The sequence below is a fragment of the Pseudomonas sp. GW821-FHT05H12 genome (assembly GCF_059419385.1).
The window spans coordinates 1-56,402 of the sequence record NZ_JBWKRS010000033.1; the positions used below are offsets into that span (position 1 = coordinate 1).

54 protein-coding genes (1 of these 54 running past the window's edge) are annotated in these 56,402 nt (G+C 61.4%); 36 read left to right on the forward strand and 18 right to left on the reverse strand.

The window, feature by feature from the left end; translation table 11 throughout:
* Window positions 1–316: 316 nt before the first annotated feature.
* From rhtA to AC07SU_RS24095, 4 genes are all read left to right on the forward strand, one after another.
* Window positions 317–1,204 (forward strand): threonine/homoserine exporter RhtA, encoded by an 888-nt coding sequence (rhtA, locus tag AC07SU_RS24080; protein WP_176996384.1) that lies wholly within the window; start codon window positions 317–319, stop codon window positions 1,202–1,204.
* A gap of 167 nt (window positions 1,205–1,371) precedes the next feature.
* Entirely contained in the window at window positions 1,372–1,653 is a 282-nt protein-coding gene (locus AC07SU_RS24085; RefSeq protein WP_176996385.1) for a hypothetical protein, read from the forward strand.
* A 110-nt stretch (window positions 1,654–1,763) separates the two neighbouring features.
* Window positions 1,764–2,495, forward strand: coding sequence for an SDR family oxidoreductase (locus AC07SU_RS24090; RefSeq protein WP_176996386.1), 732 nt, complete (start codon window positions 1,764–1,766; stop codon window positions 2,493–2,495).
* Between the two features lie 33 nt (window positions 2,496–2,528).
* Complete coding sequence (locus AC07SU_RS24095) at window positions 2,529–3,119, forward strand: 2-hydroxychromene-2-carboxylate isomerase (RefSeq protein ID WP_494998434.1); 591 nt, start codon at window positions 2,529–2,531, stop codon at window positions 3,117–3,119.
* On the opposite strand, the gene AC07SU_RS24100 is transcribed toward AC07SU_RS24095, so the two are convergent.
* Window positions 3,116–4,111 carry a zinc-dependent alcohol dehydrogenase family protein gene (locus tag AC07SU_RS24100; RefSeq protein WP_494998435.1) on the reverse strand — a complete coding sequence of 332 codons (996 nt, stop codon included), beginning with the start codon at window positions 4,109–4,111 and terminating at the stop codon, window positions 3,116–3,118. The genes AC07SU_RS24095 and AC07SU_RS24100 overlap by 4 nt on opposite strands.
* 115 nt (window positions 4,112–4,226) lie before the next feature.
* Between AC07SU_RS24100 and AC07SU_RS24105 the strand changes: the two genes are divergently transcribed.
* Window positions 4,227–5,135, forward strand: coding sequence for a LysR family transcriptional regulator (locus AC07SU_RS24105; protein WP_494998436.1), 909 nt, complete (start codon window positions 4,227–4,229; stop codon window positions 5,133–5,135).
* Here AC07SU_RS24105 and AC07SU_RS24110 read toward each other — a convergent pair.
* The 5 genes from AC07SU_RS24110 to AC07SU_RS24130 all read right to left on the reverse strand — a co-directional run bounded on the left by AC07SU_RS24110 (window position 5,128) and on the right by AC07SU_RS24130 (window position 14,503).
* Window positions 5,128–6,936 (reverse strand): M24 family metallopeptidase, encoded by a 1,809-nt coding sequence (locus tag AC07SU_RS24110; RefSeq protein WP_494998437.1) that lies wholly within the window; start codon window positions 6,934–6,936, stop codon window positions 5,128–5,130. The two genes, AC07SU_RS24105 and AC07SU_RS24110, sit on opposite strands and share 8 nt — an antisense overlap.
* Before the next feature lie 49 nt (window positions 6,937–6,985).
* Window positions 6,986–8,146, reverse strand: a complete 1,161-nt coding sequence (locus AC07SU_RS24115) for a cysteine desulfurase family protein (RefSeq protein ID WP_494998438.1) — start codon at window positions 8,144–8,146, stop codon at window positions 6,986–6,988.
* Between the two features lie 253 nt (window positions 8,147–8,399).
* Entirely contained in the window at window positions 8,400–9,770 is a 1,371-nt protein-coding gene (locus AC07SU_RS24120; RefSeq protein WP_494998439.1) for a DUF1552 domain-containing protein, read from the reverse strand.
* A 2-nt stretch (window positions 9,771–9,772) separates the two neighbouring features.
* Window positions 9,773–13,918 carry a DUF1592 domain-containing protein gene (locus AC07SU_RS24125; RefSeq protein WP_494998440.1) on the reverse strand — a complete coding sequence of 1,382 codons (4,146 nt, stop codon included), beginning with the start codon at window positions 13,916–13,918 and terminating at the stop codon, window positions 9,773–9,775.
* A gap of 315 nt (window positions 13,919–14,233) precedes the next feature.
* Window positions 14,234–14,503, reverse strand: a complete 270-nt coding sequence (locus AC07SU_RS24130) for a hypothetical protein (RefSeq protein ID WP_494998441.1) — start codon at window positions 14,501–14,503, stop codon at window positions 14,234–14,236.
* 399 nt (window positions 14,504–14,902) lie between these two features.
* Here AC07SU_RS24130 and msuE point away from each other — a divergent pair, with 399 nt between their 5' ends.
* From msuE to AC07SU_RS24150, 4 genes are all read left to right on the forward strand, one after another.
* Window positions 14,903–15,466, forward strand: coding sequence for an FMN reductase (gene msuE, locus AC07SU_RS24135; protein WP_176996395.1), 564 nt, complete (start codon window positions 14,903–14,905; stop codon window positions 15,464–15,466).
* Between the two features lie 9 nt (window positions 15,467–15,475).
* Window positions 15,476–16,621, forward strand: coding sequence for an FMNH2-dependent alkanesulfonate monooxygenase (gene ssuD, locus AC07SU_RS24140; RefSeq protein ID WP_494998442.1), 1,146 nt, complete (start codon window positions 15,476–15,478; stop codon window positions 16,619–16,621).
* A gap of 186 nt (window positions 16,622–16,807) precedes the next feature.
* Window positions 16,808–17,995, forward strand: a complete 1,188-nt coding sequence (locus AC07SU_RS24145; RefSeq protein ID WP_494998443.1) for an acyl-CoA dehydrogenase family protein — start codon at window positions 16,808–16,810, stop codon at window positions 17,993–17,995.
* Window positions 17,996–18,006: 11 nt separating this feature from the next.
* Complete coding sequence (locus tag AC07SU_RS24150; protein WP_494998444.1) at window positions 18,007–19,110, forward strand: sigma-54 interaction domain-containing protein; 1,104 nt, start codon at window positions 18,007–18,009, stop codon at window positions 19,108–19,110.
* Here AC07SU_RS24150 and AC07SU_RS24155 read toward each other — a convergent pair.
* Window positions 19,099–19,464: an antibiotic biosynthesis monooxygenase gene (locus AC07SU_RS24155; protein WP_494998445.1), complete on the reverse strand. Its 366-nt coding sequence runs from the start codon at window positions 19,462–19,464 to the stop codon at window positions 19,099–19,101. The genes AC07SU_RS24150 and AC07SU_RS24155 overlap by 12 nt on opposite strands.
* Before the next feature lie 100 nt (window positions 19,465–19,564).
* On the opposite strand from AC07SU_RS24155, the gene soxR reads away from it, so the two are divergent.
* Window positions 19,565–20,014, forward strand: a complete 450-nt coding sequence (gene soxR, locus AC07SU_RS24160) for a redox-sensitive transcriptional activator SoxR (protein WP_494998446.1) — start codon at window positions 19,565–19,567, stop codon at window positions 20,012–20,014.
* Window positions 20,015–20,114: 100 nt separating this feature from the next.
* On the opposite strand, the gene AC07SU_RS24165 is transcribed toward soxR, so the two are convergent.
* From AC07SU_RS24165 to AC07SU_RS24175, 3 genes are read right to left on the reverse strand one after another with little or no spacing between them, the layout of a single operon-like run.
* Entirely contained in the window at window positions 20,115–20,885 is a 771-nt protein-coding gene (locus AC07SU_RS24165; protein WP_176996401.1) for a MetQ/NlpA family ABC transporter substrate-binding protein, read from the reverse strand.
* A 31-nt stretch (window positions 20,886–20,916) separates the two neighbouring features.
* Window positions 20,917–21,582, reverse strand: coding sequence for a methionine ABC transporter permease (locus AC07SU_RS24170; protein ID WP_176996402.1), 666 nt, complete (start codon window positions 21,580–21,582; stop codon window positions 20,917–20,919).
* Between the two features lie 3 nt (window positions 21,583–21,585).
* Window positions 21,586–22,809, reverse strand: coding sequence for an SfnB family sulfur acquisition oxidoreductase (locus AC07SU_RS24175; RefSeq protein ID WP_494998447.1), 1,224 nt, complete (start codon window positions 22,807–22,809; stop codon window positions 21,586–21,588).
* A 225-nt stretch (window positions 22,810–23,034) separates the two neighbouring features.
* On the opposite strand from AC07SU_RS24175, the gene AC07SU_RS24180 reads away from it, so the two are divergent.
* From AC07SU_RS24180 to AC07SU_RS24195, 4 genes are all read left to right on the forward strand, one after another.
* Window positions 23,035–23,496 carry a VOC family protein gene (locus AC07SU_RS24180; protein ID WP_176996404.1) on the forward strand — a complete coding sequence of 154 codons (462 nt, stop codon included), beginning with the start codon at window positions 23,035–23,037 and terminating at the stop codon, window positions 23,494–23,496.
* Window positions 23,497–23,724: 228 nt separating this feature from the next.
* The gene (locus AC07SU_RS24185; protein WP_494998448.1) at window positions 23,725–24,600 is read left to right on the forward strand and encodes an alpha/beta fold hydrolase; all 876 of its coding nucleotides are present in this window, start codon (window positions 23,725–23,727) and stop codon (window positions 24,598–24,600) included.
* Window positions 24,601–24,695: 95 nt separating this feature from the next.
* The gene (locus tag AC07SU_RS24190; protein ID WP_494998449.1) at window positions 24,696–26,000 is read left to right on the forward strand and encodes a dicarboxylate/amino acid:cation symporter; all 1,305 of its coding nucleotides are present in this window, start codon (window positions 24,696–24,698) and stop codon (window positions 25,998–26,000) included.
* Window positions 26,001–26,078: 78 nt separating this feature from the next.
* On the forward strand, window positions 26,079–26,993 hold the full coding sequence (locus tag AC07SU_RS24195) for a LysR substrate-binding domain-containing protein (protein WP_494998450.1): 915 nt from the start codon (window positions 26,079–26,081) through the stop codon (window positions 26,991–26,993).
* 124 nt (window positions 26,994–27,117) lie between these two features.
* Here AC07SU_RS24195 and leuD read toward each other — a convergent pair whose 3' ends face one another.
* Entirely contained in the window at window positions 27,118–27,732 is a 615-nt protein-coding gene (leuD, locus tag AC07SU_RS24200) for a 3-isopropylmalate dehydratase small subunit (RefSeq protein WP_494998451.1), read from the reverse strand.
* The gene (leuC, locus tag AC07SU_RS24205) at window positions 27,729–29,147 is read right to left on the reverse strand and encodes a 3-isopropylmalate dehydratase large subunit (protein ID WP_494998452.1); all 1,419 of its coding nucleotides are present in this window, start codon (window positions 29,145–29,147) and stop codon (window positions 27,729–27,731) included. The genes leuD and leuC overlap by 4 nt, the downstream gene beginning before the upstream one ends.
* Window positions 29,148–29,436: 289 nt before the next feature.
* Here leuC and AC07SU_RS24210 point away from each other — a divergent pair, with 289 nt between their 5' ends.
* The 8 genes from AC07SU_RS24210 to AC07SU_RS24245 are packed head-to-tail and all read left to right on the forward strand — an operon-like array spanning window position 29,437 to window position 35,545.
* Window positions 29,437–30,639 (forward strand): PepSY-associated TM helix domain-containing protein, encoded by a 1,203-nt coding sequence (locus AC07SU_RS24210; protein WP_494998453.1) that lies wholly within the window; start codon window positions 29,437–29,439, stop codon window positions 30,637–30,639.
* The gene (locus AC07SU_RS24215) at window positions 30,636–31,175 is read left to right on the forward strand and encodes a PA2404 family protein (protein ID WP_494998454.1); all 540 of its coding nucleotides are present in this window, start codon (window positions 30,636–30,638) and stop codon (window positions 31,173–31,175) included. The genes AC07SU_RS24210 and AC07SU_RS24215 overlap by 4 nt, the downstream gene beginning before the upstream one ends.
* Window positions 31,172–31,495: a hypothetical protein gene (locus AC07SU_RS24220; RefSeq protein WP_494998455.1), complete on the forward strand. Its 324-nt coding sequence runs from the start codon at window positions 31,172–31,174 to the stop codon at window positions 31,493–31,495. The genes AC07SU_RS24215 and AC07SU_RS24220 overlap by 4 nt, the downstream gene beginning before the upstream one ends.
* Complete coding sequence (locus AC07SU_RS24225; RefSeq protein WP_494998456.1) at window positions 31,492–32,052, forward strand: DUF6162 family protein; 561 nt, start codon at window positions 31,492–31,494, stop codon at window positions 32,050–32,052. Before AC07SU_RS24220 ends, AC07SU_RS24225 begins: the two co-directional genes overlap by 4 nt.
* 19 nt (window positions 32,053–32,071) lie before the next feature.
* Window positions 32,072–32,992, forward strand: coding sequence for a metal ABC transporter substrate-binding protein (locus AC07SU_RS24230; protein WP_494998457.1), 921 nt, complete (start codon window positions 32,072–32,074; stop codon window positions 32,990–32,992).
* Window positions 32,989–33,735 (forward strand): metal ABC transporter ATP-binding protein, encoded by a 747-nt coding sequence (locus AC07SU_RS24235; RefSeq protein ID WP_176996415.1) that lies wholly within the window; start codon window positions 32,989–32,991, stop codon window positions 33,733–33,735. Before AC07SU_RS24230 ends, AC07SU_RS24235 begins: the two co-directional genes overlap by 4 nt.
* The gene (locus AC07SU_RS24240; RefSeq protein WP_494998458.1) at window positions 33,732–34,631 is read left to right on the forward strand and encodes a metal ABC transporter permease; all 900 of its coding nucleotides are present in this window, start codon (window positions 33,732–33,734) and stop codon (window positions 34,629–34,631) included. Before AC07SU_RS24235 ends, AC07SU_RS24240 begins: the two co-directional genes overlap by 4 nt.
* The gene (locus AC07SU_RS24245; RefSeq protein WP_494998459.1) at window positions 34,631–35,545 is read left to right on the forward strand and encodes a metal ABC transporter substrate-binding protein; all 915 of its coding nucleotides are present in this window, start codon (window positions 34,631–34,633) and stop codon (window positions 35,543–35,545) included. The genes AC07SU_RS24240 and AC07SU_RS24245 overlap by 1 nt, the downstream gene beginning before the upstream one ends.
* A gap of 102 nt (window positions 35,546–35,647) precedes the next feature.
* Here the strand turns inward: AC07SU_RS24245 and AC07SU_RS24250 are convergent, their stop codons facing one another.
* The gene (locus tag AC07SU_RS24250) at window positions 35,648–36,361 is read right to left on the reverse strand and encodes a UTRA domain-containing protein (protein ID WP_176996418.1); all 714 of its coding nucleotides are present in this window, start codon (window positions 36,359–36,361) and stop codon (window positions 35,648–35,650) included.
* A 351-nt stretch (window positions 36,362–36,712) separates the two neighbouring features.
* On the opposite strand from AC07SU_RS24250, the gene AC07SU_RS24255 reads away from it, so the two are divergent.
* The 6 genes from AC07SU_RS24255 to AC07SU_RS24280 all read left to right on the forward strand — a co-directional run bounded on the left by AC07SU_RS24255 (window position 36,713) and on the right by AC07SU_RS24280 (window position 42,064).
* On the forward strand, window positions 36,713–37,789 hold the full coding sequence (locus AC07SU_RS24255) for an ABC transporter substrate-binding protein (protein ID WP_071496158.1): 1,077 nt from the start codon (window positions 36,713–36,715) through the stop codon (window positions 37,787–37,789).
* A 179-nt stretch (window positions 37,790–37,968) separates the two neighbouring features.
* Entirely contained in the window at window positions 37,969–38,775 is an 807-nt protein-coding gene (locus tag AC07SU_RS24260; protein WP_494998460.1) for an alkaline phosphatase family protein, read from the forward strand.
* Window positions 38,772–39,608, forward strand: a complete 837-nt coding sequence (locus tag AC07SU_RS24265; RefSeq protein ID WP_371319350.1) for an ABC transporter permease — start codon at window positions 38,772–38,774, stop codon at window positions 39,606–39,608. Before AC07SU_RS24260 ends, AC07SU_RS24265 begins: the two co-directional genes overlap by 4 nt.
* Window positions 39,595–40,395 carry an ABC transporter permease gene (locus tag AC07SU_RS24270; RefSeq protein WP_176996421.1) on the forward strand — a complete coding sequence of 267 codons (801 nt, stop codon included), beginning with the start codon at window positions 39,595–39,597 and terminating at the stop codon, window positions 40,393–40,395. Before AC07SU_RS24265 ends, AC07SU_RS24270 begins: the two co-directional genes overlap by 14 nt.
* The gene (locus AC07SU_RS24275; RefSeq protein WP_176996422.1) at window positions 40,392–41,381 is read left to right on the forward strand and encodes an ABC transporter ATP-binding protein; all 990 of its coding nucleotides are present in this window, start codon (window positions 40,392–40,394) and stop codon (window positions 41,379–41,381) included. Before AC07SU_RS24270 ends, AC07SU_RS24275 begins: the two co-directional genes overlap by 4 nt.
* A gap of 29 nt (window positions 41,382–41,410) precedes the next feature.
* The gene (locus tag AC07SU_RS24280; protein ID WP_176996423.1) at window positions 41,411–42,064 is read left to right on the forward strand and encodes an HAD family hydrolase; all 654 of its coding nucleotides are present in this window, start codon (window positions 41,411–41,413) and stop codon (window positions 42,062–42,064) included.
* 114 nt (window positions 42,065–42,178) lie between these two features.
* Here the strand turns inward: AC07SU_RS24280 and AC07SU_RS24285 are convergent, their stop codons facing one another.
* Complete coding sequence (locus AC07SU_RS24285) at window positions 42,179–43,141, reverse strand: zinc-binding dehydrogenase (RefSeq protein ID WP_494998461.1); 963 nt, start codon at window positions 43,139–43,141, stop codon at window positions 42,179–42,181.
* A 138-nt stretch (window positions 43,142–43,279) separates the two neighbouring features.
* Here AC07SU_RS24285 and AC07SU_RS24290 point away from each other — a divergent pair, with 138 nt between their 5' ends.
* Window positions 43,280–45,361 carry a carboxy terminal-processing peptidase gene (locus AC07SU_RS24290; RefSeq protein ID WP_176996425.1) on the forward strand — a complete coding sequence of 694 codons (2,082 nt, stop codon included), beginning with the start codon at window positions 43,280–43,282 and terminating at the stop codon, window positions 45,359–45,361.
* A 118-nt stretch (window positions 45,362–45,479) separates the two neighbouring features.
* The gene (locus AC07SU_RS24295; RefSeq protein ID WP_494998462.1) at window positions 45,480–47,249 is read left to right on the forward strand and encodes a bifunctional diguanylate cyclase/phosphodiesterase; all 1,770 of its coding nucleotides are present in this window, start codon (window positions 45,480–45,482) and stop codon (window positions 47,247–47,249) included.
* Here the strand turns inward: AC07SU_RS24295 and AC07SU_RS24300 are convergent.
* The 4 genes from AC07SU_RS24300 to bamJ form a co-directional block, all read right to left on the reverse strand.
* Window positions 47,246–47,617, reverse strand: coding sequence for a hypothetical protein (locus AC07SU_RS24300; RefSeq protein ID WP_005786715.1), 372 nt, complete (start codon window positions 47,615–47,617; stop codon window positions 47,246–47,248). The genes AC07SU_RS24295 and AC07SU_RS24300 overlap by 4 nt on opposite strands.
* On the reverse strand, window positions 47,614–47,952 hold the full coding sequence (locus AC07SU_RS24305; protein ID WP_494998463.1) for a helix-turn-helix domain-containing protein: 339 nt from the start codon (window positions 47,950–47,952) through the stop codon (window positions 47,614–47,616). Before AC07SU_RS24305 ends, AC07SU_RS24300 begins: the two co-directional genes overlap by 4 nt.
* Window positions 47,953–48,048: 96 nt before the next feature.
* Window positions 48,049–48,504, reverse strand: a complete 456-nt coding sequence (locus AC07SU_RS24310) for a YkvA family protein (protein WP_494998464.1) — start codon at window positions 48,502–48,504, stop codon at window positions 48,049–48,051.
* Window positions 48,505–48,935: 431 nt separating this feature from the next.
* Window positions 48,936–49,676, reverse strand: a complete 741-nt coding sequence (gene bamJ / locus AC07SU_RS24315) for a BamJ family beta-barrel-assembly machinery protein (protein WP_176996429.1) — start codon at window positions 49,674–49,676, stop codon at window positions 48,936–48,938.
* A gap of 247 nt (window positions 49,677–49,923) precedes the next feature.
* Here bamJ and AC07SU_RS24320 point away from each other — a divergent pair, with 247 nt between their 5' ends.
* The 6 genes from AC07SU_RS24320 to kdpB all read left to right on the forward strand — a co-directional run.
* Window positions 49,924–51,735 (forward strand): di-heme-cytochrome C peroxidase, encoded by a 1,812-nt coding sequence (locus AC07SU_RS24320; protein WP_494998465.1) that lies wholly within the window; start codon window positions 49,924–49,926, stop codon window positions 51,733–51,735.
* A complete protein-coding gene (locus AC07SU_RS24325; protein WP_494998466.1) occupies window positions 51,732–52,895 on the forward strand; it encodes a catalase family protein in 1,164 nt (387 codons plus the stop codon). Before AC07SU_RS24320 ends, AC07SU_RS24325 begins: the two co-directional genes overlap by 4 nt.
* A 541-nt stretch (window positions 52,896–53,436) precedes the next feature.
* Window positions 53,437–53,535, forward strand: a complete 99-nt coding sequence (gene kdpF / locus AC07SU_RS24330) for a K(+)-transporting ATPase subunit F (RefSeq protein ID WP_176996432.1) — start codon at window positions 53,437–53,439, stop codon at window positions 53,533–53,535.
* Between the two features lie 107 nt (window positions 53,536–53,642).
* Window positions 53,643–55,349, forward strand: coding sequence for a potassium-transporting ATPase subunit KdpA (kdpA, locus tag AC07SU_RS24335; RefSeq protein WP_494998467.1), 1,707 nt, complete (start codon window positions 53,643–53,645; stop codon window positions 55,347–55,349).
* Between the two features lie 10 nt (window positions 55,350–55,359).
* A complete protein-coding gene (gene kdpC, locus AC07SU_RS24340) occupies window positions 55,360–56,007 on the forward strand; it encodes a potassium-transporting ATPase subunit KdpC (protein WP_494998468.1) in 648 nt (215 codons plus the stop codon).
* A 12-nt stretch (window positions 56,008–56,019) separates the two neighbouring features.
* On the forward strand, window positions 56,020–56,402 hold the beginning of the coding sequence (kdpB, locus tag AC07SU_RS24345; RefSeq protein WP_176996435.1) for a potassium-transporting ATPase subunit KdpB. 1,687 nt of this gene lie beyond the right edge of the window; the window shows 383 of its 2,070 coding nt (coding positions 1–383); it begins with the start codon at window positions 56,020–56,022; its stop codon lies beyond the right edge, outside the window.

Below are 56,402 nucleotides of genomic sequence, written 5' to 3' on the forward strand. Positions count from 1 at the left end.
CTGCTGTCAACACCTCTTTTTCAACTTCCTTTTGGCTTCGATGAACTGAAGCAACTTACCGTCAAAACCTACATAACTCATTGTTTACCAAGGAGTTTTCCGTTTCGACTGCGCCGGAAGTGGGGCGAATTATAGACTTCTGAAATCGCCCGTCAACCCTTAATTCAACTTTTCTATCAACCCACACCAAATGTCCGAAAAGCGCCTATATAAAGAGGACACTCAGTATTGCTGAGCAATATATTGCTCAACGCCAAGCAGTTAAGCATCATAGCGGCTTCTGCTCCTCTACCAAGACTTCGGACGAACATCCCCAATGACCACCTCCCCCCGCAGCCTGGCTTCTGCGCTGTTTCCAGTCGGCCTGCTCCTGATCGCCATGGCTTCCATCCAGTCAGGCGCCTCGCTGGCCAAGAGCATGTTCCCTATCGTCGGCGCACAAGGCACCACCACCCTGCGCCTGATATTCGCCAGCGTAATCATGCTGCTTCTATTACGCCCATGGCGCGCCAAGCTGACGGCCAAGTCCCTGCGCACCGTCATCGTTTATGGGATGGCACTGGGCGGGATGAACTTCCTCTTCTATATGTCCTTGCGCACGGTCCCTCTGGGCATCGCCGTAGCGCTGGAATTCACCGGCCCGCTCGCAGTGGCCATCTATGCTTCCCGCCGAGCAGTCGACTTCCTGTGGATTGCCCTCGCAGTCGCAGGCTTGCTTCTATTGATCCCCACAGGCGAAGCCAGCAGCGGTATCGACCTGACAGGTGCTGCCTACGCCCTCGGCGCCGGTGTCTGCTGGGCGCTCTACATCCTGTTTGGCCAAAAGGCTGGCAATGATAATGGCGTCCAGACAGCCGCCCTCGGCGTCATGATCGCCGCACTGTTTGTCGCGCCGATTGGGATCGTGCACGCAGGCACGGCGCTTCTGACACCCGCCTTGATCCCCATCGCCATCGGCGTGGCCATTCTGTCCACCGCCCTCCCCTACACATTGGAGATGGTTGCCCTCACCCGTCTTCCCGCCCGTACCTTCGGCACCCTGATGAGCATCGAACCCGCATTCGGAGCGCTCTCTGGTCTGTTTTTCCTGCAAGAGCACCTGTCTTTCGCACAATGGATGGCCATCACCTGCATCATTCTGGCGTCCGTAGGTGCCACCCTGACCATGCGCAACGAATCCAAACCACTGGTGCCGGCAGATTAATCATCTTTAAAAGTAGCTCTAGTATTTGCCGTTCATTTAGGCCATGTTTATGTCGTAAACGAATGTCATTCATGGAGAATTTCGACAAGGACAGCACGAACGCTACACTCGAGAGCGAGTAGAGCCTGCTTCGAGCCTTTTTGGCGAAGCGGCTATTAAGGATAGGAATGAAGCGAATTTTGATACTGTTAATGGTCGTGGCCATGGCTGGCTGTGCCGCGACCACCAAGACAGAAGTGAAACGGGGCAAAAAAGGGCTGCATATCAACTGTTCCGGTCTGTCCTCATCCTGGGATCAGTGCTACACCAGTGCAACCAATTCATGCGGCGCCAAGGGTTATCGCGTTATCGCTAAGTCCGGTGACAACTCGGAAGAGCCAGGGGACTACCCTTTCGGCCTCAACCCGGCCGGCTACACAAGCCGCAGCATGATTGTCATCTGCAAATAACCGCCTGAGCAGTCCTCTTCTGACTGCTCACATTAATTTCTTCAGACAACCCCGGCATTCGCAACGCGACGTCTAGACTCCTGCTCGATAATCGAGCCTATGGAGTCCCCATGACACACAACAAGAAAATCGTATTGGTAGTGGGTGCCGGTGATGCCACCGGCGGCGCCATTGCCAAACGCTTCGCGCGCGAAGGTTATGTGGCCTGCGTCACCCGTCGCAGCGCTGACAAATTGCAGCCTCTGGTCGACAGCATCCAGTCAGCGGGTGGCGAAGCCCACGGCTTTGCCTGTGATGCGCGCAAGGAAGACGATGTCATCGCGCTCATCGAACAGATCGAGACTCAGCTGGGCCCCATCGAAGCCTTCGTCTTCAACATCGGCGCCAACGTACCGTGCAGCATCCTCGAAGAAACCGCCCGCAAATATTTCAAGATTTGGGAAATGGCCTGCTTCTCGGGCTTCCTGAATGCGCGGGAAGTGGCCAAGCGCATGGTCACCCGCAACCGCGGCACCATCCTGTTCACCGGCGCCACCGCAGGTTTACGTGGCGGCGCGGGCTTTGCCGCGTTTGCCGGCGCCAAACATGGTATCCGCGCCTTGGCGCAAAGCATGGCGCGGGAGCTTGGGCCCATGAACATCCACGTGGCCCACGTGGTGGTCGACGGCGCCATCGACACCGACTTCATTCGCGACAATTTCCCGCAGAAATACGCCCTTAAAGATCAGGACGGCATCCTCAACCCCGACCACATCGCCGACAACTATTGGTACCTGCACAGTCAGCCACGCGACGCCTGGACCTTTGAATTGGACCTGCGCCCCTGGAACGAGCCCTGGTAAACACCCCATAACAATAAGCAGCGAGCACCGACCATGAGTAAAACCCTGGAATTCTTCTTCGACCTCGGCAGCCCCGCCACCTACCTGGCCTACACCCAATTGCCTGCGCTGTGTGCTGAAACCGGCGCGCAACTGGTCTACCAACCCATGTTATTGGGCGGCGTGTTCAAAGCCACCGGCAATGCCTCCCCCATCACCGTTCCCGCCAAGGGCCGCTACATGTTCGATGACCTTGCGCGCTACGCCCAACGCTACAACGTGCCCCTCACGTTCAACCCGCACTTCCCCATCAACACCTTGGGGCTGATGCGGACCGTCACCGGCATTCAGATGCACCAACCACAACGCTTCCTCAGTTTTATTGATTGCCTGTTTAAAGCCCTGTGGGTAGAAGGCCGCCATCTGGGCGACCCCGCTGTGGTAGCGCAGGTCCTGACCGAGCACGGCTTTGATCCGGAGGAAGTCCTGGCCCTGGCCAACGATGACGCCGTAAAGACCGCACTCAAGGACAAGACCGAACAGGCGGTGCAGCGCGGCGTGTTCGGCGCACCCAGCCTGTTTGTAGGCAACCGGCTGTTCTTCGGTCAGGACCGTCTGGATTTTGTGCGCGAAGCCCTGCGCTAGATCTCGATCGCCAAGCGTCCTTGAGCACCGCTTGCGAGCAAATCGTAAGCGGCATTGGCAGTCAGCAGATCGAAATGATGAGAGTCCATGATCGGCTTCAGCTTGCCGGCGTCGATCAAGCGGGCCGCCTCGGCGAGTATCTGCCCATGGTGCTCGCGGCCCTTGCCCGTCAACAACGGCAACAACGTAAAGACGCCCGAATAGGTCGCCCCACGGAACGACAACGGTGCCAGGCTGTGCTGCCCCCAACCAAGGCAACTCACCACATGGCCGTGATAGGTCTTGGCCGCTCGAAACGAGGCATCCAGCGTCGCGCCCCCAACGGTGTCATACACAATGTCGAACCCCTCACCCTCAGTGTGCATCGCCACATACGTCTCGACCGTGTGTTGCTGATAGTCGATAAAGGTGGCGCCCAGGCCTTCAATGGTTGCTCGGTGTTTCGCAGACCCCGTCGCATAAACGTCTGCGCCATAAGCCAGGGCCAATTGCACCGCGATATGCCCCACCCCCCCAGCGCCACCTTGAATCAAGACTTTGTGCCCCGGGCCTACATGAGCACGGTCAACCAAGCCTTCCCAGGCCGTGATCAGCACCAGCGGCAATACGGCGGTTTCACGCATGCTCAAGGACGCCGGTTTTCGCGCCAACAAACGCGCATCGACCACCGCATATTCAGCCAACGCGCCTTGCGCACCGCCAATCCCTGCCCCTAACGCGTAAACCTCATCGCCCACCTGCCATTCACCTGCCAACGCACCCACCGCTTCGACAGTCCCCGCCAGGTCCATGCCCAGGATCGCAGGCAACGGTTGTTCAGCATGTGCCGCCTGGCCTGCGCGAACTTTCGCATCCAAAGGGTTGAGGCCGACGGCGTGTATACGCACCAGCACCTGCCCAGCGCCCGCCACCGGCTTGGCGATGGCCATCAGGCGAAAAGGTGCGTCGACAGAATCCACCACCAGCGCCTGCATTTCAGTCGTATCGGTCATTTCGGTAATCTCGGTTCATTGAAAGTGAGGCCAATGATCCACCCGCAGACTCATGCCGATAAGACGCTAAAACGCTATAGTGCCCATGCGCATACGGCATGAATGAGGCACTTCCATGGACAAGCTCCACGCAATGGCGATTTTTGTGCGAGTAATCGAGCGCGGCAGCTTTTCCGCCGTCGCCCGGGAACTGCAGACCACCCAGCCCACCATCAGCAAAGTGTTGCGCGCCCTGGAACAAGGACTGGGCGGCAAGCTGATCTCCCGCAGCACCCGCCACCTGTCCCTGACCGACGAAGGTCAGCGGTACTACACCCATTGCCGAGAAATCCTCGCCGCCGTGGATGCTGCGGAACACAGCTTCCAGACCGGCAAGGAAAGCATCGCCGGCCCGCTACGCATCGGCTCATCAGTAAGTTTTGGCCACCTGCATATCGCCTCACGGCTGAGTGGCTTCCTGCAGCAATACCCCGACGTGCAGGTGGACCTGCAACTCAGCGATCAACTACAAGATTTGGTCAGCGAAGGCCTGGACGTCACCTTGCGCATTGGCGAGTTGCGCGACAGCGGCCTGATCGCCCGGCAAATCGGCACCACCCATCGCGTCACCCTGGCCAGCCCGACCTACCTGGCCCGACACCCCGCCCCGCAAACTCCGCAGGACCTCGCCCAGCACAACTGCCTGCTCTTCAACCTGCTGAGCAGCCAAAACCAGTGGACCTACGAAAAAGAGGGTACGCGACACACCGTGCGCATTACCGGCAACGCCCAGAGCAATAACTCCGAAGCGGTGCGGGAGATGGTGTTGACGGGGCTCGGCGTTGCGCTGTCGCCCCTGTGGCTGTTCTACGACGACTTGAAAGCCGGCCGCGTGGTGGCACTGTTGCAGGATTACACCCCGCAGTCACTGCCAATCCATGCCGTATCGGCCCCCAATCGCCGCCAGTCAGCCCGGGTCAAGGCGTTCGTCGACTACCTCGCCGACGCACTGGCCCAGGCCCCCGAGCTGCAACCGATCAGATAGCGGCAGTGCGCACCTGCAACCACTCAAGCCCCGCGCCACTGAGCAACGGGCTCAGGCGCTCACGCACTTCTGCGTGATAGGCGTTGAACCACTCGCGTTCTTCCAGCGTCAGCAACGAAGGTTCCAGGCAACGGGTATCAATCGGGCACAAGGTCAGGGTTTCAAACTTGAGGAACTCACCAAACTCGGTCTTGCCCGCTTCACGGTTCAGCACCAGGTTCTCGATCCGCACCCCCCAACGGCCCGGGCGATACGTCCCCGGTTCAATCGACGTGATCATCCCCGCCTGCATCGCCGTTTGTGGCGCAGTCGCCGCCTGATAGGCAATCACTTGCGGGCCTTCATGCACATTGAGGAAATAGCCTACCCCGTGCCCGGTGCCGTGGCCGTAGTCCACGCCCTCGGCCCAGATCGGCGCGCGCGCAATCGAATCGAGCAAGGGCGACAGAATGCCTTTGGGGAAATGCGCACGGGACAAAGCAATCACGCCTTTCAGCACGCGTGTGCAGTCACGCTTCTGCTCCTCGCTCGGCGTACCGATAGGCACCATCCGCGTGATGTCGGTGGTGCCACCCAAGTACTGGCCACCCGAGTCGATCAACAGCAAGCCGTCACCCTCGATCACCGCGTGCTCTTCCTCGGTCGCGTGATAGTGAGGCATCGCACCGTTGGCGTTGTAGGCCGCAATCGTATTGAAACTCAGCGACACATAACCCGGCCGACGGGTACGTGCGGCGGTCAGATGCTCATCAATGGTCAGCTCGGTGATGCGTTCACGGCCCAACGCACCGTCCAGCCAGGCGAAGAACTCGCACAGGGCTGCGCCGTCCTGCTCCATGGCCTGCCGGATGTGTTCCGCGTCGGCCAGGCTCTTGCGGGATTTAGCCAACGTGGTCGGGTTCAACCCTTCGATCAGCTTCACGCCTGCGTCGAGGTTTTCCAACAAGCCGGCGGTGACGCGAGCCGGGTCAACCTGCAGGCTCACGCCCGACGGCACGGCGCGCAACGCATCGGCCACTTCGCTGTAATCACGCAGGGTGACACCGTCTTGCTCCAGCACGGCGCGCAACTCGGTATCGACCTTGCTCAGCGCCACAAACAAAGTGGCCTGCTGTTGGTTGATCAGCGCAAAGGACACAAACACCGGGTTGAACGACACATCACCACCGCGCAGGTTGAAAAGCCAGGCGATGTCATCCAGGGTGGCGATGAAGTGCCAATCGGCGCCCTTCTCTTTCAAACTCGTCCGCAAGGCGGCGAGCTTTTCACCACGGCTGACGGTGGCCTGCGGCGGCAAGTGCTGATAGATCGGTTGGTTCGGCAATGCCGGGCGATCCTTCCACACCTCATCGAGCAGGTCGATATCGGTACGCAAGCGTGCGCCACGCTCCGCCAGCTTTGTGCCCAAGGTGCGCGCCGACGCCACCGCCATCACCGCGCCGTCCACTGCTACCACGCCGCCTTCCGGGGTCTGCTCGGCCAGCCATTCCAGCGGGCCGGGTTGGCCCGGCTGCAACTTCACCAGCTCGATGCCACTGCCCTTGAGTTCCTTGGTCGCCTGCTCCCAATACCGGCTATCGGCCCAGACACCGGCGAAATCGGCGGTGACAATCAATGTCCCCACCGAGCCATGAAACCCCGACAACCATTGGCGCCCCTGCCAGTAACCCGGCAAGTATTCCGACAAGTGCGGGTCCGCCGACGGCACCAGGAGGGCGTGGACGCCCTCGCGGCTCATCAGTTCGCGGGTATGCGCCAGGCGCTGGGGAACCGTTCCATGGGTCAAAGGCTGCGTACTCATTGTGTCTCCTGCTAACCACGAATAATTGTTATGTGTTGCGATTGGAAATTCAGACCGCCCAGAACGCCGGTGCACTGGCCAGGGCCGCCTTGATCAGTTGTACCGCCTGGTCGACGTCCTGCTCGGTGGTAAACCGGCCCAGGCTCAGGCGAATGGTGCGCCCGGCGCTGCGGGCATCGTGGCCCAGGGCCAGAAGCACGTGGGACGGTGCGTTGCTCGCCGAGTTGCAGGCCGACGTGGCCGAAAAGGCAATCCCTGCGCTCAACGCAGCGGAGTTGAACTCACCCTCGTCGAACGTAAGGCTCAGGGTGTGGGGAATGCGCTGGGTGAGACTGCCATTCAGGCGCACACCGGCGACCGACGTCAATTGATCCAACAGACGCTGACGCAGAGCGACAATTGCCGCCTTCTCTTCAGCGAACGACTGCGCCGCCAAGGCAAACGCGGTGCCCATGCCGGCAATCTGGTGAGTCGCCAGGGTGCCGGAGCGCAAGCCGCCCTCGTGGCCACCGCCGTGAATCTGCGCCAACACTTTCTGCTGCGCCCGTGGCCCGACGTACAGCGCGCCAATGCCCTTGGGGCCGTACACCTTGTGTGCAGAAAACGACATCAGGTCCACCGGCCACTGGGCCAGGTCGATCGCCACCTTGCCCGCCCCTTGCGCCGCGTCCACATGCAGCAGCGCGCCATGCTCACGCACGCGCGCGCCAATCGCAGGGATATCGTTGAGGGTGCCCAGTTCGTTGTTGACCAGCATCAGCGACACAAGAAAGGTGTCTTCACGCAACGCTTCGCTCACCGCATCGGCGCTGATCAGACCCTGGGCATCCGGCACCAGGTAGGTCACGGCCACGCCGGCCTCCTGCAACTGCCGCGCGGTGTCCAGGGTCGCCTTGTGCTCGATCTGGCTGGTGATGATATGCCCACCCGCTATGCCGCGCGCCTGGGCCACGCCCTTGATGGCAAGGTTATTCGATTCGGTGGCACCGGAGGTCCAGACGATCTGCTCAGCCTGTGCCCCCACCAACTCGGCCACCTGGCGACGCGCGTGCTCGACCGTTTGCCGGGCCGCCTGGCCAAACGCATGGGAGCTGGACGCAGGGTTGCCGAAATTGGCATTGAAACCCAGGCACTCGACCATCACCTGGATGACCCGCTCATCCACCGGGGTGGTGGCGGCGTAGTCGAAATACAGCGGACGTTTATTCATGACATTAAAGACTCGCAGAGCATGTCCCGAGAGTGACGCTCCCAGGGGCATCGACCAGAACAAGGGCCGTCAGGTTTACCCGACTGGATGCCATAAAAGAAAGACCACGTTATTGCAGATAGGCGTAGGAACGCTCCTGATTTTCAGCTTAACAGCCTGAACGGTGGGGCCGTTAGAACGATTGGGCCTAAATAAAAAAAGCCGAAAAGTCGATCCCACAGACTTTTCGGCATTTTGTCGTATTGGCGGCGGTTTAAACGTTGGTGAAAATCCCCGTCACCGGTTCCACATTCCCGCCGTATGGCACGGTTGTTCCCGCGGCCCTGGCGATAGTGGCCCAGATGCGCTGCATATCGACCATGGTATTGCCGATCACCGGGTTGCCTTCCTGATGCCGGTCGCCCTGTGCCGTGATATTGAAATAACGCCCTGCGCCGTCCCCACTCTTGAGCAAATTGCTCGCGCCACCCATCAACACCAGCGGCATGTCCTTGGTATGTTCCGGCGCACCATCAGCCATCTCGCTGGTGAACACCACCAGCGTGTGCTTGAGCAAACTGTCACCGGGAACATCAGGATCTGCCTGACGTGCCAGCTCATCCATAAATAGCTTGGCCCGTTGGGTGTACCACTGCCGGGATTTTTTCCACACTTCCAGTCCAGCATAACGGTGCGCACAATCATGGGGGTTGGTCACGTCGCTGACATCCAGGATATTGAGCGACTCCGCCGAACGCCCCACCTGAATCGTGGCAACACGGGTGATGCCGCACGCCAATGCCGTCGCAACCACTTGATGATGACTGCTTTGTACCTGATTACGAAACTGCGCAGACTTGAACGGCACCTCGTCCAACGCCAGCGGTGAACACTCACCAATCGGCGGCAGCGTTTCCTCCATGTCCTTCATGGTTTGCTCTACAGAATCAAGCTGCGTGTCGAGCTTCTGTTTTTGCGCACCGGCGAGCTTGCTTCGAAGTTCGTTGATGTCAGCCAGTACCGGGTCGAACACATGCTTGTTGCGCGTCAGTTGATCGCGCAGGTCACGACTGACGGAGCCAAAGATCTTCTCGTACATCAACACCGGATCCTGCTCAGGCCTGCGCATCGCGCCCCCACTTTCCGGTCCTTCCCACGAGACCTGCCAGGCAGTGCCATCAATCCCCGAGTGCGGCCCGGAAAAAAGACTGCGCTGGGACGGGTCCGTACCCGGCATGTGCCGTCCCAGCAACACATCAATGGAGGCCATTTTCTTCTCACGGTCGCGCAAGGCCCATGTCCAGCCGTTGTGGCCTTCATTGCCCGGCCCAAGAATGATGCCACGCGGATAAAGGGACTGGCTTTTATACGCAGCGAGTTCCTGGCTGACTTCATTGAGCTGAAAGTCGGAGGTATCCAGAGCACTGGCACTGGGATGCCAAAGGCCTCGTCCATCGCTGGAATAAGCCGACGCAGAGTCCACCGCCAAGCCATCCGGCACCACAAAAAACACGACCTTGAGCTTGGCTTGCTGGGTTTGCCCCGCCAAGGCCATGCGTGCCAGGCCACACTGCGTGAGCGGTGCAAACACGCCCATGGCGGCCAGCCCGGCCAGGAAACGACGACGGCTCTTCAAGATATCCATGATCAATCCCTCTGCGTCTTGAATTGGAACGCGTTGGAAGTGCCCAGCGTTCGCAACATCGCGGGCAACGAGCCGGTGCCCTTCAACCCGTCGGTAATCGCCTTGACCGTTGCGGACGTGGACTCGTCGGATTTGTTACCCGAGGCAAAACGGAAGTAGCTGTCTGCCATGCAAAACATCGATGCCGAGTTGTGTGCGATCAACTTGGAGATGTCTCGCACATCCTCGATAGGCACCGTCCCGTCGACGCCAATGAACGGGCCAGACGACTTGATCGGCAACTGCACAGGAAACTGCGCGTAGTTGTAGGCTTGCTCCTGCAGGCGATAGCGCCCAGTGGCGTCGTAGTGCTCCATCGACGAACCGGTGTCGTTCATATACTGATGGCACTGCCAGCAGCGCCCCCCCGAAGCCTGCTCACCGTTCACCAGGTCCCAGCGTTCACGGGTCGTGATGGCGCGCGGCGGATAAGTGGGCTCCGTCGGCTCGGCTTCGACGGGCGCACCAAACTCCCGGCAGAACAGGTTTTCGCGAATCGCGATGCCACGTTTGACCAGCGAGGTGACCTTGTAGTCAGAAGTCGCCGCCTGGAACAGTCCCAAATGCAGCAAGCCACCGCGCTTCTCATCCACGGCCACCTTCTGCATCGCATCGCCCGTGACCCCACTGATACCGTAGTGCTCGGCCAGTGCCCGGTTAAGGAACGTCACACCAGGGTTGAACAACTCATCCAGCGTGCCCCTGCCGTCACGCATGACATGGCGGGTCAACAATGCTTGCTCCTGAGTCATCAGTTGGATCATCGACGCATCCAATCCCGGTTTTTCCTGCACGCCGCGCTGGGTCTTGATGTAGTAACTGATGAACCGATTGAAATGTTCCAGGCCACGTTCGGTGTGCAGCATCCGGTCGATCTCGGCCGCTATTTGCTCCTGGGTCTGCAATTCATTGCGCTCAGCCTTGGCCAACAGTTGCGCATCCGGAGTAGTGCCCTGGTAGGTGTAGGACAACGCCGTCGCCACCTCGTAAGGGGTCAGCTTGTAGACGCCGCCTTGCCCTGCCACTGCCTGACCCAGCTCAGAGCGATACAGGAAGTGGGGGGACAGCAACAATGCCGTGACCAGCGCCGGCTCCCCGTGCTCATCGAGTACAGCCTGATAACGCGCCAGCTCTGCCTCGGTCAGATGGCGACGAAACAGCCTGTAACCCAGCGCCCCCACCGACTGGCTATTGGTGGCGGATTCAAGCCGTTTGACCTGCTCGGGCGACACCCGCTCGGCGATGGAGACGGCCATGTCATACAGTTGCCTGATGTCTTCAGCCTGCAGGAATCCCATGCTGGCTTCACCCGGGTACTTGAAGTCTTTTTCCGATTTATCTGCAGGCAACTTTTCGGTGTTAACCGCCACCGCCAAAACATCCCAGACGCTGTTGGCGTATTCATCACGGGTCAACAGCCGCACCTGCCGCAAGCCATACGCATCGTTCGGGCTCAGGTAGGGCGCCCACACCACGTCAAACAAGTGCTTGCTGATCTCGGTGGCACAGGTGGTATCACAATGCCCGGCGACCGGCATGCTCTGAATCTGCCTTACCAGCGCATCCTGGCCCGCAGCGCTCCACGCAACGGCCATGCGCAGGTTCTTGAAGAACTCCACCGCATGGCATTTGGTGCACGCCTCGGCCAGCACCGTTTCGCCCAGCTTCGGCTCGTGGCGATAGGCAATCGGCGTGAGTTGTTCGTCCTGGCTTTCTTCGTTGATACGCAGGGGCACGCGCTCAGGCTGCGGTTTCTCTTGCGGATAATAGGGGTAGAGGATGTCGTACTCCCCATAGTCGAAAAGCCGGGTGACGTTCTCCCCCCAAGGCACCTCCACCACCTCCGGTGCTGCACCTGCGGGGTCTTTTTTCTGTACGGTGAAGTGCCACTTGGCAGCCGTCACCGAGGCCGGCTTGGGAGGTGCCAACAGCGTAATCTTGATGTCCAGCTTGACCGGCCGTTCACGGTATTGCAGGTTCAGCGTCGGCTTGCTGTTCTCGGCTGACAAGATGACCTGCGTGGTCCGCACTTGGGGAATCCAGTTTTTCACGTCGTTGAGTCGTACCTGATAGGTGCCGTAGGGCAAGCCTTTAAGAATCAAGGCAGCCTCGCTGTCCGCAGGATTGAACGATGCATGGAACTGCCGGGTATTGCCGCCCGGCGAGACCAGCGTGCCACTGAGCATTTCATCTTCCAGTTCAGCCGCAGGCGCCAGCATCGGACGCAAGGTCAGTTGCGTGTCCGGCAGGCCAGCAGGGTCGTAGCTGACGCGGTAGATCACCCCGGCGACATCGTCAGACACCAGCAGGCTTTTGTCCGCCAACTCGAGGAAGTCCGCCGGCCGGCCGACGCAGGAGTCGTCCAGGCAATACACATCAAAACGTTGAGGATCCTGGATAAACCCGTTGATCAGCGGGATCTGATTGACCACCCGCGTGCCGTCCTGGATCGACACGAACCGCACGTCCATGCCCGGCCGCTCTGCCGTACCCGCGCCGTGCACCGCCACCAACATATTCTGGGTGCCCGCGCGCGCCGGGAAGCCATCCCAGAACTTAAGCCCCAGGGGCGCCGTGTTGGTGCCCAGCTCAAAAGCGGCCGGCACATAGTCTTTCGGGTCGATCTGCTGCAAGGATTTATCGGAAACAATCGCCCCCTGCACCAACGGCGGCTGAATGACGCCAGGGTTGCGAAACTCTTCCTCGGTAAACCCCGGCGTCCCTTTGCCAAACAGATAAGGCACGCCAAAGTGCTGGTTGGCGCCGCTGAGGCGATTGATCTCATCGGGGTTGGGGTACCCCTGGCGGTTGTTATCGGTAAACCAGATCTCACCGGTCTTGGGGTTCCAGTCGAACCCCACGGAATTGCGCACGCCCTTAGCCAGGATCTCGGCCTTGCCGGTCACCGTGTCATAGCGCAACAAGGTGCCATAGCGCGGGTCGGCGGGAATCATGCACAGGTTGCACGGTATGCCTATGGCGCTGTACAGCCACTTATCGGTAGGGTCCAGCGGATTGAAATGCAGAGGGTGCTTCATGTGCCAGAAGCGTGTGGTCGAACCCGAACTGACAGGAGGCAACGGGAACACCGAGTCATCGGCTGGGAACTTGAACACCAACTCGGGTGAAGGGTCCTTGTAGTGCGCATCGGCGTCGCGCAGGCGGTAAAGACCACCGGTGGTCGAGTAGTACAAGTCACCGTCGCGATACACCACGCCATGGGGCTCTTCCAGGCCACTGGCAACCACATGGATGCCCGTCGGTTTGCCCGCGCTGTCGAGCGGCAAGGCGTAAATCATGTCGGCGATTTTTCCGTCATAGACGTAAGAAGGAATCGCACTGGAGCCGACGTACAGCACGTTCTTGCCCATCGCCATTTGCCGGGGCTGAATCAGGCCCTGGGCAAACAATTCGATTTTGATGCCCGGCAGGCCACTGAGTTTGTCCGCCCTTACCGGTGGCCGATACTTGAGGGTGACGGCTTGTTCCTCACCCTCCTCGCGCAGAAACGAAACAATGCGTGGCGTGTTCAACGGCACGAACCCATCCACCACGTTCATCACCAATTGGTAATCGCAGGCCTTCAAGTTGTCGAGGTGGAGGGTCTCGCCAGATTTGGCGCTGATGGGGATCTCTTCGGCCTTGCAACGCAATACGCCGGTAACGATTTGATCGGCACGCGCCACGCCAGGTACAGGGTTGCCGATGGGCCCGCGGCCGCTCAACGTGGCGAAACTCAAGGTCAGCCGGTTGCCCTGGAAACCTCCGCATTCGCCCAGGTCTTTCCAGGCGTCCGGCCAGATGACCGCCCCATTACCGGCGGGCAGGCCTGGGTTGTAGCCAGGCTGCTTGCACCATTGCCAGCTGCCGACACCCAGCGGTGCCTCTTCATCCTTCCAGCATTCAAACTGTCGGCCGACATTCTGCACCTGGTCGCCCTGCGCATAAACCTTGCCCGCTTCATAAGCCGGCGCCGTACACGCCTGGGCAGGCACGTCAGGCAATGCCACCCCTGCGGGTTTGTAAAAGAAATAAAGCAGAACGGCCAGTACCGCCAAGCCGATGACGCCGATCGACAAGACGCGGGAAAAGCGCGGAAATAGCTTCATGACTTGCGATCCATTGGCAAGCCAAGTGGTTCTTCCATCCAGGAAGGACTACACATTCACCGTCCTGCTGCGAAACACCCGGCAGGAAACCCATCCAAAACGCTTGTGGGCTTCAGAGCTCCAATTCTGAATGTCTTGCAAAGCTATTCCACTGCGTGACCACGACATGGCGTAAAGCCATAGAGGCAGGAACCAACAGACACTCAACCCAATCATCCACCCAACAGTTCAGGTGCGATGACTTGCTACAGCTAAGTTCTAGTTGGGGGGCAACTCGCCGTCAAACCCTGTCCGTTACCTACCGTCGGATAGGCGTCAGCTCGCACGACCGCCGTGGTGAGCCGATTGCTGTGCATTCATCTCGGCCTGCTGGTCAAAACCAAACGCTTTCTGCGGCTGGCCGGTCAGCGCAGCGCGCTGCTGTTGATATTCGTCAAACGACAGGCCGCGCCGGCTCAACGCCTCCAACGCCAATTGCTTGCTTTCTTCAGCGGTGTAAGGGCGCAACTCAGGGGAAGGATGGGTCGCACACCCGGCGAAGACAGTGCTGACAACTAACAAGCAAATGGCGAGAAAACGGTTCATGGCGAAGGCCCTGCGAAAGAGGTTTTAAGTCAATGAACACAGGCTACTCCCGGCCCTTGGCAACGAAAAATCAACCGCCGTGATAGTCGCTATCAACCGTTCCGTCACCGTCGATAGCGCACCTTTTATATCTCTTTACGATCTATAAATATGGAAATACGTTCATTTACGGCATAACCGTAACCCTCTATAACTGCCTCACACCCGATCAACACTGTTCGCCACGCAACTGTTGCCCTGGCAACAGTCATTCAACAAAACACCAGGCAGACAACAGCTTCATTTCTCAGCAGTGAGCCTGCAGCCCACGCCAATCAAGGCTTTGCACCTTTGGTACAGCTCTTGCTCAACACGTTTGACCTCACCTGCTATGAACCACTGTTGAAAAAGGAACTGTTCATGACCCGTCCCCTGAATGTCGTTGCCCTCTCCGGCGGAACCTGGCGTCCGTCCCGTACCCTCGTCCTGACCCACGCCGTGCTGGCTGAACTGGCCACCCTGCTGCCGATCCAGGCCACCGTGATCGAACTGGGCGATATCGCCCGGCCGCTGGGCGGCGCGTTGTCACGCGATGAACTGCCCGCCGAAGTCGAAGCGCAACTGTTGGCCATCGAACAGGCCGACTTGTTGATCGTTGCCGCACCGGTCTATCGCGGCTCCTACCCGGGCCTGCTCAAGCACTTGTTCGACCTGATTGGCCTCAACGCGCTGATCAACACCCCCGTGCTGCTCGCCGCCACCGGTGGCAGCGAGCGTCACGCGCTGGTGCTCGATCACCAGTTGCGCCCGCTGTTCAGCTTCTTCCAGGCCTTGACCTTGCCGATTGGCGTATACGCCACCGAGGCTGACTTCACCGACTACCAAATCACCAGCGAGTTGTTAAAGGCCCGTATCCAACTGGCGGCCGAACGCGCGGCGCCGTTGTTTGCAGCGCACGCCCCTTCTTTGCTGAAAATCGCCTAAGGACTTGTCATGGATGTTTTCTGGTTTCTGCCGACTCACGGCGACGGGCATTACCTGGGCACCACCCAAGGCGCACGGCCGGTCACCCTCAATTACCTCAAGCAAGTCGCCCAGGCGGCTGACAGCCTGGGTTACCACGGCGTGTTGATTCCTACCGGGCGCTCGTGCGAAGACTCCTGGGTCATCGCCTCGGCGCTGGTGCCGCTGACCGAACGCCTGCGCTACCTGGTGGCGATCCGTCCGGGCATCATCTCGCCCACGGTGTCCGCACGCATGGCAGCCACCCTGGACCGTCTGTCCAATGGCCGCCTGCTGATTAACGTGGTGACCGGTGGCGACCCTGACGAAAACCGCGGTGACGGCAGCTTCCTCGACCACAGCGAACGCTATGAGGTCACCGACGAATTCCTGCGCATCTGGCGCCGCGTATTGCAGGGCGAATCAGTCGATTTCGAAGGCAAACACCTGCGCGTACAGAATGCCAAGGCGCTTTACCCTCCGGTGCAGAAGCCGTATCCGCCGCTGTACTTCGGCGGTTCTTCCGACGCCGCCCACGACCTCGCCGCCGAGCAGGTGGACGTGTACCTCACCTGGGGCGAGCCACCTGCTGCCGTCGCACAAAAATTCGCGGATGTGCGTGAGCGCGCCGCACGCCACGGGCGCACCGTGAAGTTCGGCATTCGCCTGCACGTGATCGTGCGCGAGACCGAAGAAGAGGCGTGGAAAGCCGCCGACAAACTGATCGAACACATCAGCGACGACACCATCGCCGCCGCGCAAAAATCGTTCTCGCGCTTTGACTCCGAAGGCCAGCGCCGCATGGCCGCGCTGCACGACGGGCGCCGCGACAACCTGCAAATCGCGCCCAACCTGTGGGCCGGCGTCGGCCTGGTGCGTGGCGGTGCCGGCACGGCGCTGGTGGGCAACCCGCAGCAAGTGGCCGAGCGCATCAAGGAATACGCGGACCTGGGGATCGAAAGCTTCATTTTCTCCGGCTACCCGCACCTGGAAGAAGCCTACCGCTTTGCCGAACTGGTGTTCCCGCTGCTGCCCGAGCCGTACGCCAGCCTGGCCGGGCGCGGCATCACCAACCTCACGGGCCCGTTTGGCGAAATGATTGCCAACGATGTGTTGCCCACAAAAGACAAGGCCTGAGAGCGCTGAGATCTGCTTGATGGGGACACTGCTTTTCTGTGGGAGCCGGGCTTGCCCGCGATGCAGGCGACTCGGTGTTTCAGTGATACCGAGGTGATGCCATCGCAGGCAAGCCAGCTCCCACATTAATCGTCATCACCCATCAGATAGTGCCCGAATTTCGATCGTCTTATTGAGGAACACCGCGTGACAGCCAAACCCCACAGCGTCCTGCCATCGCCTGCGCAGACCGCCAAATTGCTCGCCGCCGAATTCGCCCTCACCGCCGTCGAGCGTGATGAGCGCGGTGGCACCCCCAAAGCCGAGCGCGATGCCCTGCGTCAAAGCGGCCTGCTGGCCCTGAGCATCCCCACCCAATACGGCGGCCTCGGCGCGCGCTGGAGTGAAACCCTGGGCATCGTGCGTGAGTTCGCCAAGGTCGACAGTTCCATCGCCCATGTCTTCGGTTTTCATCACTTGATGCTCGCCACCGTGCGCCTGTTTGCACGCCCTGACCAATGGCAACCCTGGTTCGAACAGACCGCTCGCAAGAACTGGTTCTGGGGCAACGCTCTCAACCCGCTGGACACGCGCACGGTGGTCAAGAACTTCGGCGGCTGGCGCGAGTTTTCCGGCAAGAAGAGCTTCTGCTCCGGCGCCAGTGACTCGGAAATGCTGATCGCCTCCGCCGTCGATGAAAGCGCCGGCGGCAAACTGTTGATCGCCGCCATCCCCAGCGGGCGCAGCGGCATCACCTTGCACAATGACTGGAACAACATCGGCCAGCGCCAGACCGACAGCGGCAGCGCCAGCTTCGAGCGGGTGCGCGTCGAGGAGTCGGAACTGCTGCTCGACCCGGGCCCGCTGAGCACGCCCTTTGCCTGCCTGCGCCCGTTGATTGCACAGCTGACGTTCACCCATATGTTCCTCGGCATTGCCGAGGGTGCCTTTGAAGAAGCACGGCACTACACCCTCACCGAAACCCGCTCGTGGCACAAATCCTCGGCCGATGACGTGCGCCACGACCCCTATGTGTTGCATCACTACGGTGAGTTCTGGGTCGCCCTCGAAGGGATACGCCTGCTGGTCGAACGCGCCGCCGAGTTGCTCGATCAAGCCTGGGCCAAAGGCCCGAACCTCAGCGAAACCGAGCGCGGTCAACTGGCCATCGCCATCGCCACCGCCAAGGTCGCCGCCACTCGCCAGGGCCTGGACCTGTGCAGCCGGCTGTTTGAAGTCACCGGCGCACGCTCCACCCACGCCTCACTGCGCCTGGACCGCCACTGGCGCAACCTGCGCACCCAGACCTTGCACGACCCGGTGGACTACAAACTCCACGAGCTGGGGGACTGGGCCTTGAACCAATCCCTGCCAATTCCCACGTTCTACTCCTGAGAGAGGTGCCCATGCAGCTTCTGACCCTACCGCCCTCGCCCGCCCTCGCGACTTCGATCCGCGCCACGGCCCAGGTCTTCGAAGACCCCAAATCCCAGGCGCTGCTCGACCACATCCAGCAGGTGGCGCCCAGCGAAGCCAGCGTGCTGATCATCGGCGAAACCGGCACCGGCAAAGAGCTGGTGGCGCGGCATATCCACAACCTCGGCGCACGCCGTAACCGGCCGTTCGTGGCGGTGAACTGCGGGGCGTTCTCTGAATCCCTGGTGGAAGCCGAACTGTTTGGCCATGAAAAAGGTGCCTTTACCGGCGCCCTCAGCGCCAAGGCCGGCTGGTTCGAAGAGGCTGACGGCGGCACCTTGTTCCTCGATGAGATCGGCGACTTGCCCATGGCGATCCAGGTCAAGTTGCTGCGTGTCCTACAGGAACGTGAAGTCGTACGCCTGGGATCACGCAAGAGCATTCCCATTGATGTGCGCGTATTGGCCGCGACCAACGTGCAACTGGAAAAGGCCATCAACGCCGGGCACTTTCGCGAAGACCTCTACTACCGCCTCGATGTGGTCAGCCTGGAACTCAGCCCGCTGCGCGAGCGCCCCGGCGATATCCTGCCGCTGACCCGGCATTTCATCGAGGCCTACAGCCAGCGCCTGGGCTACGGCCCGATCACCATCAGCCGCGAGGCCGAGCACAAGCTCAAGAGCTACAGCTGGCCGGGCAACATCCGCGAGCTGGAAAACGTGATTCACCACACCCTGTTGATCTGCCGTAACGGCGTGATCGAGCGGGATGACCTGCGCCTGTCAAACATGCGCATCGAGCGTCAGGACGACAGCCAGCACAGCGCCGACAACAGCGCCGAAGCCCTGCTGGAGCGCGCCTTTCAAAAACTCTTCGAGGAACAGGCCGGCGCCCTGCACGAAAAAGTCGAGGACGCGCTGCTACGGGCGGCCTACCGCTTCAGCCATTACAACCAGGTGCACACCGCCAACTTGCTGGGCCTAAGCCGTAACGTGACGCGCACCCGCCTGATCAAGATCGGCGAGCTGGCGGTGAACAAACGTCGCCCCGGCGAAAACGTGCAAGGCGAGCGCATGTTGCACTTATCCATTTAGGCGGCAGTGCAACGCGTTATCATCGCTGCGCTCAAAACTGCGCAGCACCTGAAACGAACCGAAGGTCACGGCCGTGGCCTGGTGGGCGCGGATCAGGGTCCAGAAATCTTCCTCGCCCTGTTCAAAGCGCTGGAATGCCGCTTCGCCGTCCTCGCGGGACTGCCACTGCAGGTAGTTGAGCACCCGCCGCCCGTCATCACTGACCTGCACGCTTGCACTCAAAAAACCGCCATGGCCCTCGGCCAGGCGCTCACTCTGGGTGGACAACGCCGCCACCAGGGCGCCTTGTTGCTGAGGCTCGATCTGGAACTCGATCAGTTGAGTGAAACTGCGATTCTTCTCTGATACCTGCATGAACACTCCCCTCTCTCTGTAGGCAGAATCTTGCGATTCGATGCCACGCAGGGTAAAACCTCTAGTTAAGTCAAGGTCAAGCGTTGTTTCGGAGATTGTCATGCTCAACAAAGAACTCACCGTCGGCCAGTTGGCCGCCCGCAGTGGCGTGGCGGTGACGGCGCTGCACTTCTACGAAACCAAGGGGTTGATCAAGAGCAACCGCAATGCGGGCAACCAGCGGCGTTATCCACGGGATGTGCTGCGGCGGGTGGTGGTAATCAAGATCGCCCAGCGCCTGGGGATTCCGTTGGCGACGATTGGCGAAGCGTTGCAGACGCTGCCGGATGGCCGCACGCCCACCGCCCAGGATTGGGAACGGTTGTCGGCGCTGTGGCGGGAAGACCTGGATGAACGCATCAACAAGCTAATGTTGCTGCGGGACAAGCTCAATGGCTGTATTGGTTGCGGGTGTTTATCGATGGAGGCATGCCCGTTGCGTAACCAGGACGACCAGTTGGGTGAGCGTGGGCCGGGTGCTCAGCTATTGGAACCCACACCCGAAATCTGACCTGAAACCCAATCCCTGTAGGAGCCTGGCTTGCCGGCGATGGCGATTTTGCGGACGCCATCGCAGGCAAGCCAGCTCCCACATTTGATCTGCGCTCCGGTCAGAAACCCGGCGCAATCTGGCCCTTGTAGCGGGTCAGGATGAACTGGCGCACTTCATCGGAGTTCAAGGCCTTGGCCAGTTTCTGGATGCGCGGGTCGTTGATGTTATCCGGCCGGGCCACCAGGTACTCCACGTACAACGACTTGCCCTTCTCCACGATCAACGCGCTGTTGGTGTCGATCCCCGCTTCCAGCGCGTAGTTGGCAAACACGAACGCCAGGTCCACCTGGCTCACCGAACGGGCCAGCAAGGCGCCTTCCAGTTCACGGATCTTCAGGTGCTTGGGATTCTCCGCGATATCGCGTTGCGTGCTCAGGGTGTTGCTCGGATCCTTGAGCTTGATCAGGCCGGCTTCATCCAGCAGCACCAAGGCACGGCCGGTGTTGACCGGGTCGTTGGGGATCGACACGGTGGCGCCGTCCTTGAGCTCCGAGATGTTTTTGATGCGCGTCGAATACGCACCAAAGGGCTCGATGTGCACGCCCACCACTGGCACCAGGTCGGTGTGGCGGGTCTTGTTGTAGTCATCAAGGAACGGGCGGTACTGGTAGTAGTTGGCGTCGAGGTTCTTCAGGGCCAACTGCTGGTTGGGCTGGATGAAGTCAGTGAAGACTTTGATCTGCAGGTCCACGCCTTCCTTGGCCAGCACCGGTTTCACAAACTCGAGGATTTCCGCATGGGGCACCGGGGTGGCGCCCACCACCAGCTTCTCGTTGGCAAACGCATTGAACGACAGGACAGCGGCCAAAATGGCCAGGGACTTTTTCATGAAGGCTCCGAAGGCAGTAGTTTTATAAGTTTCAACGGCGGCTGTAACGCGCCACCAAACGGTCACCGGTCATCTGCAGGGCCTGCACCAGCACCAGCAAAAGCACCACGGTGACCACCATCACGTCGGTCTGGAACCGTTGGTAGCCGTAGCGAATCGCCAGGTCACCCAGGCCTCCGCCCCCGATCACCCCGGCCATGGCGGTGTAGTCCACCAGCACAATCGAAGTCACGGTCACCGCCGCCAGCAGCCCGCCCCGGGCCTCCGGCAGCAGCGTGTGGCGGATCACCTGCCACGTACTGGCGCCCATGGACTGGGTAGCCTCCACCACACCGCGATCGACTTCACGCAGCGCGGTTTCCACCAGCCGTGCAAAGAACGGTGTGCACCCCACCACCAGCGGCGGGATGGTGCCCGGCACGCCCAGGGAAGTGCCCACCAGCAAGGTGGTGAGCGGGATCAACACAATCAGCAAGATAATGAACGGCAGCGAACGCAACACGTTGACCACCACCGACAGCACGCGGTACACCCCCAGCGCTTCATGCAACTGGCGTTTACCGGTGAGGAACAACACCACGCCCAACGGCAGCCCCAGCAGCACGGTAAAACCCAGGGCGGCAGCGAGCATGCTCAGGGTTTCCAGGCACGCCTGGCCGATGTCGGCCCAGTAGATGTGTTTAAACAATTCGGCCATGGCTTATGACCAATCGTGACGCGGCGGCTTGGCGCCGTTGAGCAGCCAGTTGCCCACCACGTGGTACTTCCAGCGCACCGGGTCATGCAGGGTGTGCACCCGGGCGTTGCGCCAATGGCGATCGAAGTTGTGCTTCTTCAAGGTCGAGCGAGTGCCGCCGAGTTCGAACAGCTTGTTGCTGGCCTCGATGGCGATTTCGGTGGTGAGCACCTTGGCCCGGGCCACCGCCAGGGAGGCGTGGGCGACGTTGTTTTCGTCCGGCGCGGGGCGTGCCGCATCCAGGGCTGCACCTGCACGCTCCAGCAAGGCTTCAGCGGCCTCCAGGCGAATGTCGAGGGCGCCGACCTGGATGATGGTCAACGGGTCTTCGCTGGCTTTTTCCACACCGGCATCGATCCACGGCCGGGCGAACTGCTGCACGAACTGCACCGTGTCACGCAGCGCGGCGCGGGCAATACCGGCGTCGATGGCGGCGGTGGTCAGCTGGGCGAAAGGGCCGGCCAATGTCGGCGAGTCGTAGGATTTGTGCGTCGGGAACAGGTTGAACGCCGGCACCCGCAAGTGCTCGGCCAGCACCGTGCCGCTGGAGGTGGTGCGCTGGCCCATGCTGTCCCAGTCATCCACCACCACCAGGCCCTCGGTGCCGCGTTTTACAAAGGCCAGTTGCGCGTTTTGCTGTTCATCCAGCGCCAGCACCGCCAGCCAATGGGCGTACAAAGAGCCGGTGCAATAGCCCTTGCGCCCGTTGATCACGTAGCCATCGCCTTCGCGGCGAATCGTCGCCTGGATGTCCTGCACATGTTTGCCGCCGGTTTCCGACAGCGCATTGGCAAACCGATGGCCTTGCAGCGCCAGGCCGAAGAAATGCGCCTGCTGTTCGGGCGTGCCTTGCAGGCGGATGTCTTCCAGCAGGCAGTAATGGTTCTGCGGGATCTGCCCCAGCGAGGGGTCAGCCGCCGAGATAATCGCAATCACCTGGGCCAGTACCGCGTAGGACACCTGCGCCCCACCAAACTCACGCGGCACACTGATGCCCCACAGGCCGCTGTTGGAATACAGGTCGACCACTTCGGCGGGCACGTGGCGCGTGCGGTCGCGCTCGGCGTCCTGCTCCAGCAATACCGCGGCAACGCGGTGGGCAACGACAAGGGCGTGGGCGTCGTCGCGAATGATTTCGGCATCGGGGGTGTGGATCGGGTAATCGGCAGATACAGGCAGTACAGACATACAACGCTCTCGGGCGAATGGTTTGCCTGAGCTATTGCAGCTTCTGTGCCGAGCCCGGAAACAGGCACTTTGGCCCTGAAAACGCGGGCAACACCCGCTGATGGCGCAGCAATCTGCCCGTTCACTGTTGCCTGGCGAACACCTCGTCGGCTGGCCGCAGCCCGCGCGACACGTGGCCTATAGTTAAACGGCCGTGACTCCCCCACCTCAAACAAGGAGAACGCCATGAGCGTCAAACCCATCCCCGAAGGTTTTCACAGCCTCACGCCTTACCTGGGCGTCGACAAGGCTGCCGAAGCCATCGAGTTCTACAAGAAAGCCTTCAATGCCACCCAGGTCATGCGCCTGGACATGCCCGACGGCAAGGTCGGCCACGCTGAACTGCGTATTGGCGACTCGCCGATCATGCTCGGCTCGCCCTGCGACGAAAGCCCCTTCGGCAGCCCGCGGGACGGCCATACCAGTGTGGGCCTGCATTTGTATGTGGCGGATGTCGACGCCCAGTACAGACAAGCCATCGCTGCCGGTGGCACGCCGATCTCCGAGCCCAAGGACCAGTTCTACGGCGACCGCTCCGGCACGCTGAAGGATCCTTTCGGCCACGTGTGGTTCCTGGCCACCCACAAGGAGGACCTGACCGAAGCGCAGATCCGCCAGCGTGCCATGGAGATGTTCCAGCAAAGCTGACAAGCCATGTCCCCTGTAGGAGCTGGCTTGCCAGCGATGCAGTCAACTCGGTGCATCAGACACACCGCGTTGATGCCATCGCAGGCAAGCCAGCTCCCACAGGGGTGGGTGTTTGTGAGATGGATTACCGCAGCTACACACTTCATGAACAACCCCTCCACGCTTTCCCCCTTGCCCCAAAGGCTGCGTGATTTCAGGATGCAGGCAATCATCACAAGGAGTCATTCCATGTTTGCCGGATTCCAAAAAGACAGCTGCCACGTCAACGGCGTGGACATCAGCTACCGCAAAGGCGGTACAGGTCCCGGTCTGCTCCTGCTGCACGGGCACCCGCAAACCCACGTCATCTGGCACAAAGTCGCCGAACAACTGGCCGAGCACTTCACCGTGGTGGCCGCCGACCTGCGTGGGTATGGCGACAGCAGCAAGCCGCCAGCCAACGAGCGTCACACTAACTATTCAAAACGCGAAATGGCCCGCGACGGCGTCGAGCTGATGAGCGCCCTGGGGTTTGACACGTTCTCGGTGCTGGCCCATGACCGCGGCGCCCGCGTCGCCCATCGCCTGGCCCTGGACCATCCGGCCAGCGTGCAGCGCATGGTGTTGCTGGACATCGCCCCCACCCTGTCGATGTACGCCCAGACCGACGAAGCCTTCGCCCGCGCCTACTGGCACTGGTTCTTCCTGATCCGCCCGGCGCCGTTGCCGGAAGCCTTGATCGAGAGCAACCCTGAGCTGTACCTGCGCAGCGTGATGGGCAGCCGCAGCGCCGGGCTCAAGCCGTTCACCGACGAAGCCTTCGCCGAATACCTGCGCTGCCTGAAACTGCCGGGCAGCGCCACCGGCATCTGCGAAGACTACCGAGCTGCCGCCGGTATTGACCTTGAACACGACCAGGCGGACATCGACGCCGGCCATCACCTGAACCTGCCCTTGCTGGTGATGTGGGGCGCCGAGGGCACGGTCGGGCGCTGTTTCGAACCCCTCAAGGAGTGGCAGAAAGTCGCCACCGACGTGCGTGGCAAGGCCCTGCCGGCCGGCCACTACATTGCCGAAGAAGCCCCCGAGCTGTTGCTGGGCGAAGTCCTGGCCTTCCTCCGATGATGCTGTAACCCCGTGACCTGATGAACCCGCCTCGCAGGCTGCTGTTGGCCTGCGACGGGTTCGCTTTGCCCCAAAAAACGATTGAGATAATAACAATGACACTCAAAAAACTGCTGGGAACCCTGTATGTGCAGGTGCTCATCGCTATCGCGCTGGGTGTGTTGATCGGCCATGTGTGGCCGCAAATCGGCGTCGACCTCAAACCCTTGGGCGACGGTTTTATCAAGCTGATCAAGATGATTATCGGCCCGATCATCTTCTGCACGGTGGTGTCCGGCATCACCAGCATGCATGACGTGAAGCAGGTAGGCCGGGTCGGTGGCAAGGCGCTGCTGTACTTCGAGGTGGTGTCGACCATCGCCCTGTTGATCGGCATCCTCGCCGCGCACCTGCTGCACCCGGGCGTGGGCTTCAATATCGATGTGAAGACCCTCGACAGCTCGGCCATTGCCGGTTTTGTCGGCCAGGCCGAACATGGCGAAGGCATCACCGGGTTCCTGCTGCATGTGATCCCCACGACGTTTTTCGATGCGTTCTCCAAGGGTGAAATCCTGCCGGTGCTGTTCGTCTCCGTGCTGTTCGGCGTCGGCCTGGTGATGGTCGGCGAAAAGGGCCGGCCGCTGGTGGGCGTGATCAACCAGGCCAGCGAAGTGTTCTTCCGCATCGTCGGCATCATCAGCCGCGTTGCGCCCATCGGTGCCTTTGGGGCGATTGCCTTCACCATCGGCAAGTACGGCGTGGGTTCGTTGCTGCCGCTGTTGAAACTGGTGGGCACGTTCTACATCACAGCGTTCTTTTTTATTGCGGTGGTGCTGGGCAGCATCGCCCGCTACGCCGGCTTCAGCATTTTCAAGTTGATGGGCTATATCAAGTCGGAGCTGTTGATCGTATTAGGCACCAGTTCTTCCGAATCGGCGCTGCCGCAGCTGATCCAGAAACTCGAAAGCCTGGGCGCGTCCAAGGGTGTGGTGGGTATCGTGGTGCCGACCGGTTATACCTTTAACCTGGACGGCACCAACATCTATATGACCCTGGCGGTACTGTTCCTGGCCCAGGCGACCAATATCCACTTGCCGCTTGAGCAGCAATTGACGCTGCTGGCGGTGGCCATGCTGACGTCCAAGGGCGCCGGGGCGGTGGTGGGTGCAGGGTTCGTGGCCTTGGCGGCAAGCCTGGCCGTGGTGCCGACGGTGCCGGTGGCGGCGATGGTGCTCATTCTCGGTGTCGACCGCTTCATGGCCGAATGCCGCTCGCTGACCAACATCATCGGCAACGCCGTGGCCGCGCTGGTGGTGGCTGCGTGGGAAGGTGAACTGGACCGCGAGAAGATGGCACCGATCGCCCTCAAGCGCGGCCGCCATGCTCGGGCGGCTGCCCAGGCCAAAATCGCGGCCGAATAACCGAAGACCGCCTGGTGTGCCGGAAGGCACACAGATCCGGTGCTATTCTGGCGGCTCATGCCGCCAGCCTCGTTTCTGATGACTCATAAGAAAGATACCGTGCCCCTACCCGAAGACCTGCGGGTGTTCCTGACCGTGATCCGCAAGGCCGGCTTCGCTGCCGCCGCCGATGAGCTGGGGCTGTCGCCGGCGTATGTCAGCAAGCGCATCCAGATCCTCGAAACCACCCTGGCCACCCGCCTGCTGCACCGCACCAGCCGGCGTATCGCCCTGACCGAAGACGGCGAACGGGTGCAGCGCTGGGCGGTGCGTATCCTGGAAGACTTCCAGCAACTGTCCGATGAACTCTCCGACGCCCACGACAGCCCGCGCGGGCACTTGCACCTGTGCAGCAGCTTCGGTTTTGGCCGCAACCATGTGGCCCCTGCCCTGTCATTGCTGGCCGAGCAGTACCCGGACCTGGAAATCCGCCTGGACCTGTTCGACCGCGTGGTGGACATCGTCAGCGAAGGGTTCGACCTGGAGATCCGCGTGGGCGACGACATCCCCGGTCAGCACATTGGCCGGCGGCTGGTGAGCAACCGCCGCGTGCTGTGCGCCGCGCCGGCTTATCTGCAGCGCAAGGGCACGCCGCAACAGTTGGGCGACCTGGAGCAGCACGACTGCCTGGTGCTCAAGGAGCGGGATAACGCATTTGGCATCTGGAACCTGGAACACAACGGCGCCCCCGAAAGCGTGCGCGTGCGCGGGCCACTGTCATCGAACAATGGCGAGATCGTGTTGCAGTGGGCATTGGACGGGCGCGGTGTATTGCTGCGCTCGATGTGGGATGTGAAGCCGCTGTTGGAGCAAGGCAAGCTGGTGCAGGTGCTGCACAACTACACCCAAAGCGCCAACGTCTGGGCGGTGTACCCGACACGGTTGGCGTATTCAGGGAAGCTGCGGGCGTGTGTGGAGTTTTTGCAGGAGCACTTCAAGGGGCTATCAATATAGAGATGTAAACCCGATCAACTGTGGGAGCTGGCTTGCCTGCGATGGCGGTGTATCAGTGAAAGATGAGTAAGCTGACCCACCGCTTTCGCAGGCAAGCCAGCTCCCACATTTGGACCGAGGTTTGTCAGTTGAGCCAGGGGTTGGCTTGCAGGTGTTGGCGTTCGAACGCTTTGATCTGCTCGCTGCGCTGTAGGGTGCTCCCGATTGCATCCAGTCCCAGCAGCAAGGCGGTTTTGCGCAAGGTGTCGATCTGGAAGGGAATCACCTGGCCATCGGCCAAATGAATGGCCTGGGCCTCCAGGTCCACACTGATCTGCGCCTGCTCGGGCTGGCTCACAACCTGCCCCAGTTTCTGCAACACCGCCTCCTCCAGCGTGATCAACAACACCCCATTACGCTGGCAGTTATCGTAGAAAATCCCGGCAAAACTGCTGCCGATCAGCGCGCGAATCCCGGTCTGTTTCAACCCCCACACCGCGTGTTCACGGCTGGAGCCGCAACCAAAGTTCGGCCCCACCACCAGGAAACTCGCCCCTTGCCAGGCCGGTTGGTTCAGCACGAACGCGGGGTTGGGCTCGCCGGAGGGCAAGAAACGCAGGTCAAAAAACAAACCACGATCCAGCCCACTGCGGTCGATGCCCTTGAGAAACTGCTTGGGCATGATCACGTCGGTGTCGATATTCGCCGCCAGCATGGGCGCGGCCTTGCCGGTGATGCGGGTAAACGGTTGCAGGCTCATGGGCGGTCTCCAAAGTGGCGGATATCGGTGAGGCGGCCGGTGATCGCTGCGGCAGCGACCATCGCCGGGCTCATCAGGTGGGTACGCGCCCCCGCGCCCTGGCGGCCTTCGAAGTTGCGGTTGGTGCTGGAGGCGCAGCGGTCGCCCGGGGCCAGTACGTCATCGTTCATTGCCAGGCACATCGAGCAGCCTGACTGGCGCCATTCAAAACCAGCCTCAATAAAGATCGCCGCCAGCCCTTCGGCCTCGGCCTGGTCGCGCACTTCGGTGGAGCCCGGCACGATCATCGCCCGCACATGGTCAGCCACGTGCTTGCCACGCACCACGCTGGCGGCGTCGCGCAGGTCTTCGATACGGGCGTTGGTGCAGGAGCCGATAAACGCATGGCTGATGACGATGTCGCTCAGCGGCATGCCGGCCTCCAGGCCCATGTAGTTGAGGGCGCGGCGCATGTCCTGGCGCAGGATCAGGTCGCTGACGTCCTGCGGGTCCGGGACGCGGGCGCCAATCGGCGCAGCCTGGTCGGGGCTGGTGCCCCAGGTGACCATGGGTTCCAGGGTGCTGGCGTCCAGATGCACTTCCTGGTCGAACACTGCGTCGGCGTCCGAATGCAGTTGGCGCCAGCCCACCAGCGCCTGTTCCCACAGCTCGCCCTTTGGCGCGCGCGGCTTGCCCTTGAGGTAGGCGAAGACTTTTTCGTCCGGCGCCATGAACGCACCGCGCGCCCCGGCTTCCACCGCCATGTTGCAGATGGTCATGCGCGCCTCGACGCTCAACGCGTCGATGGTGGCGCCGCGAAACTCGATGGCATAGCCGGTGGCACCGGAGGCACCGATCTTGCCGATCAGCGCCATGATCACGTCCTTGGAGGTCAAGCCCTTGGCCAACGCCCCGTCGACCGTCACGCGCATGGTTTTAAGGCGCTTGTAGACCAGCGTCTGCGAGGCCAGCAGGTGCTCGATTTCCGAGGTGCCGATGCCAAACCCGAAAGCCCCGAGGGCGCCGTAGGTGGTGGTGTGGCTGTCACCGGCGGCAATCACCATGCCCGGCAGGATAAAGCCCTGTTCCGGGGCAATCACGTGCTCGATGCCTTGGCGTTTGTCGAGGATGTCCAGCAGTTCGATGCCGAAATCCCGGCAGTTCTCCGCCAGGTACGACACCTGCCGCGCGCCGCCCGCATCGGGCATGGCCGCAATGCGCTGTGGCGTGGTGGGGTTCACATGGTCAACCACCGCCAGCGCCGTGCCGGGGCGCCATACGTCACGGCCAGCCTCGCGCAGGCCGCTGAACGCCTGGGGGCTGGTGTATTCGTTGATCACCTGGCGATCGATGTACAGCAGGACATGGCCCTGATCATCCAGGGGGCACACCGTGTGGGAATCGATGTGTTTGTCGTAGAGGGTTCTGGCAGGCATTTTTTCTAGGCTCATTTTTGTAGGCGCTCACACAACGGTATGAGCCCATCCTACCCAGCCGCCCCGCCCCATCAATGGCGCCTGGGTGATGGCTTGGAACATGTTTCGTGTTCGATCGCGGCGGCAAACCACGCTGAATGTGAGCCTGAAACAATTTCTTTCATATCCGGCTTAGGGATTTGCCCTTCTCATCCGTCTTAACTTAGATACAGCCCGTCGCGTCAGCAAAAGCTACGACCGGCCTTTTCCGGGCCTTCTTTGCCCCCCTCCGATCAAGACCCTCATTCACATGTCGAAGAAGTCACGCTCAAAACTCTGGTTTCTCGTACACAGTTGGCTGGCATTGCCCATCTGGTTCTTTGTACTGATCGTCTGCATCACCGGCACCCTGGCGGTGGTCAGCCAGGAAATCGTCTGGCTGGCCAACCCGGACATCCGCGCCAGCAAGCCGTCGGATGACGCCGAGCCACTCAGCTATGACCAGGTGATCAGCGCGATCAAGCGCGCCGAACCCCAGGTCATCGTGCAGTCGATCATTCGCCCGGATGAGTCGCACTTTGCCCTGAGCACCGAACTCAGCTATCCCGACGGGCGCTCCGTAACCGTCTACGTCAACCCGTACACCGGGGCCATCCAGGGCATCAGCCCGTCGTTCGACTTCAAGCAATTTACCCGCGCCTTGCACGGCTGGTGGTTGGTGCCATTCACCAATGGCTACAGCTGGGGCTGGTACCTGGTGTCATTGCTCGGCCTGCCGTTGCTGGCCTCGCTGGTCACCGGGCTGGTGGTGTACAAACGCTTCTGGAAAGGCTTCCTGCGCCCTACCCTGCGCATCCGCCACGGCGCGCGGATCTTCTGGGGCGACTTCCACCGCCTGAGCGGGATCTGGTCGATCTGGTTCATCGCGGTCATTTCCATCACCGGCACCTGGTTCCTGATCCAGGCAATCCTGGGCGACAACCAGATCTCCATCTCCAGCGAGCCCATCGTGCCAGTGATCGCCCGGGAGAAAGTACCGATGTCCGCCCCCGGCGTGCCTTCACCGATGATTCCCCTGGACGAAGCCATCGAAATTGCCAGCCAGCGCATCCCGGGGCTGGAAACCAGCTTTGTGGTCTTGCCACTCAATGCCTACAGCCACCTGCAGATCGGCGGCCGGGGCTGGTACCCGTTGATGTACCAGACCGCACAGATCAACCCCTATAACGGCGAAGTGGCGGTGTCGCACCTGCTGTCCAACCGCTCGACGCTGGAGTTTGTCACCGAGTCCATGCGCCCGCTGCACACCGGCGACTTCGGCGGTTTGTGGGTCAAGCTGATCTGGGCTTTCTTCGGCCTGCTGTTAAGCATGATGGTGCTGAGCGGCTTGCTGATCTGGACCAAACGCACGGCCCTGGCCACCCTCAACGCCCTCAAGCGCAGTGCCAAAGCCCCGCGCCAGGCAGCTCCTATACCGGCCATGAGCATTGAAACCACGGAGGGCAACCGATGAGCAAGGTCGCCGCTGCTGTACCCCCTTCGCCACTGCGGGCCTTTTGGCTGAAATGGCGCTTCCATATCAATGTGCTGCTGTTGTTGGTACCGCTGGGCTTCATGCCCAAATACTTTGCCGACGCTGCGTTGTTCCGAGGCGACACCGGCATCGGCGAACGGGTGGCAGGTGAAGTGCAGGTCGGGCCCTGGAGCCTGACCCTCGCCGAATTTCGCAATGAAGGCCCGCGCCCCGACCCGGCCGGCCCGATGAAGTTTTTCAACGCCGCCCTGTGCGCCTCCTGCGCCGAACAGGTCAAGGCCACTTACCTGCGTATCGGCAAGCCCCGCAGCCTGCGGGCAGCCGGGGTGATCTTCTTTGGCACGCCGTACCGCATGGGCGCGATGTTGCCAGTGCCGGAGCGCACCCCGGCCGACGCCGAACTGTGGGTCACCATGGAAGGCTGGGACGGCACGATGCACCAGGGTTCCATCCCGCTGAGCCAGGCCTCGCCTGCCACTATTGCCTGGCTGAACAAGCAAGGAGTCAAACCATGACGTTGAAGCGCCTATCCCGCGTATTGCTAGTGCTGTGCGCCGGGTTCAGTACCGTGGCCCTGGCCCACAACCCGATGTGCGAGTGCAAGGAAATTGCCGGTGAGCAGATCCAGTGCACCGGCGGCTTCTCCGACGGCAGCGGCGCGCCCGGCGTGACCCTGGACGTGATCGGCTACGACGAAACCGTCCTGTTGCCGGGCAAGCTCGGTCAGGACTCGACCCTGACCTTCAAGAAGCCCTCGGCCGAGTTCTATGTGCTGTTCGACGCTGGCCCCGGCCACGTCGTTGAGATCGACCAAGCGGATATCCAGCCGCAATGAGTACCACACAGGTTGTACGCCCCGCCGGGGCCGGCCACGAAACCCTCTATGTGCTGCTGTTGTGCCTGATCATCCTCGCCGTGGCCGGTTCGGTGATTGCCCTGCATGGCGAAAGCCAGGAAGTCGCCGCCGTGCCCAGCCACCAGTTGGACGCGCGCCGCGACCTGAGCGCAGCCGAACAAGGGATCTACGCCGACCTGCGGGTGACCCTGGACGAGATTCAACTGCTGCAACAGGAGCAAAGCGCCCTGCCGACGCCGCAGCAATTGGCCGAAGAAGGCTTTGCACCGTTTGCCAAGGACGCCAGTTCGGTCAGCCGTGGCGATCATCGCTGGCAACTGCTTGCGCCGTCGGCCTACCTGGGCGTGAGCCAGGCGCCCGCCACCAGTGGCTCGCTGCTGATGCGCGTGCACGATGGCGAGCCGGATGTGTGGCTCAACCGCCAGGCCAACCTCGCGCCCCCTTCCGACCTGACCGACCCGGCACTGATCGCGGCCGGCTGGAAGCAGGTGGTCACGCAATTCGATGCCGGCGTCACCCGCCAGCACCGTCACTGAACGAGAAGACCGAGTGCCCATGTCCATTTCATCCCCGTTGTTGCGTCTGTTGCTGGTCGGCCTTATCAGCCTGATGCTCACCCCCCTGGCGAACGCCGAGGCGGCCAAGCGCCTGCGAATCGGCATCACCCTGCACCCTTATTACAGCTACGTGGCCAATATCGTCGGCGACAAGGCCGACGTGGTGCCGCTGATCCCGGCCGGCTTCAACCCCCATGCTTACGAACCGCGCGCCGAAGACATCAAGCGCATCGGCACCCTGGACGTGATCGTGCTCAACGGCGTCGGCCATGACGACTTCGCCGACCGCATGATCGCCACCAGCGAGCGTCCGGACATCCCGGTGATCGAAGCCAACGCCAACGTGCCGTTGCTGGCGGCCACCGGTAACGCGGCGCGTGGCGCAGGCAAGGTGGTCAACCCGCACACCTTTTTGTCGATCAGTGCCTCGATTGCCCAGGTGAACAACATCGCCCGCGAACTGGGCAAGCTCGACCCGGACAACGCCAAGACCTACACCCAGAACGCCCGCACCTACGGCAAACGCCTGCGCCAGATGCGGGCCGATGCACTGGCCAAGTTGACCAGCGCGCCGAACCCGGACCTGCGTGTGGCCACCGTGCACGCGGCCTACGATTACCTGCTGCGCGAGTTTGGCCTGGAAGTGACGGCCGTGGTCGAACCGGCCCACGGCATCGAGCCCAGCCCCAGCCAGCTGAAAAAGACCATCGACGAACTGCGCGCCCTGGATGTGAAGGTGATCTTCTCGGAGATGGATTTCCCGTCCACCTATGTCGACACCATCCAGCGTGAGTCGGGAGTCAAGCTGTACCCGCTTTCGCATATCTCCTACGGCGAATACACCCCTGAAAAATACGAAGTGGAGATGACCGGCAACCTCAACACGGTGGTGCGGGCCATCCAGGAGTCAGGCTCATGACCGCGGCCGAACACCTGAGCGTGGCCAGCGTTGGCCCGACCCTCGACTTCGACGCGGTGTCGCTGACCCTGGGCCGCACCACCATCCTGGACGGCGTGAAATTCCAGGTGCAGCCCGGCAGCATCCATGCGCTGGTGGGCCCGAACGGCGGCGGCAAAAGCTCGCTGATCAAGACCCTGCTGGGGCAGACGCCGCATCAGGGCCAACTGCGCCTGCACTGGCCGACTACGCCCGGCACCATCGGCTACGTGCCCCAGGCGCTGGAGTTTGACCGGGGCCTACCCATGACCGTCGACGACTTCATGGCCGCCATGTGCCAGCGCCGCCCGGCATTTCTCGGGCTATCGCGGCACTACGCCGGGGCGATTGGCGATGCGCTGGAGCGTGTCGGCATGCAGGACAAGCGCAAACGCCGCATGGGCGCGCTGTCTGGCGGTGAACGCCAGCGCGTGCTGCTGGCCCAGGGCTTGATCCCGGCGCCGCAACTGCTGGTACTGGATGAGCCGATGTCGGCGCTCGACGAGGCAGGGATCCAGGTGTTCGAACGCCTGCTCAATGACTGGCGCCTGGCCGGCATCACCGTGTTGTGGATCGAGCATGACCTGGAAGCCGTGGGCCGCCTGGCCGATCGCGTCACCGGCCTGAACCGTCGTGTGCTGTTCGACGCTACGCCGAAGGAAGCGTTGACCCCGGACCGCCTGCTGACCCTGTTCTCCACCCACCCTCGGAGCCCGGTGCAATGAGTTATGAAGCGTTTCGCCTGATGGTCCAGGGCTGGGCTTCTTCCGGATACCTGCCGGAAGCGCTGGCCTATGGTTTTGTGGTCAACGCCCTGCTCGCCGGCCTGCTGATCGGCCCGGTACTGGGCGGCCTGGGTACGTTGGTGGTGGTCAAGCGCTTTGCGTTTTTCTCCGAAGCGGTCGGCCACGCGGCACTCACCGGCGTGGCCGTCGGCATCCTGCTGGGTGAACCCTACACCGGGCCCTATGGCGCCCTGTTCGGGTACTGCCTGCTGTTCGGCATCCTGCTCAACTACCTGCGCAACCGCACCGGGTTGGCGCCCGACACCTTGATCGGCGTGTTCCTCTCGGTGTCCCTGGCCCTGGGCGCCAGCCTGCTGCTGATCCTGGCGGGCAAGATCAACGTGCATATTCTGGAGAACGTACTGTTCGGTTCGGTGTTGACGGTGAATGGCAACGACCTGCTGGTGCTGGCGGTTGTTGGCTCGCTGGTCATGGCGTTGGCGTTGCCGCTGTACAACCGCATCATGCTTGCCAGCTTCAATCCGCAACTGGCGGCGGTGCGCGGGGTGGCGGTAAAGACCCTGGATTATCTGTTTGTGATCCTGGTGACGCTGATCACCGTGGCGGCGGTCAAGGTCATCGGCGCGATCCTGGTGGGCGCCCTGCTGGTCATCCCCGCCGCCGCAGCGCGCCTGCTGAGCCAGTCGCTCAAGGGTTTCTTCTGGGTCTCGGTGATCATTGCCACGGTCAGCACGCTGTGCGGGATCCTGCTGCCGATCATCTTCGACCTACCCATCCCGTCCGGTGCCGCGATCATCCTCGTGGCCGGTATCGCCTTCGCCTTTGCCGCCATCGCGCGCGGCACCGTGCCCAGCCTCAAAGGGAATCTTGGATAATGCGCTCCGTTCTTCATCCTCTGGCCCTGGCCATCGCTTGCTTGTTCACCACGCCACTGATGGCGGCTGAAGCGGCCAAACCAGTTGCCCAAGCGGCAAAACCGGTCAAGGTACTGGCCTCCTTGCCGATCACCTACGGCCTGGCTGAAGTGCTGCTCAAAGGCACCGCCGTACAGCTCGAACGCGCCGCCCCGGCCAACCTGCCCGGTTCGCGGCAAGTGTCCTATTTCACCGGCCGTGGCGCGCCGGCTTTGAGCAAGCTGGCACAGGACGCCGACGCCGCCATTGGCTTGCGTTCGCTGTGGGCGGATGACCCGCTGTACCCGGTGGCGCGGCGCAGCAATATCCGCATCGTCGAAGTGGATGCCGCACGCCCGGTGGACGGCGGTTTGCCGGGCATTGCCGTGCAACCCGGCAGCACCGATGGCCTGAACAGCCAGCCGTGGCAATCGAGCAACAACCTGGGGCGTATGGCCGACGTGCTCGCCGCCGACCTCAGCCGCCTGGCGCCCGACGCCAAGCCCACGATCGACGCCAACCTCGCCGCCCTCAAACAGCGTCTCCTCAAGCTCACCGCAGACAGTGAAGCGCGGCTGGCCAAGGCGGATAACCTTACGGTGGTCAGCTTGAGCGATCACTTCGCCTACCTGGTCAGCAGCCTGAACCTGGAATTAGTGAGCACAGATGCACGGCCGGACGCCGACTGGACGCCCAAGGCCTTGCAAAAGCTCAGTGCCGAATTGAAGGAGAACGACGTGGCGGTGGTGTTGCACCATCGTCAGCCGAGTGAGGCGGTGAAGGCGGCCATCGAGGCAGGTGGCTCGCAATTACTGGTCTTGAACGTAGACGGCGCAGACCCGGTGGAGGAACTCACCACCAACACCGACTCACTGATCAAAGCCCTGACACCTTAACCTTGTAGGAGCCGGCTTGCCGGCGATGGCGTCCCTAACATCGCCGCCAAATCTGAAGGCCTCATCGCCGGCAAGCCGGCTCCTACAGGGAATGTGGCGTGATTAAGCGACGTCGACACCGACGTGGATGGCGTCATGCCGCCAGAACTCCAGATCGCAGTCGATCAAGCGCTGATGCTGATCGTAATTGACCCGGGCAATGCGCAAGCCCGGGCTGCCCACCGACACGCGCAACGCGGCGGCGGCTTCCACGGGCAGAGACGTCGGCACAATTTCAAAACGCACCCGCCCGTAGTGCAAGTCATATTGACGGGCATACAACTCAGTCATCGACTGATTCAAGTCGCACTCCAGAATCCCCGGAAAATACTGCGGGTTGAGGTAGTGCTCCACATACAGCACTAAACGCCCATCAATGCGCCGGCCCCGGCACACCTGGATCACGCTGGACAATGCCGGCAACTGCAACCACGCACACACCGCTGCCGACGCCGGCTGCAGCCGCGCGGAAATCACCTCGGTGGACGGCACCCGCCCCTGGTCGCTGACCATCGCGTGAAAGTGGCTGCGCTGCATCAGGTTATAGGCCAGCCGGGGTGGCGAGACAAACCAGCCGCGGCGCTCCTCGCGATAGATCTGCCCCTGGGCCTCCAGCTGTAACAAGGCTTCCCGCACCGTAATGCGAGTGGTACCAAACAACTCGCTGAGCTTGCGCTCGGCGGGCAATTTACTCGCAGGCGGCAACAGGCCGTGGTCGATCTGCTCTTGCAGCGCCAGGCCGATGGATGTCACCGCCTTGATTGCCTCATCACGCATCAATGTTACCTATCTGGACTAGACCAGCACCGCTTCGGTGCACAAACCGCGCTCTATCAGGGCTTGAGCTGTTGCCTGCCAGCCTAGGCATTACAGATGACCGACAGATGACAGCCCCTCTCACGCCCCTGCCCCACACTCTGCAATACATCGGCCAAGTCGAGTGCCTGCGGGCATTTGGGCATGGTCTACGCTCACTCTGCGACCAGCGACATCCGCGATTTAAAAACGACATCGACATGAAACTGTCATCAGGCACGCCTAGATTGGCTCAGGTATTGCTGACCTAGACCAACACCACCGCAAACGTCGACAAAAACGCAGCGTTGAAAACGCCCAAAGGAGCTTCGGATGAAACAGCTTTTCCTGGCATCACTGTTAGGCTCGACCATTGCCATGTGCACCGCCGCCATGGCTGCTGATACCGATTTGAAAACCCTGGAAGCTGCCGCGAAAGCGGAAGGCGCCGTCAACAGCGTCGGCATGCCCGATGACTGGGCCAACTGGAAAGGCACCTGGGAAGACCTGGCCAAGACCTACGGCCTCAAGCACATCGACACCGACATGAGCTCGGCCCAGGAAATCGCCAAGTTCAAGGCTGAAAAAGACAACGCCAGCGCCGACATCGGCGACGTGGGCGCAGCCTTCGGTCCGATTGCGGTGAAGCAAGACGTGACCCAGCCGTACAAACCGTCCACCTGGGCCCAGGTGCCGGATTGGGCAAAAGACAAGGACGGTCACTGGGCGCTGGCCTACACCGGCACCATCGCCTTTATCGTCAACAAGAAGCTGCTGCACGGTTCGGAAGTGCCCACCAGCTGGGCTGACCTGCAAAAAGGCAAGTACAAGGTCTCCATCGGTGACGTGAGCACCGCGGCCCAGGCGGCCAACGGCGTACTGGCCGCCGCCATCGCCAATAAAGGCGACGAAAAGAACATCGCCCCTGGTCTGCAGTTCTTCACCAAGATCGCCCAGCAAGGCCGTCTCTCGCTGTCCAACCCGACCATCGCCACCATGGAAAAAGGCGAAGTCGAAGTGGGCGTGGTCTGGGACTTCAACGGCCTGAGCTACAAGGCCAAGATGGCCAACCCGGATGACTACGTGGTGCTGATCCCATCGGACGGTTCGGTGAAGTCCGGCTACACCACCATCATCAACAAATACGCCAAGCACCCGAACGCCGCCAAGCTGACCCGCGAATATATCTTCAGCGATGCCGGCCAACTCAACCTGGCCAAGGGCAATGCGCGTCCTATCCGTGCTGAAACCGACCTGAAACTGCCGGCCGATATCGCCAAGAACCTGATCCCGGGCGAGCAGTACACCAAGGCCAATCCGCAGCCGATCAAGGATGCCGATGCCTGGGAAGCGACTTCCAAGAAGCTGCCTCAGCTGTGGAACGAGCAAGTCATCGTAGAAATGAAGTAATCAGGCTCACTGCCTGAAATGCGGCCGGTGTGGGAGCTGGCTTGCCTGCGATAGCGGTCTGACATTCAGCCTCTATGTCGACTGATACGCCGCTATCGCAGGCAAGCCAGCTCCCACATTTTGACCCGGTTACGCCAGAGAATTTGAGTCAAACCACCTGTTGCGGAGCTCCAGCCCCCATGAAGCACAATGTCATCCTTGTCGTGCTCGACGGCCTGAACTTCGAGGTTGCGCGGCACGCCATGGGGCACTTGCAGGCCTATGTCGGCGCAGGACGCGCAGCGCTCTACAAGCTGGAATGTGAACTGCCCGCCCTGTCCCGCCCGTTGTATGAATGCATCCTGACCGGCGTGCCACCGATCCAGAGCGGTATCGTGCACAACCATGTTTCACGCCTGTCCAACCAACGCAGCATTTTCCATTACGCCACCGACGCCGGCCTCACCACAGCGGCGGCGGCCTACCACTGGGTCAGCGAGTTGTATAACCGCACGCCCTTTATCGCCGCCCGTGATCGTCATACCGACGACAAGGCGCTGGCGATCCAGCACGGGCATTTCTACTGGAATGACCACTACCCCGATTCCCACCTGTTCGCCGACGCCGAAAGCCTGCGCCGCAAACACGCGCCGAACTTCCTGGTGGTGCACCCGATGAACATCGACGACGCCGGGCACAAGCACGGCCTCGACACACCGCAGTACCGCAACAGCGCACGCTCGGCCGATATCATCCTCGCCGACTACCTGCAAGGCTGGCTCGACGCCGGCTACCAGGTGCTGGTGACGGCCGACCATGGCATGAACAACGACCGCTCCCACAACGGCCTGCTGCCGGAAGAGCGCGAAGTGCCGTTGTTCGTCCTTGGCGATGCCTTCAGCCTGGAGGCCAATGCCGCGCCCCGGCAGACCGAACTGTGCGGCACCGTCTGCGAACTACTGGGCGTGCCCCACGACAAACCTGTATGCCGGGAGCTGTTGAAATGACCCGTGGTAAATGGCTGGCGCTGCTGTGCCTGGTGCCGTTCGCGCTGTTCTTTATCGTGTTCGAAATTGCCCCGCTGGTGTGGGTGCTGATCAACAGCCTGCAAACCGAGGAAGCCGGCTGGGGCCTGGAAAACTTCACGCGCATCTTCAGTTCGAAGTTCTACCTGCAAGCCATCCAGTTCAGCCTGGAGATCAGCTTCTATTCCAGTGTCTTCGGCATCATCATCGCCACGCTGGGCAGCTACTCCCTGCGCCGGGTGGATTCGCCGCTGCGCAATTTCGTCACCGCCTTCGCCAACATGACCAGCAACTTTGCCGGCGTGCCCCTGGCGTTCGCGTTCATCATCCTGCTGGGTTTCAACGGCAGCATCACCCTGATGCTCAAGCAGGCCGGGATCATCCAGGACTTCAACCTGTATTCCAAAACCGGCTTGATCATCCTGTACACCTACTTCCAGATTCCCCTCGGTGTGTTGCTGCTCTACCCGGCCTTCGACGCACTGCGTGAAGACTGGCGCGAGTCGGCTGCCCTGCTGGGCGCCAATGGCTGGCAGTTCTGGCGGCATATCGGCCTGCCCGTGCTCACGCCGGCGCTGCTGGGCACCTTCGTGATCCTGCTGGCCAACGCGCTGGGCGCCTACGCCACGGTGTATGCACTGACCACTGGCAATTTCAACGTACTGCCGATCCGCATCGCGGGCCTGGTCTCCGGCGACGTGTCACTGGACCCGAACATGGCCAGCGCCCTGGCCGTGGTGCTGGTGGCGCTGATGACCGTGGTCACCGTGGTCCATCAACTGCTGCTCAAGAGGAGCTACCATGTCTCGCGCTGAAGCCGGCCCGGCCACCCTCTACCATCGGGTCGTGGTGTATCTGTTGTTCCTGATCCTGGTGTTGCCGCTGGTGGGCACCTTTGTCTACTCCATTGCGAGCAGTTGGTCGGCCACCGTGCTGCCGGCCGGCTTTACCGTGAAATGGTATGTGCAACTGTGGAGCGACCCGCGCTTCCTGGCCGCCTTCGGCCAGTCGCTGCTGGTGTGCGTGGGTGCGCTGATCCTGTCGGTGGTGCTGATCCTGCCGCTGCTGTTCGTGGTGCACTACCACTTCCCCAGGCTCGACGCCTTGATGAACATCCTGATCCTGCTGCCCTTCGCGGTGCCGCCGGTGGTGTCGTCGGTAGGCCTGCTGCAACTGTACGGCTCCGGGCCGTTAGCGATGGTGGGCACGCCGTGGATATTGATCGGTTGCTACTTCACCGTGGCGCTGCCGTTCATGTACCGCGCGATCACCAACAACCTGCAAGCCATCAACCTGCGTGACCTGATGGACGCCTCCCAACTGCTCGGCGCCAGCACCTGGCAGGCCGCGATCCTGGTGGTGCTGCCCAACCTGCGCAAAGGTCTGATGGTTGCCCTGCTGCTGTCGTTCTCATTCCTGTTCGGCGAATTCGTGTTTGCCAACATCCTGGTAGGCACCCGCTACGAAACCCTGCAGGTGTACCTCAACAATATGCGCAACAGCAGCGGCCACTTCACCAGTGCCGTCGTCATTTCCTATTTCTTCTTTGTGCTGGTGCTGACCTGGGCCGCCAATATCTTGAACAAGGACAAAAGCCAATGAGCTTCGTCAGCGTCCAACATTTGCAAAAAGGCTACGCCGGCACCCCGGTGTTCAGCGACATCAACTGCGAAATCGCCAAGGGCGAATTCGTCACCCTGCTCGGCCCGTCCGGTTGCGGCAAGTCCACCCTGCTGCGTTGCATCGCCGGCCTCACGCCGGTGGACAGCGGCAAAATCCTGCTGGATGGCCAGGACATTGTTCCGCTCAGCCCGCAGAAACGACACATCGGCATGGTGTTCCAGAGCTACGCGCTGTTCCCCAACATGACCGTGGAACAGAACGTCGCCTTCGGCCTGCGCATGCAAAAGGTCAACGCTGACGACAGCCACAAGCGCGTGCAGGAAGTGCTGCAACTGGTCGAACTCAAGGACCTGGCCGGCCGCTACCCGCACCAGATGTCCGGTGGCCAATGCCAGCGCGTGGCCCTGGCCCGCTCGCTGGTCACCCGCCCACGCCTGCTGCTGCTCGATGAACCGCTGTCGGCACTCGATGCACGGATTCGCAAGCACCTGCGCGAACAGATCCGCCACATCCAGCGTGAACTGGGGCTGACCACCATCTTCGTGACCCACGACCAGGAAGAAGCCTTGACCATGTCTGACCGCATCTTCCTGATGAACCAGGGCAAGATCGTGCAGAGCGGCGACGCCGAAACCCTCTACACCGCCCCGGTGGATGTGTTCGCGGCGGGCTTTATCGGCAACTACAACCTGCTGGACGCCGACAAGGCCACCCAACTGCTGCAACGCCCGATCAACAGCCGCATCGCCATTCGCCCGGAAGCCATCGAGCTGAGCCGCAGCGGCGAACTCGACGCGCTGGTGCGCAGCCATAGCCTGCTGGGCAACGTAATCCGCTATCGCATCGAGGCGCGCGGCGTGGAGTTGGTGGTGGACGTGCTCAACCGTTCGGCCGACGACCTGCACCCGGACGGGCAACGCCTGGCACTGTCCATCGACCCAAGTGCCTTGTGTGAAGTAGCCTGATGCAACGATTGATTGAGAGAGCGTGACCGATGGCATTGGTAATTTTTGATCTGGACGACACCCTCATCCACGGTGACTGCGCCACCCTGTGGAGCGAGCAGATGGGCCGCCTGGGCTGGGTCGACCCTGAGTCGTTCATGCGCAAGAACAACGAACTGATGGACGCCTACAGCCAGGGCAAGCTGCTGATGGAAGACTTCATGACCTTCAGCCTGGAGCCGATGATTGGCCGCACACCGGAAGAAATCGAACACCTGGTGGAGCCGTGGGTCGAGGACGTGATCGAGCCGCTGATCTACAGCGATGCCACCAAGACCATCGCCCGCCACCGGGCCAATGGCGACCGGATCCTGGTGATTTCGGCGTCGGGCACGCATTTGGTCAAGCCGATTGCCGCGCGCATCGGCATCGACGAAGTGCTGGGGATCGATCTGGACGTCAGCCATGGCGTGTACAGCGGCCAGACCGTGGGCGTACTGACTTACCGCGAAGGCAAGATCACCCGCTTGCTGGAATGGCTGGAACAGGAAGGCGAGACGTTGGACGGCGCGTATTTCTATTCGGATTCGCGCAATGACCTGCCATTGCTGAGCAAGGTAGAGTACCCGCAGGTGGTGAACCCGGATCCGGTACTGCGCGAGCACGCGGAAAAGGCCGGCTGGCCGATCCACCACTGGGTCTGAATTTAAACCCTAACCCTGTAGGAGCCGGCTTGCCGGCGATAGCAGTGTGTCAGATGAAACATTCTTCATTGATACACCGCAATCGCCGGCAAGCCGGCTCCTACAGGGGGTGTTTCAGGTGAGGCTTTCGTCGATCACCAACACCAGCTTCCCGGAAATCTGGTTGGTCGCCAGCTCCGCAAACGCTGCCTCGGCGTCCTTGATCGGGAAGGTCTTGGCCAACTGCGGGCTCAGGCGCCCTTCGACAAACAGCGGCCACACGTGCTGGCTGAGGTCACTGAACAGGTCTGCCTTGAACTGATCGCTGCGGCTGCGCAGGGTTGAGCCCAGCAGTTGCACGCGCTTGCCCAGCACCTGGGCCAGGTCCAGCTTGGCCTCGCGGCCGCCCATCAGACCGATCAACACCCAGCGACCGTCCAGAGCCAGCAGCTTGAGGTCCAGCGCCGCATAGTCACCGCCGACCGGGTCGAGGATCACGTCGAACGGCCCGAAATCCCGCAAACCTTCGATGCCGTCGATACGCACCACACCGCCCTGGGCGCCCAGCGCTTCGCAATAGGCCAGGCGCTCTGCCGAGCCGACACTGACCCAGCACGGGCTGCCAAACGCCTTGCACAGCTGGATCGCCGCAGAGCCCACGCCGCTGGCGCCGGCATGCAACAACACCTTCTCACCGGGCTTGAGCCCCGCCAGCTGGAACAGGTTGAGCCACGCGGTGCTGTACACCTCAGGCAGGGCCGCCGCTTCGAGCAGCGACAAGCCCTCTGGCACCGGCAGTACGTGGCGTGCGTCCACCACCACTTCTTCGGCCATGCCGCCACCGGCCAGCAGTGCACACACGCGGTCGCCGACCTGCCAGGACGAGCCCGGGCCGACTTCGCTGATCACCCCGGAACACTCCAGGCCCAGCACGTGACTGGCGCCCGGGGGCGGAGGATAGAGCCCCGCACGCTGTAATAAATCGGCGCGATTGAGGCCCGCAGCCGCCACACGAATGCGAACTTGGCCTACATCGCAGGTAGGACGGGGTTCATCCAACCACTCCACGTGACCGTCAACGCCTTGCAATGCTTTCACAGTGCCTCCATAGTGAGTCTGGACTGAGCCCGTAGCTGTAGCGCCGGGCTTTTTGCATTATGCGACCGGACCATATGGAACCGGCTCCCTCAAAGACGGCCTAATATGCGTTATCAATTGCCCCCGCGTCGAATCAGCATGAAGCATTTGTTCCCAAGCACCGCCCTCGCTCTTTTCATTGGTCTCGGCTTCGCGTCGATGTCGACCAATACGTTCGCAGCCAACAGCTGGGACAACCTTCAGCCGGATCGCGATGAGGTGATTGCCAGCCTTAACGTCGTCGAGTTGCTCAAGCGCCATCACTACAGCAAGCCGCCGCTGGACGACGCTCGCTCGGTGATCATCTACGACAGCTACCTCAAGCTGCTGGACCCGTCGCGCAGCTACTTCCTGGCCAGCGATATCGCTGAGTTCGACAAGTGGAAGACGCAGTTCGACGACTTCCTCAAGAGCGGCGACCTGCAGCCCGGTTTCACCATCTACAAGCGCTACCTGGACCGCGTCAAAGCGCGTCTGGACTTCGCGCTGGCCGAACTCGACAAAGGCGTCGACAAGCTCGACTTCACCCAGAAGGAAACCCTTCTGGTGGACCGCAAGGACGCCCCCTGGCTGACCAGCACCGCCGCCCTCGACGACCTGTGGCGCAAACGCGTCAAGGACGAAGTGCTGCGCCTGAAGATCGCCGGCAAAGAGCCCAAAGCCATCCAGGAACTGCTGACCAAGCGCTACAAGAACCAACTTGCGCGCCTGGACCAGACCCGTGCCGAAGACATCTTCCAGGCCTACATCAACACCTTCGCGATGTCCTACGACCCGCACACCAATTATCTGTCGCCAGATAACGCGGAAAATTTCGATATCAATATGAGTCTGTCGCTGGAAGGCATCGGTGCCGTCCTGCAGAGCGACAACGACCAGGTGAAGATTGTGCGTCTGGTGCCAGCAGGTCCGGCAGACAAGACCAAGCAAGTCGCGCCGGCTGACAAGATCATCGGCGTGGCCCAGGCCGACAAAGAGATGGTCGATGTGGTCGGCTGGCGCCTGGACGAAGTGGTCAAGCTGATCCGTGGGCCGAAAGGTAGCGTGGTGCGCCTTGAGGTGATTCCGCACACCAACGCGCCGAACGACCAGACCAGCAAGATCGTGTCCATCACCCGTGAAGCGGTGAAGCTCGAAGACCAGGCCGTGCAGAAGAAAGTCCTCAACCTCAAGCAGGATGGCAAGGACTACAAGCTGGGCGTGATTGAAATCCCGGCCTTCTACCTGGACTTCAAGGCCTTCCGCGCTGGCGACCCGGACTACAAGTCCACCACCCGCGACGTGAAAAAAATCCTGACTGAGCTGCAGAAGGAAAAAGTCGACGGCGTGGTCATCGACCTGCGCAACAACGGCGGCGGTTCTCTGCAGGAGGCCACCGAGCTGACCAGTCTGTTTATCGACAAGGGCCCGACCGTGTTGGTACGCAACGCTGACGGCCGTGTCGACGTGCTCGAAGACGAAAACCCGGGCGCCTTCTACAAAGGGCCGATGGCGTTGCTGGTCAACCGTCTCTCGGCATCGGCTTCGGAGATTTTCGCCGGCGCCATGCAGGACTATCACCGTGCGCTGATCATCGGTGGCCAGACCTTCGGCAAAGGCACCGTGCAGACCATCCAGCCGCTGAACCATGGCGAGCTTAAGTTGACGTTGGCCAAGTTCTATCGGGTTTCCGGGCAGAGCACCCAGCATCAGGGCGTACTGCCGGATATCGACTTCCCGTCGATCATCGACACCAAGGAAATCGGCGAGAGCGCCCTGCCCGAAGCCATGCCGTGGGACACTATCCGTCCTGCGATCAAGCCGGCGTCGGACCCGTTCAAACCGTTCCTGACGCAGTTGAAGGCTGACCACGATGCGCGTTCCGCCAAGGATGCCGAGTTCGTGTTTATCCGCGACAAACTGGCCCTGGCCAAGAAGCTGATGGAAGAAAAAACCGTCAGCCTCAACGAAGCGGACCGTCGTGCGCAGCACACCTCCATCGAGAATCAGCAGCTTGTGCTGGAAAACACCCGCCGCAAGGCCAAGGGTGAAGACCCGCTCAAAGAGCTGAAGAAAGAAGATGAAGATGCACTGCCGGCCGAGCCGGAAAAAACCAAGCCGGAAGATGACGCCTACCTGGCGGAAACCGGTCGCATCCTGCTGGACTACCTCAAGATCTCCAAGCAGGTTGCAAAGCAGTAAATGATGGCAATTTAATGTGAACACTCCCCGGAGTGTCATCATATAGACATCATTCTGTCGTGAAATGAAGGACCGCAGGCGTTAAGCCTGCGGTCCTTTTTTTTCGATCGAGATCGCCATGACCATGACCGAACAGCTGAATGCCCTGAGCTCAATCCTGGCTCAAGGCAGTTTGCACAGCCTGTTCCAACCGATCATCTGCCTGTCCGAGAGGCGCATCCTCGGCTACGAGGCCTTGAGCCGTGGCCCGTCCAACAGCCCGCTGCACTCCCCCGTCGCGCTGTTCTCGGTGGCCAGCCACGCCGGGCGCCTCAGTGAGCTGGAGATCGCCTGCCGCGAGAGTGCCTGCCGACGCTTCAGCGAGCAGAAATTGCCGGGCAAGCTGTTCCTGAACATCTCGCCGGAATCCCTGATGGAAACGGCCCATCAACCGGGCCGCACGTTGCAATTGCTGCGTGACTTCGGCATTCCACCCAGCCAAGTCGTGATTGAGCTTACCGAGCAGACGCCGACCGACGATTTCGACCTGCTGCAGACTGCCTTGCACCACTACCGTGACATGGGCTTTGCGATTGCTCTGGATGACTTGGGCGCCGGCTATTCCAGCTTGCGGTTATGGTCGGAGCTGCGCCCGGATTATGTGAAGATCGACCGGCACTTTATCGACGGCATCCATCAGGATGCGCTCAAGCGTGAGTTTGTCGGTTCTATCCTGCAGATCGCCAAGGCGTCTCGCGCCCAGGTGATTGCCGAAGGCATCGAGCTACCGGAAGAGTTGGCGGTGCTCACGGAGATGGGCGTCGACCTCGTTCAAGGCTACTTGCTTTGCCGCCCCCAGGAGCACCCGCCGCAGGAGGTGCGGGCCATGCTGCCCAAGCAGGATAACGCCAACATCGCCCTCAACGAGGAAGGCAGCGACCTCAGCGCCCTGCTCAACGAGCAACCTGCGGTCGACCAGGACACTGCCACCGCGCAGGTGCTGGAATCGTTCCGCCGCCAGGCCAACCTCAACTCGCTGGCGGTGCTGGACGGGCGCGGCCACCCGGTGGGTATCGTGCACCGGCATTCGTTGTCTGACGCCCTGCTCAAGCCCTTTGCCACCGACCTGTTCGCACGCAAGCCGATCAGCCGTCTGATGAGCAATGACTTTCTTGCCGTGGAGCTGAGCCAGTCGCTGCAGCAAGTCAGTCGCCTGCTCACCAGCCGTGCGCGACAGCGCATCGAAGAAGATTTCATCATCACCTTGAACGGGGATTACCTGGGCCTGGGCCGGGTGATTGACGTGCTCAAGCTGATCACCGAACTGAAGATCCAGCAAGCGCGCTACGCCAACCCGCTGACCTTGTTGCCCGGCAACGTGCCGATCCAGCAATGCCTCACGCGCTTGCTGCAGCAACAGCGCGAGTCGGTGATCTGCTACGTGGATATCGACAGCTTCAAGCCGTTCAACGACATCTACGGTTATGGGCGTGGGGATGAAGTGTTGTTGTGCCTGGCGCAATGCCTGAATGATCGGGTAGACCCCAGCCGCGACTTTGTCGGGCATATCGGCGGCGATGATTTTCTGCTGGTGCTGGGTCCGCAGGACTGGCGCAAGCGGCTCAACCAACTGCTGGACGATTTCCACACCCAGTGTCGGCGGTTCTACCGTGCCGAACACTTGGATGCCGGTTGCTTCGTGGCATTGAACCGCCAGGGCGTGCGGCAGGAGTTTGCCCTGTTGTCGCTATCGATTGGCGTGGTGCATCTCTATCCACAGGCCTGTGGACAACTCGACGCCAGCCAACTGGCAGAATTGGCCTCCCAGGCCAAGCACCATGCCAAGGACGTGGCCGGCTACAGCATCCATGTGATCGACAGCATGGACATGCTGCCCCAACCGCTTTAGGCCTCGGCCGATTCCGGATACTCGTACTCGAACACCCGCACCACCTCCGAGGCGTGCCAGGACGCAGCGGCCACGCCATCGGATGGCCCGCTGAAGCGCCCCAGGCGCTCCACACACTCAAAGAAGCCGGTACGCGGCAGGCGGCTAGCGCCCTGGCTGATCACCAGCGAGCTGCGCAGCGGCTGCTCGGCCTTGGCATCCAGCGCCGCCAGATGTTCCAGGGCCGCCGCCAGGGTTTGCATGGCCGGCGTGGGAAATTGCAGGCGCTCCAGCAGCGCGCGGTAGGTCAGCAGATGGCGCTGGCGGCGCGCCTGGTCCAGTTCGTTGAGTAACCCATCCCAATGTTGACGGCTGATACGTAGGCTCAAGATTCATCCCTCCAACCTGCAACGCCCAATTCCCAGGCCAGGCTGCGGCGAATAGCGGCATCCGGCTGGCGCTCACCACTTTCAATCAATCCTAGATAAGAGGGGCTGATGCCCACGGTACGGGCCAAGGCCTCGATGGCCAGCCCTTTGGCTTCACGCAGGCCGCGCAGGTCTGCGAGCGGGCGCAGGTCCTGCTCGGGAGCGGGGGTTACAGCAGGGGAAAAAGCCTGGGTGGGTATCGGTTGACCGGCGGCTTTTAGTAGCGCCTGGTATTGATCCCATGGCAACACCGCGTATTCGGGTTCGCCATTGCGTGAAATTATCTGAATATCCATGACTGCCCCGTAGGATAACAACACTTACTAAGTAAGTTCTTTCCTTAGAAGTGTAATCCTAACAGCCACAAAGGTCGCAGGGGGATAGCCGCGTTGTCAGTTTTTTTGCGGGTTTTCCTTTGCCAGCAGTGCCGGGGTCGCGGGCAAGCGCTCAACCACCGCCAGTTTTTCCGGGCGCTGGGCATCGCGCCAGGCGCGAAAGGCGCTCAGCTCGCCGTCCAGGGTCTTCATGAGCCAGGCCAGCACCGCGATGTCGTCGAGCATGCCAAACACCGGAATAAAGTCAGGGATCGCATCAATCGGGCTCAAGAAGTACATCAGCCCGGCCACCACCGAGATCAGCGCCTTGGGACTGATCGCCCGGTACTCGCCGCGCCAGTAGGCCAGGCACAGGGCCTGGAGCAGCTTGAGATCGTCCTTGAGCTTGCCCAGCCGGTTGCCCTGGCTCGAACCTTTGGCGGCGACCGCAAACAGCAGGGTTGGCAGACGCCCCCGCCCCAGCAGGCGCGCGGCCATGGGCAGGAAGCGGGTGAAATTGAAGGGTGCTTTCATCGTCACTCCCGTTCCAGGCGACATAAAATGTTATCCACACAAATTGTGGATAACCTTGTGAACAGAGCCGGTTTTTTCGGCTGAAAGCCACGACCTGCAAGGCTTGCAGTCAGATCGGGCATTTTTTGCGCACATAAAAAAACCCAAGATTTCATTGACTTGGCGCTGATCTACGACTACCCGTGCTCGAGTCTTATATCAGACTCCCACCGGCCCCGGACGTTCGTTTGGATCTGTAGTGAGCGGGCTTGCCCCGCGCCAGGGGCGACACCGATCCAAATCCAGGGCCTGGTCCTTACTGAAACACCGCAGCGGTCACATTAGGGTGGAGTCGCCCCCGGCGCGGGGCAAGCCCGCTCACTACAAATAAGTGAACCGCAGAAACAACAACGCCCCGTCGAAACGGGGCGTTGTGTGTGCTCAGGCGCTGGTTACTTCTTGGCAGCCGGGGCAGCAGGGGCTTCAGGAGCGTCAGCCTTGGCTGGGTCCTTGATGGCCAGCAGCTTCAGGTTGAACACCAGTACCGAGTTGGCAGGGATCGCCGGGCTCGGGCTCTGGGCACCGTAGGCCAGGTCAGACGGGATGTACAGTTCGGCTTCTTCACCGACGTGCATCAGTTGCAGGCCTTCGACCCAACCCGGGATCACACCGCTGACTGGCAGGTCAATCGGGCTGCCACGGTCTTCGGAGCTGTCAAAGGTGGTGCCGTTGGTGAGCTTGCCGGTGTAGTGAACAGTCACGACGTCGGTTGGCTTAGGCTGGGCGCCATCGGATTTCTTCACGATCTTGTACTGCAGACCGGAAGCGGTGGTGACGACGCCGTCTTTCTTGGCGTTGTCTTCGAGGAATTTCTTGCCGGCGGCTGCCGACTCTTCACTCATCTTGGTCATGCGTTCTTCAGCACGCTTTTGCAGTGCGGCAAACGCTTCAACCAGTTCTTCGTCTTTCAGCTTCTGTTCTTTCTTGCCAACGGCATCTTCGATGCCTTGGGCTACCGCTTTGGAGTCCAGGTCATCCATGCCTTCTTGAGCAAGGCTTTTGCCCATGTTCAGGCCGATGCCGTAGGAAGCTTTCTGCGCCGGGGTTTTCAGCTCTACGCTGGTCTGCGAATCACAACCCGCAAGTACCAGGCTAACCAGGGCCACCGCCGCCGCCAACCGATGCTGTTTCATGCTATTTCCTTGTTCATGCGCCAATAGGGCATTCGAATAAAGTCGCGAGCTTATCAGGCGGCCACGACCAATGGCTACCGGCATGTGAGCGGGAAACTTCTGATAAGTTCACGTGTTTAAAAGCATTTTCATTCATTATGGAGGCCCGCGACGGATCGCGGGACCACACGCCACCAGGCTCATGGCCACTTGCCGCACCTGTGACGTGATGGCATAACAACGCTACAACTCGACAAGGATAGTTATCTTGCGCATTTTTTCCCGTGTTTTACTCCTGATATTTGCCCTGCTCGGCATCGCCCTGGCCGTGGTGCTCTATTACACCGTGAACCCCAAACTCCCGGACTACATGCCCGTGGAGCAGGTGCACTACCAGGATCAATGGAGTGCCGCCGACCGTCAGACCTACTACTTCACGCCCCAGGGCACCCAGGTAAAAGGCCTGCATTACGATTGGTTCACGGCCCTCGAACTGCCATTTTCGGACGCGCGTTTTGCCACGCCGGAGTACCTCGCACGCTTCGGTTTCCTGGTGGACCCCAAACAGGTTCCCACCTCGCAAAACCCCGGCAACCTGCCCGTCGGGTTCGCCCGTCATCAGAATGCCGGCAGCAACGTCGAGTACCTGGACATCACCTGCGCCGCCTGCCATACCGGTGAATTGCATTTCAAAGGCCAGGCCCTGCGCATCGACGGCGGCTCGGCCCAGCACGTGCTGCCCTCCAGCGTACCGACCCTGCGCGGCGGCAGCTTCGGCCAGGCCCTTGTCGCCAGCCTCGCTGCCACCTACTACAACCCGTGGAAGTTCGAGCGTTTTGCGCGCACCGTGCTCGGCACACATTACGACGATGACAGCAAAAAACAGCTGCGCCAGGACTTCAAGCAGTCGCTGAACCAGTTCCTCAAGGTTGCCTGGAACGACACCCATCGCGGCCTCTACCCCACCGAAGAAGGCCCGGGCCGTACCGACGCGTTTGGCCGCATCGCCAACGCCAGCTTCGGCGACGCCATTTCCCCGGACAACTACCGTGTCGCCAACGCGCCAGTGGACTACCCGCATTTGTGGGACATCTGGACCTTCGACTGGGTGCAATGGAACGGCTCGGCCCAGCAGCCCATGGCGCGCAATATCGGCGAAGCCCTTGGCGTGGGGGCCACGCTGCAGTTCTTCGACGGCGCCGGTCAACCGCTGCAAGGCGATGCGCGTTACCCCTCCAGCGTTAGGGTACGTGACCTCAACCTGATCGAAGAAACCCTGCAACGCCTCAAGCCACCGACCTGGCCCGAAGACTTGTTCGGTGCCATCGACAAGCCGCTGGCCGCCCAGGGCCGCGCCCTGTTCGCCGAGAACTGCGCCGGCTGCCACGTGCCCAGCGTCACCCAGGAAAATGGCCGTCCGGTGCAGCAACTGAAAATGCTGCCCGTGGACTACATCGGCACCGACCCCGGCACTGCCAGCAACATCGCCGACCAACGCTATGACCTCAGCGCGTTGCAGTGGGACCCGGCCGAATTGGCCAAGCTCAATGTCGAACTGCACCCCACCCCGACCGAGCCGCTGGACCTGAAAAAAATGTCGGTGGCCAAGGGCCTGGCCTACGTCACCGCCTTCGTCGAAGACCACGCCTACCGCGCCGCCGGCGTAACGCCAGCCGAACGCCCACGCCTGGACGGCTACGGCCTGCCCATCGGCGTGCGTGAACTGCGCGCCTATAAGGCTCGCCCGCTGGCCGGTGTCTGGGCGACCCCGCCGTTCCTGCACAACGGTTCGGTGCCGACGATCTACCAATTGCTCTCGCCTCAGGACGAGCGCAGCACCACGTTCTATAAAGGCACCTTCGACTACGACCCGCGCCACCTGGGCTTCCAGACCGACGCGTTCAAGAACGCCTTCCTGTTCGACACCAAAATCACCGGCAACCACAACAGCGGCCATGAATTCCGCGCCGGCCAACGGGGCAACGGCGTCATCGGCCGTGGCCTGCTACCGCAGGAGCGCTGGGCGCTGCTGGAATACCTCAAAGTGCTGGGCGGCCCGCTGGAGCAACAACTGCCATGATTATCCGATCGCAATACAACGAACGCTCCCTGCTCGCCCGCCTCTGGCTGCGCCTGGGCCGGTTTCTCGGCAAGACCATTCTGTGGCTGGTCGGCCTCGGGCTGCTCGGCTGGCTGGCTGCCACGACCTGGTTTGCCTGGCAACACAGCGGCCCGGTGTCGCCCAACGAGCAGATCCCGGCGGGTGAAGCGGCGATGACCCAGGGCATCATCCAGACCGCCGTACGCATCGTCGACCAGCACCGCGAAGGCACGCGCTACCTGCGCGACGCCCACGCCAAGGCCCACGGTTGCGTGAAGGCTGAAGTCAGCGTACTGGCAAACCTCGACCCCGCATTGCGCCAGGGTGTGTTCGCCGAGCCCGGCAAGACCTGGCAAGCGATGATGCGGCTGTCCAACGGCAACGCCTACCCGCAGTTCGACAGCATCCGCGATGCGCGGGGCATGGCGATCAAGCTGCTCGATGTACCGGGCAAACAGCTGATGGCCGACCAGCAAGCGCGCACGGAGCAGGACTTCGTGATGTTCAGCCACCCGAACTTCTTTGTCAGTGACGTGGCGGAGTACGCGCAAAACATCGGCGCCCAGGCCAACGGCAAGAAGGTCCTGGCGTTCTTCCCCAAACTTGATCCACGCAGCTGGCAGGTGCGGCACCTGTTCATCGCCCTGGCCACACTGGCACCCGCGCCGGCCAGCCCGACGCAGACCACGTACTTTTCGGTTTCGCCCTACAAGTTCGGCACGGCCAATGCCAAGTTCCGTGTCGCGCCCGACCCGCAAAGCTGCCCGGAATACGTGCTGCCCAAACAGAACCAGGACCTGCCGAACTTCCTGCGCAGCGCCCTGAATCAACAGCTCTCCACCGACCGCGTTCCGGCCTGTTTCGTGTTGCAGATCCAGCGCCAGAACCCGCAGAAATTCATGCCGATCGAAGACACCAGCATCGAATGGAAGGAAAGCGACGCGGCGTATGAAACCGTGGCCAAGGTAAAGATCCCGCCGCAGGATTTTGATACGCCAGCGCTGAACCTCGCGTGCGACAACCAGTCGTTCAACCCCTGGTTCGGGGTGGAGGCCCATCGCCCAATCGGCGGGATCAACCGCTTGCGCAAAGCGGTCTACGAAGCGATCAGCGACTACCGCCACAGCCGCAACCTGTAGGAGCCGGCTTGCCGGCGATGACGGTCAGCCAGACATGAACCTGTTGGCTGATACACCGCCATCGCTGGCAAGCCAGCTCCTACAAGGGCCATCCGCGCTCATCGCGTAAAGAATGCGTATAGATCGCCCCACTCGCATAACGATTACGTCGTCGCTATTGAGCCACTAAGCCTGCGCACTCTACCGTCACTTCCTACCCCCAACACCCGTAGGAAGTCATCGTGGAAAGTTCAACTTTAGGCATGGTCGTCCTGACAATGATTGCGCTCTTTGGCACCGCCGCGTTCTGCTTCGAGCACCTCGCCACGCGCGCCGACAAGAAAAAGAAGAGCAAGTAAGCGGGCCAGTCACATCCGCGCAACCCCAGACTTCAAAGGGATACCCCGGCAACGGGCTATCCCTTGTTTGCGTGTGCCCGCCGAACACACGCCTATATACCGTCTTAATGCCGCACCGGGTAATGAGTGCCCGAGCTTGATACGCCAGCCCTTAACCTCCCCGCGTCCGCAGTTGCGGCTTATTCATTCAGGGGAGTTACACCGTGCTCACACTTACCTTCATCTATATCGCCAGTGGCCTGAGTGCCGTCGGGCTGTTCGTTTATTTGGGCTATGCCCTTATTCGCGCCGAAAAGTTCTAGGGAGCCTGCCATGTACGACGTGATGTTTATGGGCCTCTCCCTGGTGTTTTTTGTTGCGACTGCCCTGGCCATTGTCGCCATGGGCAAGATTTGAACGGAGCCACGACATGCTAAGCACTTTGCTGGAATTTACGCTGGTCCTGGGGTTGATGACCGGGCTCGCCGTGTTGATGGGCCAGTGGCTGACCCGGGTGTTCACCGGCACCCGCCACGCCCTGCCGGAACGCTGTACTTATCGCCTGCTGGGCATCGACCCACAGGCCGGCATGGGCTGGGCCCGCTATGGCGCGGCGTTGCTGTTGTCGAATGCCGCCATGATGCTGCTGGGCTACCTGGTGCTGCGCTTGCAGGCCGTCATGCCGATCAACCCACTGGGCCTGGCCGCCCAGACGCCGGACCTGGCGTTCAACACCGCCGCGTCCTTTATCACCAACACCAACTGGCAGGCGTACTCGGGTGAAACCAGCCTGTCGAACTTCAGCCAGATGGCGGTGATCACCTTCCTGATGTTCGTCGGCGCCACCTCCGGCGTGGTCGCCGCTGCCGGTTTCATTCGCGGCCTTAGCCGCTCAAGTTCGGCGGATATCGGCAACTTCTGGGTCGACTTCACCCGCACGCTCTACCGCGTGATGCTGCCACTGTGCGTGGCGATGGCGTTGGTTTACGTGTGGCAAGGCATGCCGCAGACCTTTGCCTCGCAAGCCCTCGCCACCACCCTGGAAGGCGCGCAGCAACAGTTGATTGTGGGGGCGGTGGCCAGCTTTGAGTCGATCAAGCACATCGGCACCAACGGCGGCGGCTTCTTCAGCATGAACGCCGCCCACCCGTTCGAAAACCCCACGCCTTTGACCAACGTCCTGCACATCCTCAGCATGCTGCTAATTCCATCGGCACTGACCTACACCTTCGGCAGCATGCTGCTGCAACGCCGCCAGGGCTGGGTGTTCTTCGGCACCTTCCTGGTGATGTTCATCGGCTTTCTCGCGCTGGTGTACGGCGCTGAACAAGCCGGCAACCCGTTGCTGACCCAGGCCGGCGCAGACCAGACGCTGTCCATCGAACAGAGCGGCGGCAACATGGAGGGCAAGGAGCTGCGCTTCGGTATCGCCGACAGCAGCCTGTTCATTGCCACCACCACTGCCGCAACCACCGGCTCGGTCAACGCCATGCATGACTCGCTGACGCCCATGGGCGGCTTCGTGCCCCTGGCGCAGATGATGCTCAACTGTGTGTTCGGCGGTGACGGTGTGGGCTTTATCAACCTGATCCAGTACGCGCTGCTCACGGTGTTTTTGGTCGGCATGATGATCGGCCGCAGCCCGGAATTCCTCGGCAAGAAAATCGAGGCCCGTGAGATCAAGCTGGTGATGCTGTCGGTGCTCGCCCACCCCATCAGCATCCTTGGTTTCACCGCCCTCGCCGCCCTGTGGCCGGACACGATGGCCAGCCTCAACAACCTCGGCCCCCATGGGTTCAGCGAGGTGCTCTACGCCTACACCTCCGGCACCGCCAACAACGGTTCGGCGTTTGCCGGGCTGAACGCCAACACGCCGTTTTTCAACACCACCATTGGCCTGGCGATGTTGATCGGGCGCTTCTTCACCATGCTGCCGATGCTGGCCGTAGCCGGCTCCCTGGCGATGAAAAAAACCGTACCTGCCGGCGCCGGCACCATCCCCACTGCCACCCCGCTGTTCATGTTGCTGGTGGTGTTCGTGGTGCTGGTGGTCGGCGGCCTGACCTTCTTGCCTGCGCTCGCGCTTGGCCCGCTGGTGGAGCAATTGCAACTGCTCTCCGGCCAGACGTACAACTGAGGACACGCAGATGACCACTCAATCGATTTTCAAAGGCCTGCTGCGTCCAGTGCTGGTGTCGGCAGTGTTTTTCATGCTGCTGACCGGCCTGGCGTACCCCGCCTTCACCACGCTGGCTGCACAACTGTTATTCCCGCTACAGGCCAATGGCTCGCTGATCGAACGCGATGGCCAGGTGATCGGCTCCGCGCTGATCGGCCAACCGTTCACACAACCTGAGTACTTCCAGGGGCGCCCGAGCATGACCCTCGGTGCCGACCCGCAAGACCCGAGCAAGAGCATCTCGCAGCCTTATAACGCAGGCTCGAGCGGCGCCAGCAACCTCGGCCCGACCAGCCAGAAACTGGTTGACCAGGTGACCGCACGCGCCCAGGCCTATCGCCAGGCCAACGCCCTCGCCGCCGATGCGCCAGTGCCGGTCGACGCCGTGACCGCTTCAGCCTCGGGCCTGGACCCGCACATCTCGGTGGCCAACGCACACCTGCAACTGGCCCGGGTAGCCCGCCTGCGGCACATCCCGGAAGCCGAACTGCTGCAACTGCTCGACGACCACACCCATGCGCGCACCTTCGGTTTGCTCGGCGAACCGCGGGTGAATGTGCTGCAACTCAACCTGGCGCTGGACGCCCGTCAGCCCGCCATTGCGGTCAGTGAGTAAGGGATCACCTTTATGAAAAATGCTCGTCTACCCCTGTTTGACCGGCGCATCGTGCTTACGGCCGGCGTCGATGCCCTGAAGAAACTGTTGCCCCAGGCCCAATGGAAAAACCCGGTGATGTTCGTGGTGTACCTGGGCAGCCTGCTCACCACGTTGCTGTGGTTCCAGTCCCTGGGGGGCCAGGGTGAAGCGCCCAGCGGTTTTATCCTCAGCATCACCTTGTGGCTGTGGTTCACCGTGCTGTTCGCCAACTTCGCCGAAGCCCTGGCCGAAGGTCGCAGCCGCGCCCAGGCCGCCAGCCTGCGCGGCATGAAGCGCCAGACCCTTGCCAAATTGCTGCAAAAACCCCAACACGGCGGCGCGTGGTTGCCTCTGGAAGCCAGCCAACTGCGCAA

Bases quoted from the DNA above. Each gene is read 5' to 3' on its own strand.
- AC07SU_RS24190 (WP_494998449.1), top strand. From the start codon at position 24,696: ATGACACTCAAAAAACTGCTGGGAACCCTGTATGTGCAGGTGCTCATC.
- AC07SU_RS24245 (WP_494998459.1), top strand. From the start codon at position 34,631: ATGCGCTCCGTTCTTCATCCTCTGGCCCTGGCCATCGCTTGCTTGTTC.
- AC07SU_RS24090 (WP_176996386.1), top strand. From the start codon at position 1,764: ATGACACACAACAAGAAAATCGTATTGGTAGTGGGTGCCGGTGATGCC.
- ssuD (WP_494998442.1), top strand. From the start codon at position 15,476: ATGGATGTTTTCTGGTTTCTGCCGACTCACGGCGACGGGCATTACCTG.
- soxR (WP_494998446.1), top strand. From the start codon at position 19,565: ATGCTCAACAAAGAACTCACCGTCGGCCAGTTGGCCGCCCGCAGTGGC.
- AC07SU_RS24180 (WP_176996404.1), top strand. From the start codon at position 23,035: ATGAGCGTCAAACCCATCCCCGAAGGTTTTCACAGCCTCACGCCTTAC.
- AC07SU_RS24150 (WP_494998444.1), top strand. From the start codon at position 18,007: ATGCAGCTTCTGACCCTACCGCCCTCGCCCGCCCTCGCGACTTCGATC.
- AC07SU_RS24130 (WP_494998441.1), bottom strand. From the start codon at position 14,503: ATGAACCGTTTTCTCGCCATTTGCTTGTTAGTTGTCAGCACTGTCTTC.
- kdpC (WP_494998468.1), top strand. From the start codon at position 55,360: ATGACCACTCAATCGATTTTCAAAGGCCTGCTGCGTCCAGTGCTGGTG.
- rhtA (WP_176996384.1), top strand. From the start codon at position 317: ATGACCACCTCCCCCCGCAGCCTGGCTTCTGCGCTGTTTCCAGTCGGC.
- leuD (WP_494998451.1), bottom strand. From the start codon at position 27,732: ATGAGCCTGCAACCGTTTACCCGCATCACCGGCAAGGCCGCGCCCATG.
- AC07SU_RS24275 (WP_176996422.1), top strand. From the start codon at position 40,392: ATGAGCTTCGTCAGCGTCCAACATTTGCAAAAAGGCTACGCCGGCACC.
- AC07SU_RS24100 (WP_494998435.1), bottom strand. From the start codon at position 4,111: ATGACCGATACGACTGAAATGCAGGCGCTGGTGGTGGATTCTGTCGAC.
- kdpA (WP_494998467.1), top strand. From the start codon at position 53,643: ATGCTAAGCACTTTGCTGGAATTTACGCTGGTCCTGGGGTTGATGACC.
- AC07SU_RS24195 (WP_494998450.1), top strand. From the start codon at position 26,079: ATGACTCATAAGAAAGATACCGTGCCCCTACCCGAAGACCTGCGGGTG.
- AC07SU_RS24225 (WP_494998456.1), top strand. From the start codon at position 31,492: ATGAGTACCACACAGGTTGTACGCCCCGCCGGGGCCGGCCACGAAACC.
- bamJ (WP_176996429.1), bottom strand. From the start codon at position 49,676: ATGAAACAGCATCGGTTGGCGGCGGCGGTGGCCCTGGTTAGCCTGGTA.
- AC07SU_RS24290 (WP_176996425.1), top strand. From the start codon at position 43,280: ATGAAGCATTTGTTCCCAAGCACCGCCCTCGCTCTTTTCATTGGTCTC.
- AC07SU_RS24295 (WP_494998462.1), top strand. From the start codon at position 45,480: ATGACCATGACCGAACAGCTGAATGCCCTGAGCTCAATCCTGGCTCAA.
- AC07SU_RS24210 (WP_494998453.1), top strand. From the start codon at position 29,437: ATGTCGAAGAAGTCACGCTCAAAACTCTGGTTTCTCGTACACAGTTGG.
- AC07SU_RS24105 (WP_494998436.1), top strand. From the start codon at position 4,227: ATGGACAAGCTCCACGCAATGGCGATTTTTGTGCGAGTAATCGAGCGC.
- AC07SU_RS24270 (WP_176996421.1), top strand. From the start codon at position 39,595: ATGTCTCGCGCTGAAGCCGGCCCGGCCACCCTCTACCATCGGGTCGTG.
- AC07SU_RS24120 (WP_494998439.1), bottom strand. From the start codon at position 9,770: ATGGATATCTTGAAGAGCCGTCGTCGTTTCCTGGCCGGGCTGGCCGCC.
- msuE (WP_176996395.1), top strand. From the start codon at position 14,903: ATGACCCGTCCCCTGAATGTCGTTGCCCTCTCCGGCGGAACCTGGCGT.
- AC07SU_RS24230 (WP_494998457.1), top strand. From the start codon at position 32,072: ATGTCCATTTCATCCCCGTTGTTGCGTCTGTTGCTGGTCGGCCTTATC.
- AC07SU_RS24240 (WP_494998458.1), top strand. From the start codon at position 33,732: ATGAGTTATGAAGCGTTTCGCCTGATGGTCCAGGGCTGGGCTTCTTCC.
- AC07SU_RS24220 (WP_494998455.1), top strand. From the start codon at position 31,172: ATGACGTTGAAGCGCCTATCCCGCGTATTGCTAGTGCTGTGCGCCGGG.
- AC07SU_RS24085 (WP_176996385.1), top strand. From the start codon at position 1,372: ATGAAGCGAATTTTGATACTGTTAATGGTCGTGGCCATGGCTGGCTGT.
- AC07SU_RS24325 (WP_494998466.1), top strand. From the start codon at position 51,732: ATGATTATCCGATCGCAATACAACGAACGCTCCCTGCTCGCCCGCCTC.
- AC07SU_RS24310 (WP_494998464.1), bottom strand. From the start codon at position 48,504: ATGAAAGCACCCTTCAATTTCACCCGCTTCCTGCCCATGGCCGCGCGC.
- AC07SU_RS24260 (WP_494998460.1), top strand. From the start codon at position 37,969: ATGAAGCACAATGTCATCCTTGTCGTGCTCGACGGCCTGAACTTCGAG.
- AC07SU_RS24110 (WP_494998437.1), bottom strand. From the start codon at position 6,936: ATGAGTACGCAGCCTTTGACCCATGGAACGGTTCCCCAGCGCCTGGCG.
- AC07SU_RS24185 (WP_494998448.1), top strand. From the start codon at position 23,725: ATGTTTGCCGGATTCCAAAAAGACAGCTGCCACGTCAACGGCGTGGAC.
- AC07SU_RS24115 (WP_494998438.1), bottom strand. From the start codon at position 8,146: ATGAATAAACGTCCGCTGTATTTCGACTACGCCGCCACCACCCCGGTG.
- AC07SU_RS24165 (WP_176996401.1), bottom strand. From the start codon at position 20,885: ATGAAAAAGTCCCTGGCCATTTTGGCCGCTGTCCTGTCGTTCAATGCG.
- AC07SU_RS24155 (WP_494998445.1), bottom strand. From the start codon at position 19,464: ATGCAGGTATCAGAGAAGAATCGCAGTTTCACTCAACTGATCGAGTTC.
- AC07SU_RS24125 (WP_494998440.1), bottom strand. From the start codon at position 13,918: ATGAAGCTATTTCCGCGCTTTTCCCGCGTCTTGTCGATCGGCGTCATC.
- AC07SU_RS24250 (WP_176996418.1), bottom strand. From the start codon at position 36,361: ATGCGTGATGAGGCAATCAAGGCGGTGACATCCATCGGCCTGGCGCTG.
- AC07SU_RS24175 (WP_494998447.1), bottom strand. From the start codon at position 22,809: ATGTCTGTACTGCCTGTATCTGCCGATTACCCGATCCACACCCCCGAT.
- AC07SU_RS24095 (WP_494998434.1), top strand. From the start codon at position 2,529: ATGAGTAAAACCCTGGAATTCTTCTTCGACCTCGGCAGCCCCGCCACC.
- AC07SU_RS24215 (WP_494998454.1), top strand. From the start codon at position 30,636: ATGAGCAAGGTCGCCGCTGCTGTACCCCCTTCGCCACTGCGGGCCTTT.
- leuC (WP_494998452.1), bottom strand. From the start codon at position 29,147: ATGCCTGCCAGAACCCTCTACGACAAACACATCGATTCCCACACGGTG.
- AC07SU_RS24255 (WP_071496158.1), top strand. From the start codon at position 36,713: ATGAAACAGCTTTTCCTGGCATCACTGTTAGGCTCGACCATTGCCATG.
- AC07SU_RS24170 (WP_176996402.1), bottom strand. From the start codon at position 21,582: ATGGCCGAATTGTTTAAACACATCTACTGGGCCGACATCGGCCAGGCG.
- AC07SU_RS24280 (WP_176996423.1), top strand. From the start codon at position 41,411: ATGGCATTGGTAATTTTTGATCTGGACGACACCCTCATCCACGGTGAC.
- AC07SU_RS24265 (WP_371319350.1), top strand. From the start codon at position 38,772: ATGACCCGTGGTAAATGGCTGGCGCTGCTGTGCCTGGTGCCGTTCGCG.
- AC07SU_RS24305 (WP_494998463.1), bottom strand. From the start codon at position 47,952: ATGGATATTCAGATAATTTCACGCAATGGCGAACCCGAATACGCGGTG.
- AC07SU_RS24235 (WP_176996415.1), top strand. From the start codon at position 32,989: ATGACCGCGGCCGAACACCTGAGCGTGGCCAGCGTTGGCCCGACCCTC.